Raw genomic sequence first — 40,373 nt, 5'->3', positions numbered from 1 at the left:
GGGGGGGGGTAAAATGCTGGTGGAATTTGCCCAAAATTGCCCATGAATTTTACAACTAACTTCAAATCTCTCTCTCTGGCTGGTGTTGTCTTCGCTGGCACAGTTAGCGCGATCGCTGTACTGACTGTCCTCCCCGCCAGCGCCGCTTCCTTCAACTTCTTCCAAGGTGGCTACTCCGAAGGTGCTACCATCACCGGGATGTTTACCGGCGAAGATTTAAATAATGATGGTTTTATTCACTCCTTGGATGGTGAAGTCACCGACTATATGATGTCATTCTCTGGCAACTCCCTCGTCCCCGCCTTCTCCCACGGGCTGCCTGACTTCTTCGGGTTAGTTTATGTACTGGGCAGCGATATCGGCAACGTTTTTGATTCTGACGGGATAGCTTCCAGCAATGGCACAACTTTCTACGGCGCGTCAGGTGGAACTGAGCTCTATCCCGTCAATCCCAGTCCGCAATTTCCTGGCGGCAGAGTCGGGACATTCGCCGGTGCGCTCGATACTACCACTGAATTCGTCACTGTCAACACCGTTCCTGAACCGAGTACTGTATTAGGTTTAGGATTGTTAGGCTTGGGTGCATTGGTTAAACGCCAGTTAAAGCCAAAGCAAGGCAGTGACAAAGCTTAATTAGTTCCCCAATCCGTGTCATAGAAAAGGGGTTTCTTTGAGAAGAAAACGGGTTTCTTTGAGAAACCCGTTTTCTGGAATAAGAGGCGATCGCTAGGAGTTGCTAACTCGCGCTAGACTGGATTCAAATAATTAACTTCCAATCAATTCAAAGCAAGGACAAACCCATGAAATATCGCGTCTTAATTGAGCAAGATGAAGATGGCATTTATGTGGCTGAAGTTCCCTCTCTACCCGGCTGTATTTCTCAAGGCAATACCCGGTTCGAGTTACTCGCCAACATTCAGGAAGCAATTGCTTTATATCTAGAAAGCCTAGAAGCGCACAATGAACCGATTCCACCACCAATTTCTGAGGAACTGGTAGAGGTTAAATTATGAGTGAACTCCCTCCTATCGCTGGTCGCCAAGTCGTTAAAGCACTAGGCAAGATTGGCTACGAATTAGATCGGCAGCGAGGAAGTCATATCATACTCAGACAAAAATCCTATCCCTATCGACGCATCACCATCCCTGACCATCGAGAAGTGGCTAAGGGAGCACTGAGATCTATCATTCGTCAAGCGGGATTGACAGTGGCAGAGTTTAAAACTCTCCTTTAGCTTGAGTCACCAGAGTCGAAACAACCGCTCATAAATCGCCAATTCAAAAATAGACTATTAAACAATGTAAACGCTATATGAGTCAAGCTGCTGCTGCAATCAATACTAAACTAATTGATTCCCTTGCTCAAATTATCCTTTCTTTAACTGACTTAGAAAACGGGTTTCTCAAAGAAACCCGTTTTCTGGACTGTCAATCTCTTGTCTCGATTAATTCGGGGACAAGTTCAGGAATAAAACCGGGTTCAGCTAAAGAACCAGTAACATGATGTTCAAAGACTTCTGCGGGGGGAAAAGTTTTCTTGACTTCCTGAGATTGCGGATCCGTAGAAGGTAGCCATTTAATTAGGGGTAAAGGTAGCAGAGTAGAGAGATTAGTAATCACCACCAATAACCAAAGGTTATCAAAATTAGTTTCGGTGACTCCCAACCAATGGGTTAATAAAGCGCCGATTTCTTGGGAAACTAATCCTGACATATTCCAGATAGACATTAATAAAGCGAATAGAGATGCTTCAATGCCCACGGGACAAAGACGGGCCGATAAAATTAAGACGGGTAAAAAGGCAATTTGTCCCATGACGGTGAGGATGAGACTATCCCCCAAACTAAACCAATGATCGTCAATACCGAGCGCTCGATTAGTATGGGTAACTAAGAGTAGGGTAGTCATCCCTAAAAGCGCAGAAATCACCGTACTCCAACCCAAAATTAGACGGAAGGAAATCGCTTTTAAAAACCGTTGATATACCCAGATGCCCAGGATCGAGGCTAAACTGGTGACTAGGCGCACTCGTCCTAAAAATTCCGGTTCAAATCCTAACTCGTTGGTGGTGAAGTAAAAAAAGGCAGAATCGGCGCTAGGAGTAGCCTGCCAGAGAAAAATAAAGGCAGTGGGTAATAAAATTGATTTTTGTCTAATTGCTGACCATAATTGCCCTATTTGCTCCTTGACTTTGGGCGTGGATTGTGCGTCATCATTATTCTTGACTTTTTCCTCTGTGATTAAAAACGCCATGGCTGAGGCAATCAGGGGAAAAATAGCCGTGAGAGCGAAGACAGGACGAGTACCGAGGTGTGCGAGTAACCACCCCCCCAGATAAGCCGTAATTAAGCCGCCTAGCGCCGATATTCCCCAAGTTAAGGACTGTAGAGAGCCGGATTGAGTGAAGGACTCTCTGCGGGCCCTTTCTACTACCAAAGAATCGACGATGACATCACTAATGGTGACAGAAAGGGAACCAAGCAGGATCGCCGCCGTCGCTTGCCAAGCATTTTCCACCACAGTGGCTAGGGCTAACCAAGCTAAAACCCCGAGAATTCCCGATAAAATTAGGTAAGGCCGACGACGATAGCCAAAAATAGGCAAACCATCCGAAAGAAAGCCAAAAGCTGGTTTAATCACCCAAGGAATCGCCGCCACTCCGATTAATGCCCCCATCTGGGAGGGACTCAAGGCCAAATCGTCTTTTAAAAAGAAGCTAACCGCTAATCGGGAGAGTCCGAGAATGCCCTGGACGAAATAAACCCCTAAAATGCCAATTAATTCGGGATTAGGGTCATTTCCGAACAAGATACTCTCTTTAAGGAATTTTTTCCCGCGATCGATGCCAAGGCGATTAATAAGCATGAAGTTTCATAAATATTTGTTACTGTCTCTATGATAATGATTGATCGCTCGATCGGTGCGTTAGCTGTTAGGGTTTAACTGTTGAGCTTTAGGTTTTGGCGGTTGGGTATTGGGTTTTAGGGTTTTAGTTGAATTTCCCTGCTCCGGCGCTCCCCACTTCCCTATTCCCAATCGGCATAACAGGCTCATTGTCATTTTATCGGGAAATTTTCTGGCGATCGCTCTGTTAATAGACAGAAAGATTTTTTTTTAAATGTGTATTTGGTGTGATATGCGGAAAGTTTCCGTATAATATGGTCAGGCGTGCAACTAAAAAAGGGGTTTCAAACTAACGTGGGAATATTGGAGACAGTTATAGCGGGCATTATCGTTGCAGCAATTTTGAGTATTACAAAGTTTGTCGTCAAGTCAAATGGTATTTCTCAATTGCCATCTCAAATAGTCTCTAATTCCTTATTAGTAGATAATCAAGATGAACTATATAGAAAATTAATAAAGCACAGAGAAATATTATGAGGCTGTCATTCCCATCTGGAGCCATAGTTCTCTCAAATCTCGTATAACTCCTGTAACCATCTCAAAAAATTTGCTGATTGGGGATGGGATTGATTAAGTATTTTTTGTTTTACGGCATCGTGAAGTTGTTTCCCCGGCGGATCTTGCCAAGCTAAATAGGTATGAATATTAGCCTTATCTAGATGATAATCCCTATAGGTTGCCCCTTGTTGTTTTGCCTCTATCACCTTGTTTTGTGTATATTGCCAAAGATTATTATCGGGAACTAAATAGGCTAAAAAAGTCTCTAACATCCCTCTAGATTGATTGTCAGGCATCATCCACACACCGAATTTTATACCCGATTCTAGAGTTATAATTAATCCCTCTGCTGGTAAATTTTGAGGGAAGTTAGGTATATTTGGTAAACAGGCATTATATAAACTTTTCCAACGATTATCAGGTTCTTGGTCTGCATCCATAATAATTCCTAAATGAGTTAGTCCGTTAGGAGTTTTTAGTTGTGCAGAGATGTATTTAGGTTTTAGTAAATTTTCAACACCATCACAATTTATGATATTCAGTGGCTCTTCCCCTCTATTCCAAGTAACTCCATTTGCTGCCATTAACTGGGGAATAACTCTCAATTCCTCTGCACCTTCCACTAATAACTTTTTTGTCTCTATTTTAGGCATTGTTACCGCACCTCAAGATTACTTGTAGCGGCAATAACAATTTCTTCTGGATCAAAGATTACAGATTGACTTTTTTCCTTATCTATCCTTTGAATAGTAATCTCGTTATCGGTAATTTTTTCTTCGGTAATTAATTCAGCTAAACTTTGCCAACAATCCCGGCTGTGAGTGGTGGCGAATACCTGAATATTGAGTTTTTTAGCGGTTTCCCAGACTACTTTCCACATATCAGTCATGACAGTAAAGTGCAATCCGCTATCGATTTCATCAACTAATAAAATTCCATTTTCAAGGTTAACCATCGCTAAAATTAATCCCAACATCCGCCAAAATCCATCGCCTAAACTGCCAATCGGAACTGGTTCTTCTGTTCCTTTAAGTTTAACCATAAATCCCCCACGTCCTCCCGATGTACTACTAAATACTGGAGGTTGAAATTCTTCGGTAGTCGCAATTTTTTCTATTTTAGGTTCAATGATTTTTAAAGCTTCGATAACTAGGTTATCCGTAGAGTTAAGCAGACTTTGACTGAAAAAATATCTGTTTGTATTAACTGCTATAGATTGAGGAGGAATCCAAAATAATTCTAGTTTTTTAAAATCGTGAGACGGTTTGTTATCGGTTAAATTTATCTGTAAAATTTCTTCTTCAGGTGATAAAGAATAGACTTTTTCCTGATGATTAAATTCAACTACCAAGCAAAAACTACCTAGGAATTGCAAATTATTTTTATTGACTTTAGAGAGTAATTCTTTAGATGTAGATTGAATACTTAAAATCACCTGATTGGCTGGTTTATCTGGCTCATAAATAACTATTTTTTGATTATCCTTTAGTAAGTATTTATAGAATAAATTTTTTATCTGATAAGATTGCCAGGGATTACCGGGAAAATTAGCCGCATCTATTTCTCTATGAGAATACTCGCCCCGATGATTAAGAATTTTTTGTATTTTTCCTATATCAAATTTAGAAACATAAATAAGAATCGCTTCTAAAATAGAAGTTTTACCGCTATTATTTTTACCTACTAAGAGATTAATTCGACCAAGATTGGCCATCTCAAAATTTTGAAAACCGCGAAAGCCTTCAATTTTTAGGGATTCTAACATGAGTGATTACCCCAGATTTTCCGTTATTAAATCTAGTTTATCTCAACCCCAGAAAACACCTCAATTAACGACAGAGCAGCACCATGGCGATACCGATACCTAAACTTAAACCGACCAGCACTTGAAAAGGAGTATGACCAATTAATTCCTTTAAACGTTCCTCGTTAAATTCCTTGCCCTCCTGGAACATTTCATCGATAATCTGATTGAGAATCCGGGCCTGTTTTCCTGCTGCCTGACGCACTCCAGCCGCATCATACATAACAATAACCGCAAAAAGCGCGGCGATTGCAAATTCGGGACTAGACCAACCCACCTGTAATCCTACCCCAGTAGCCAAGGCTCCCACCAGCGCCGAGTGAGCGCTAGGCATTCCTCCCGACGAGACTAAATAGCGCAGACTCACCTTACCATCGCGGATTAACTCAATCAGCGCTTTTAGTCCCTGGGCAGTGAAACAAGCTAAAAGAGAGATTAGCAGTATTTGATTGTGTAACACCTGCTGGAAGTCCTGCATCATCTCACTCGTTTAATTTAATTTTTACGATTAACAATATACTCGGCGATGGCCCTTAAAGGTTCAGCGGCCTCATCGTAGCTACTCAATTCACCGATGGCACTATCTATTAACTGTTGAGCTTGCTGGCGGGATCCTTCTATCCCCCAGAGACTAGGATAGGTGGCTTTTTGTGCCTGTAGATCCTTACCGGCGGTTTTGCCTAATTCCTCCTTTGTCGCCGTGATATCGAGAACATCATCGATAATTTGGAAAGCCAAGCCAATATTTTGAGCGTAACGGGCTAATTTAGCTATATCTTCCCCTTTTGCCCCCGCTAAAACTGCCCCCGACACCACAGAAGTCTCCAACAGGGCCCCGGTTTTCTGAGTATGGATAAAACCGAGAGTTTCCGCCGAAATATCGGGTTTTCCTTCGGATTCCAAGTCTAAAACCTGACCCCCTACCAAACCCGCTGCCCCGACCGTGCGACCTAAACGGGCAATTACATCTAAAATCTGTAGGGGAGGTACATTACGAGTCTGGGTAACCACATACTCGAAAGCGTAGGCCAGGAGACCATCCCCGGCTAAAATAGCGATATCTTCCCCAAAAACCTTATGGTTGGTTAATTTCCCGCGTCGGTAATCATCGTTATCCATGGCGGGTAAATCGTCATGAATTAATGACATAGTGTGAATCATTTCTAGGGCGCAAGCGGTGGGTAAAGCCATCTCTAGGGAACCCCCCATCAGTTCACAGGTAGCCAGACATAAAATCGGTCGCAGACGTTTGCCCCCAGCAAGGAGAGAATAGCGCATCGCCTCGTAGATTTTGGCAGGATTGCCGATAACTAAAGAGCTATCTAAAGCTGACTCGACAATCAACCGCTTTTCCTCCAGATAGGAAGCCAGAGAAAAGTTCTCGTTTTTCCTCACTTCTACTCCTCGTTCGCCCCTAGTAACCATGTCTTTTTGTCTTGAACCGACTGCTTTTAAAACTATATCAGGAAACTCCACCTCGATGGGAATTAAACTAACCGCTCCCTTACCCCTTCAGACTGCATGGCAGCGCCGCAGTTGACAGCCAGATCATTTATACTAATATTTTCTAGACGGAGAAAGGTCAATTGGCTCTCTTATTTCTTTGTGTGATCAGTTTAACTTATAGAGGAGCGCTCAATCTTTGTGTTCTTTGTGTCTTTGTGGTTCGTTCCAGTCGCTCGCCAGCAGCAATGTATCTTAGAATACATTTTACCCACCAAACCCAAAAGAGCCGTCAATTTTCTTTTCTGATGCCTATTTTCTCTTTTAACCTGAAAAAATACCTCCCTCAGCCCAGTGCAGGGATTGCGGTTGAGAAATTTCTCGATTAGTCTAGAACTAGGGTTATCCTAGGAATATATTGTATGCTGCCAGGGCAAATTTTAGGCGATCGATACCAAATTCAAAGTCAGTTAGGTAAACAAACTGGAAGACGCACGTTTCTCGCCCAAGATCTAAAAACGGGCGCTACTGTTGTTGTCAAATTATTAATCTTCAGTCCCGATTTTGAATGGACAGATTTAAAACTTTTTGAACGGGAAGCTGAAACTCTTAAACATCTAGATTGTCGCTCGATTCCCGAATATATCGACTATTTTGAAGTTCGCACCGATACCTATCAAGGTTTTGCCCTTGTTCAGAGTTATATCGAGGCGAAATCTCTCAAGGAACAGATAGAAAATGGTCGCAAATTTAGTGAAGCAGACCTGCAAGAATTAGCTAAATCTATCCTAGGTATTTTAATTTATCTCCATGGACTTAACCCGCCAATTATCCATCGAGATTTGAAACCTAGTAATATTTTACTAAAAGATCGATCGGGTCATAGTATCGGTAATGTTTATTTAATTGATTTTGGTTCTGTCCAGACTGTTGCTCAACAGGAACAGGCCACTTTAACTATTGTCGGAACCTACGGTTATATGCCACCGGAACAATTTGGTGGTCGCACCGTTGCCGCTTCTGATTTATACAGTTTAGGAGCCACTTTAATCTATCTAGCTACAGGCATTCATCCCGCCGATTTACCCCAAAAAGATGGCAAAATTCAATTAAATAATTTAGCCAATTTAAGGCCTGCTTTTGTTCATTGGTTAGGGCAGTTAATCGAACCTAGTCTCGAAAAAAGGTTTGTTTCAGCACAGGCAGCAAATCAAGCTTTAAATACTCTCCACGAAATGCAATTAACTTCCTCGAACCTTGAAAAACCCGCAGGGAGTCGGGTACAGTTGCAAAAAAATGAGGAGAAAATTAAAATATCTTTACCTCCCGAAGGTTTTACCCCTAAATTAATTTTTCTTGGAGCTTTTGCCATCGCTTGGAACGCTTTTTTATTAGTATGGACAGGAGGAGCAATTTCTATTCCTCTGTGGATGAGTTGGTTTTTTCTGCTCTTTTCTTTGCCTTTTTGGTTTGTGGGTTTAGGAATGCTTGGCGGGATTATTTATTGTCTCAAAGGGGAGGAAATTATCACTATTGATAGGCAAGAAATTGTGGCCATTCAGCGAATTTTTGGTTTGAAACTTCCGGGCAAAAAGAAAATGGCACGGGAACATATTAATAAACTGGTGAAAGCTGATAGTTATCATAGCAAAGATGGTGATGGCGATCAAGTTTATGTGCCGATGGCTTTAACTATTTGGGCGGGGACTAAAGAATATACTATTAGCAGTAAGACAAAAGAATATCTGAGTCAACCCGAAATTGAATGGTTAGCAGCGGAATTAAGCCAATGGTTAGGAATACCAATTACTAATAAGTAGCCGGTTACAATCAGCTTTTTCTCCCTTCTCCCCACTCCCCCACTGATTACTGCTTACTGATAACTGAAAAATCTCCCCACTTCCCACTTCCCACCTCCTAATTCGGCTCTCTTAGGTCTGGTGGGTAAAATGTATTCTAAGATACAGTTCTGCCAGCGAGCGACTCGAACAAACCACAAAGACACAAAAAACACAAAGATTGATCGCTCCTATATAAGTTAGACTGATCACACAAAGAATAAGACAGCCCTAATTCATAATTCATAATTCATAATTCATAATTCTTTCTCCCCCTTCTCCCCACTTCCCACTTCCCACCTCCCGATATGGACGAACTGTGTGTGATCAGTGTAAAATTTTATGAAGAGTCTGGGCTTTTTTCTCCCTTTTCCGGAGAAATGCCCCAGAGCCAGTGACTAAAATCAAAATTGTGTCATCCCATCGATAATTAAGTTTATGAGCGCCACTATTACCGTAGAAAAACGCAAATTAGAAAAACCCCCTTTAGAACTGCATTATCTCGGCGATCGAGTCCTGCGTCAACCGGCCAAGCGGATTGCTAAAGTCGATGACAGCATCCGCCAATTAGCCAGAGAAATGCTGCAAACTATGTATAGTTCCAATGGTATCGGTTTAGCGGCTCCGCAAGTGGCAGTCAATAAACAATTGATTGTCATCGATTGTGAACACGATAAACCGGAAAATCCGCCCCTAATTCTGATTAATCCCCAAATTATCGGTTATAGTCGGGAATTGTGCAAAGCGGAAGAGGGTTGTTTGAGTATTCCCGATGTGTTTTTAGATGTCATCCGTCCCCAAGCGATCGAAGTGAGTTATAAAGATGAACAGGGGAAACCGCGAAAACTGCAAGCTAACGGTTTACTAGCGCGGGTAATTCAACACGAAATGGATCATCTTAATGGTGTCATGTTCGTGGACAGAGTAGATAACGATTTGGCACTCAATGAAGAATTAAAAAAACACGGTTTTTCCGTGCAAGCGGTGAAACCGGTCGAGAAAGTGACAAAATAAAGGCATTAGTTAATTTAGGTGAGGAGTGAAGATGACCCCGAAAAGCGGCGTTTTATTGTTATTATCCTGTATTGCAGCGATCGCTGGTGTGGGTTGTGTCTTTGAAATTAGTTCGGGAGAACCGGATTTAGGCAATACCACCACTAGCTTAATTCTAGCGGCAAGTGTACCATTAACAGCCCTATTTTTTTGGGCTGCGGTTAAAGACACGAGAGCCAATTACAAATAGAATAACTTCCCCTCGGTTATGGGAAAATTGGCATAATTTTCATGAGCAGAAGAGAGAATTTACTTCTCTCTTTTGTTTGTTTTAACTACAGGACAAATTGCCAGAAAAAGTTACTTATTTTGAGTATCTTATCATCTTTTATGACAATCAATCATATCCCGACCGATGAAAACCTGATTAGGTAAAGATTTCCCCCTGTCTTCTATATCCGCAATCTAGAATGATAAAATAGGTGACGTTAAAAGCACCATTCATTAGCTATGACCACAACCTACAAAGTAGAAATTTCCCATTTAGGAACAACACAAACGATCGAAGTTAGGGAAGATCAAACTATACTACAGGCGGCCTACGATGCGGGGATTGACTTACCCAGTTCTTGCAATGCGGGCGTATGTACTACCTGCGCCGCTCAACTTTCCCAGGGTAGCGTTGAACAAGGTGAGGGCATGGGATTATCCCCCGACCTGCAAAAAGAAGGCTATGCTTTGTTATGTGTGGCCTATCCTCGCTCGGATATTAAACTGGAATCTGGCAAGGAAGAAGTAGTTTATCAACGTCAATTCGGAAAACCCTAGGCCAAACTGGGGTTAAGATGAGAAATTTTCGGGGGTTTCCCCCCAAAAAAACAGATTTTGAGCCAATAGAACCGGCAAACCCTAACTAATAAGGGAAAACTTTTGCTCTGCACTCTTGAGGGCTGCTTTCATAAAACCAGAAAAGAGAGGATGAGCTTTATTGGGACGAGAGCGAAATTCGGGGTGAAATTGGGTAGCAATAAAGAAAGGATGTTTTGGTAATTCGATAATTTCCACCAAACGACCATCGGGAGAAGTGCCACTCACCAGATAACCAGTCTCGAAAAAGAGACTACGATAGGCATTATTGAACTCGTAACGGTGACGATGGCGCTCATAGATAACCTCTTGACCGTAGAGGGAGAAAGCCAGACTATCGGGATTTAAACGGCAGGGATAGAGACCTAAGCGCATTGTTCCCCCTAAATCCACCACATCTGCCTGTTCTGGCAGTAAATTAATCACTGGATTGGGTGTATCCTCTTCAAATTCGGAACTATTGGCCCTTTCTAATCGGGCCACATTGCGACCCCATTCGATAATCGAACACTGCATCCCTAAACAGAGACCCAAGAAAGGAATATTATTGACCCTAGCATACTCGATCGCCTTAATTTTGCCATCCACACCCCTAATACCAAAACCACCGGGTACCACAATACCGTCAACACCGCTTAAATGAGCTTCGGCCGAATCGTTATCCACATCTTCGGCACTTACCCAACGCAATTCTATCTCGCTATTAAGGGCAATAGCAGCGTGTTTGAGGGCCTCCACCACCGAGAGATAAGCATCCCCCAACTGCACATACTTACCGACGATAGCTATCTCTAATTTTTGACTAGGGGATTGCATCTGTCGGATGAGATTTTCCCATTCCTCCAGATGGGGGTATCGGGGACCCAGGTTTAATAATTCTAGGGTTTGTTGCGCTAATCCCTCTTTTTCCAGATTGAGAGGAACTTCGTAGATACTGCTGGCATCCTGAGCAGTAATCACCGATTCCACCGGCACATCACAGAAAGCTGAGAGTTTTTCTTTTAACCCCGGTTGTAGGGGTAGATGACAACGACAGACTAACACATCCGGTTGAATACCGATCGATCTTAATTCCTTGACCGAGTGTTGCGTCGGTTTCGTTTTCATCTCCTTGGCGGCCGGAATCCAAGGAATTAGGGTAACGTGCATATAAACCACGTTATTTCGACCCACATCCTTCCTAAATTGCCTAATTGCTTCTAAAAAAGGCAAAGATTCTATATCTCCCACCGTACCACCAATTTCTGTGATGACAATATCGGGGTTGGTATCTTTGGCCACCCGGAGAATCCTTTCCTTGATTTCGTTGGTAATATGGGGAATTACCTGCACAGTTCCCCCCATATAAGCACCACGGCGCTCTTTATTCAATACCGCTTGATAAATCGAGCCGGTAGTCACACTATTGAGACGGGAGAGTTCCGTATCGGTAAAACGTTCGTAGTGGCCAAGGTCGAGGTCGGTTTCGGCCCCATCATCGGTGACAAATACCTCTCCGTGTTGAAAAGGACTCATCGTACCCGGATCCACGTTGATATAGGGGTCTAATTTCAGAATTGAGACGGAATAATCCCGACTTTTCAACAATCTTCCCAAACTAGCAGCGACAATTCCTTTCCCAATACTGGAGACAACTCCCCCAGTAACAAAGACAAATTTACTCATAAAATTCTTCCTGCGATCGATTATACCTAGCAAGGGGTGAGAGTTTTCGGGATGCGGCGGTGTCATTTTCCCAGATTTCATTATAACCGGATGATCTATCCCCCGATCCTTGTTTTAGCTCCCTCTCTAAAATCTATTGCACCACAGCCTTCAGTCACCTTCAACCCAATCATGTAAATTTTCCGCTACAATCGACAGTGCTAAGACTCAGGGATTTATAAACTACTATTCATGATAGATTTTAATACTCTCGCTGAATTTTCCCGCCACTATTGCGTCTCGATTTGTGCCTTTTTAGTACCCGCTAACTTAGTAACCACCCTTTTAACCGTTCTTTTTCTCTATTTTGGTCGTCCTACCCGTCAAATCTTACCCATTGCTTCCCTAGCTTTGTTGTTCGCTGTCACTATGTTTCTCCACGTCGCCACCTGGTTAATGATTGGTGTGGTTATGGCCCCCACTTTTATCCTCTTTGGACTGGGTTTAACCTGTTTTGTGATCAATCTTCAAGCCATCAGCGATCGCCAAAGCTTGGAACAGTTATTACACACTGGAGTTAGTCGTCTGGCCCGCTCTTTCAACTAAAAAAAGCACCGAGACTTCCCACCCCACCATGAAGATAACCGCCCTTATCTGGCTGAATTTTTTTCAGCCAAAGACTTGACAAACTCAAAAATTTTTGCTAACCTTGTAGTATGATGGCAATCCGTGTCCGCCTACGAACCCTCTTTTTAACTCTTTCTCAAGAATAAAAATTTTAACCCGAATTGCCGGTAGTAGCTAAACTAAGAGCAGTACCACGGGAAACGGTGATTATGGAAGTTATTTGCACGCGTCCCCACTGTCCGAGACCGCGTAATCAGTGCCTAGACCTAGACGATAGCAATCGCTTAACCTCGATCGAGCAGAAATATTGTATTACTTGCGGGATGCCATTAATTTTGGGGGGACGTTATTTACCGGAACGTCTATTGGGACAAGGAGGATTTGGGGCAGCATTTTTAGCAGTAGATCGTTATAGTCCCAAAAAAGCTAAATGTGTAATCAAACAATTTCAACCTTCCGGTAATTTAAGTCCGCAAGCTTTAGAAAAAGCGAAAAATTTATTTTTTCAAGAAGCGCAGGTTTTAGAAGATTTAGGACGAGAACATCCCCAAATCCCCGATCTCTACGCTTTTTTCCCCTTAAAAGTCAAGAATCAATTAACGGGAGAAGAAGAACAATTTTTCTATCTGGCCCAGGAATATATCGACGGTAAAAACTTAGAAGAAATTCTCCAACAGCAACAAAAACCCTTTCAAGAAAGTGAAGTTAAAAACATTCTCAAAGAATTACTTCTTATCCTCAAATTTATCCATGAAAATGGTTCCATTCACCGAGATATAAAACCATCTAACATCATGCTAGCCAAAAATGGCCGCCTCTATTTACTCGATTTTGGGGCAGTAAAACAGGCGACTAATAACCCTAGTAATACACAAGAGAAATCTACAACAATTTATTCAGCCGGATTTGCTCCTCCCGAACAACAATTAGGCAATCAGGTATCGGCATCCACAGATTTATATGCCCTAGCAGCTACCTGTGTTATCCTCTTAACTAATCGCGATCCTGATAATTTATACGATCCGCAAAAACAGGTCTGGAATTGGCAAAATTATGCCCCTAAGATCAGTGCAGATTTAGCCAGAGTATTCAATAAAATGTTACTAGCAAATCCCCGGGATAGATTTCAATCCTGTGGAGAAGTTTTAACCGCTTTAAATCCTCCTCCCCCACCTTCCCCAATTCCCCCATCTTCCCCATCTTCTCCAGTGATGAGAAAAACTTCCCGCTTTTCTCTTGGGGAAACCTTCGCTAATGCTGCCTTTACAGGATTTGAGGGGACATTATTAGTAATTGCCTTAAATAGTTTAGTCCCCTCGGTAGGAATTGTCATCGCCTTTATGATCTTAGGTGGCTTAGTTTTGGCATTATTTAAAAAAGTGATTGAAGGAAAAGATCTACCAATTATCGCAGCAATTACCCTCACCCTCCTCTTCTTTCTTTCGCGACTGCAAGGAAGCCTAAATTTTCCTGAAATTGCTATCATTGCCGTGATGGCTGCCATCGGGGCCATTGCTATTACCGCCTTTTTCCGGTTAATATATCAGATAATTTTGCGATTATTTTAAAACCCTAAAAGTTGCAAAATTATCATCACTACCGCCAGTAATCGTGCCACCGAGGTCTAAAATAGTTTGCAGATAGTCGAGGATTTCCTGAGAAATTAACTCTCCCGGCATCAAAACGGGAATACCGGGGGGATAGGGACAGATAACATCGGCACTAAGACGATCGAGGGCATTTTTCCGGGATACTATCTCTGTAGGGGCAAAAAAAGCCTTTCTAGGAGAAATAGCCGAATTTGCCGTGACTGGAGGAGGAGTGGGGGGTAAACTGGTAGAGGAAGGGGATTGAAGGCATTGAAAAGCAGTAATGAGGCGATTAATGTGTTCTTGATGGTTGCCGATGGAGATAATAAAAGTAAGTTGGCTGAAAGTCGGTAATTCTGCCGTGACAGCGTATTTTTCTCGCAAAATATCGTCTATTTCGTAACCAGTTAAGCCAAAATCTTTGACAATTACCGTTAAACGAGTGCGATCAAACCAGTGACAACCCGGGATAGAATGGGGAAAGTCTAAAACAGAGATATTAGGGATTTTATCGAGTTCTTTTCGGGCAGTAGCAGCTAAATCGAGGGTTTTGGTCAGTAAATCTAGTCCTTGCGTCGCCATTTGCTTTCTAGCACTATCAAGGGAGGCGAGAAGCAAATAACTAGGGCTAGTGGTTTGAACTAATTGTAAGGCTCGATCGACTTTTTCGGAACTAATGCGATCGCTTTTTAAGTGTAACATCGATGCTTGAGTTAAGGCCCCTAAAACCTTATGGGTGGACTGAATAGCCATATCGGCGCCGAGAGAGAGGGCAGCCGGAGGTAAATCGGGATGAAAGGCAAAATGGGACCCGTGAGCTTCATCGACGAGCAGCGGGATAGAATAATGATTGGTAATCTGGGCGATAGTTTCTAAGTCACAGCAAACCCCTTGATAGGTGGGAGAGACTACCATTACCGCTTTTGCGTCGGGATGAAGTTTCAGGGCATTTGCGAGGGATTGGGGGGTTATATTTAAATTTAGATCGATAGTGGGATTATATTCGGGATTGATAAAGATAGGTTGCGCCCCGGAGAGAATTAAGCCCGAAATTGCCGATTTATGAATATTTCTCGCCAAAATAATTTTATCTCCCTCGCCGCAAGTGGCTAAAATCGCCGCAATAATGCCACAACTGGAACCATTGACTAAAAACCAGCTTTTATCTGCCCCAAATGTCTCGGCTGCTAAAATTTGCGCTTCTTTAATCACTCCCGTCGGGGCAAACAAATTATCGAGGTCGGGTAATTCGGGTAAATCGGCTTTAAAGACGCTTTTTCCCAGTAAATTACTTAAATCTTCCCCGATTCCTTCCCCCTGCTTATGCCCTGGTGCATAAAATGGTACATCTAAACTATTGACTTTTTTTTGCAGTTGTGCTAATAAAGGAGCGGATTCTGGCGAAGGCATTTTTAGAAGGAATTATGAATTATGAATTATGAATTATGAATTATGAATTATGAATTATGAATTATGAATTATGAATTAGACCTCGACCTAATATTGTCTCAAGACCAAAAGTCTTTCTAGTCAAGGAATCTACCCTAATAAAAATTATTTTAATTGCCTCATATTTTTTCAGTGAAATTGAATTAGCAACGATAGACATACATTCCAGCCATCGAACTACTTAATTAGTATGCAGACTAAAAGCAAGCTGTGACTGGGTTATAATTTTTGGAGATGTCAATTAGACCTCGACCTAATATTGTCTCAAGACCAAAAGTCTTTCTAGTCAAGGAATCTACCCTAATAAAAATTATTTTAATTGCCTCATATTTTTTCAGTGAAATTGAATTAGCAACGATAGACATACATTCTAGCCATCGAACTACTTAATTAGTATGCAGACTAAAAGCAAGCTGTGACTGGGTTATAATTTTTGGAGATGTCTATTAGGAAGTGGGGGACGAGGAGGCCAGGAGCAGGGAGAATAAATAAAAGCTGACTCCTGACTCCCCAAAAGGAAAACTTCGTAGCTCACCATTAAGATAACTGCTCTAACATCTCTAGGGACATTTAAGGCTTTTTGGTCCCTATGTCCACAGCAACGGTCAGACTTTTAGCTTTGTTGGTTGCCATCGAAAAATTAAGCGAAAATCCCGACCATATTAAGAGGATTTCGCCGATAGCATATCTCGAAAAGAACGCCATCCTAAGTCTGATATAGCACGGGATAGCTTACGGTTTTAACCATTCCTGATGTGTTGAAATCTTCTAGAACTATCGTAGTGAAAAAGCCAATTAGGCAAGGGATTCTCCCACTTCTAAGAGGGGACAAAAGGGAAAATAGGGAGAAACCGTCCAGCGATAGAATTTTTTGCTGCTGGTGGACTGAAGATTAAAACGCAGGGAAACAAAGGGGAAAAAGGGAGATACGGAACAATTCCAACTGAAAGCCGGCTTAGAAGTGGTATTATCGCCCTGCAAAGACCAAGCAGGGTATTGAAAAACCTCCAGGACGAGGGATTTTCCTTCATCGGTAACTTGGGCGCAGCTGCGACTAATGCCCGAAACCAAACAGAGACTATTACCGACACAATTGTCATTAGAAGCCACGATCAGGAGATCTTCCCCAGTGGTGGTTAGTTCAAAAGCGATAAAATCTCCAGCTTGCCAACGACTAAGGACTTGTCCCTGGGCATTCTGGTAGATAGCGCTGCAGTTTTCGGGATCGAGAAGACGATTACTATCGGGATCTAAGTAACCGCAAACCTTGCCCATCAGAAGGGTTCCATCCTGAAACCCATACACCCAATCAAAGGTATCGATGTTAGCAGCCCTTTGATTGCTTTTGTTGACCAATAGTAATCGATCGCTGATCACGGTTAAATTCTCAATAAAACTAAGCTCCCTTTAATAACAAAGGTATCACTAAATACCAATGTCCCAAGGAAAAGATTTATTAAGTTGAACTTCTGGTCCGGCTGGGAGAGTGAACTGGTCAACTTAAATCAAGGCCAAAACCTGCTATCTTATGGGGAGACAAAAATTATCTAGATCTTGTTTTAGCGAGTGGTAGTAAGGGCATGGCGTACAAGCGGGTATTATTAAAACTGAGTGGGGAGGCCCTGATGGGCAATCTCGGCTATGGGATCGACCCGATGGTGGTTTCCGCTATCGCCCAGGAAATCTCCGAAGTGGTTGACCAAGGCATCCAATTGGCGATCGTGGTCGGTGGGGGCAATATTTTTCGCGGGGTGAAAGCCGCCTCGGCCGGGATGGATCGGGCTACGGCCGATTATATTGGTATGATAGCAACAGTCATGAACGCCATGACCTTGCAGGATGCCCTAGAACGAGCGCAAGTACCGACTAGGGTATTAACGGCGATTGCGATGCAGGAATTAGCTGAACCCTACATCCGCCGGCGGGCAATCCGTCATCTGGAAAAAGGTCGGGTGGTGGTTTTTGGTGCGGGATCGGGTAATCCTTTCTTTACCACCGATACCACGGCGGCCCTACGCGCTGCCGAAATCGATGCGGAAGTGGTGTTTAAAGCGACGAAAGTGGATGGAGTTTATGATTCCGATCCCTCTCACAATCCTAACGCGCGACGCTTTCAAAGTCTCACCTACGGTCATGTGCTGACCCATGATCTGCGGGTGATGGACGGAACTGCGATCGCTCTGTGCAAGGAAAATAATATCCCGATAGTCGTTTTCGATCTGTCGGTGACAGGTAATATTGTTCGCGCTGTCAAAGGTGAACCCGTTGGAACATTGGTAGGAGGATTCTGTGAAGTTAGCTGAAGTTCAAGACCATATGCAGAAAACCGTCGAATCAACCCAGAGAGGTTTTAATACGATTCGTACCGGCCGCGCAAATGCTTCTCTTTTAGATCGGATCATGGTGCAGTATTATGGCATGGAAACTCCCCTCAAGTCCCTGGCCACTATTAGCACTCCCGACGCAACCACGATCGCTATTCAACCCTTCGATCGTACCAGTATGGGGGCGATCGAAAAGGCGATTTCCCTTTCGGACGTGGGTTTAACCCCCAGTAATGATGGTCAGACCATTCGTTTGAATATCCCTCCCCTCACTAGCGATCGCCGCAAGGAATTGGTCAAATCGGTGGCGAAATTGGCCGAAGAGGGAAAGGTGGCGATCCGCAATATTCGTCGGGATGCGATCGATGCTATCCGTAAACAGGAGAAAAGTCACGAAATTTCTGAGGATGAATCCAGGGATTTACAGGATCAAGTGCAGAAATCCACCGATAAATTTATCGCCAAAATCGAGGATTTATTAACGACAAAAGAAAAAGATATCATGACGGTTTAAGTTTTTTTCTACTCAGGGATAGAACAGGCTTTTTGTCTGTTCTATTTAGGTTTTTATCTCTATGTAAAAGCTAGGGGGGAGTGGAAAGGTTTGGGGATGAAGTTTTTCAGTATTGCGGCATCTCAGGTTATCGAAAATTCTGGTTTAAAACCCCCTAGTTTTATGATGGGGTAGTGTGCTTTTGCTTACACTGATTTTTGATTTTTGGGAGTCATATAAGACAAGACAGTAATTCCTGGTAAAGGTCATCGAGCAAAGAATTTATAGATTAGTAAGAAAGAGTCCATTTTTCTCTAAAAATAGGAAAAACTCATCTTGCTTAAAAAAATATTCGGGAAATTATGAAAATGAAACGCTATCAACTTCTTCAAGAAAAACGAGAGAATATTATAAAAATTGCTCGAAAACATGGAGCATTTAATATTCTAATATTTGGATCAGTTGCCAGAGGAGAAGACGGTAATGACAGTGATATTGACTTTTTAGTAGAAATGGAACAAGGGCGCAACTTATTAGATAGAATTGGTTTAATTCAAGACTTAGAAGATTATTTAGGCTGTAAGGTTGATGTGGCCACTATTAACAGTTTACGAGATTGTTTTCGGGAAAGAATCATGGAAGAGGTGATTCCTTTATGAATGATGACTTAATTTATTTAGGTGATATTTTAGATAGAATTGAACGAATCGAATCTTATACACAGGAGGGAAAAGACAGATTCTATCAATCTTTATTAATTCAAGATGCTGTGATTCGCTGTTTTGAAGTCATTGGAAAAGCTGTTAAACAACTCTCTCCTGAGATTAGAAAAAAATATCCTGAAATTACTTGGCGTAAAATTGCAGGGTTTCGAGATATTTTAATCCATAGCTACACGGGAATCAATGTAGATGAAGCTTGGGGAGTTATTAAAGATAATTTACCTAAATTAAAACAACAAATTCAGCAAATTATTGCCAATGAAAATAATTAAAATCAGTTGACAACATGGAGGTAATATCTAAGCGATTAGGCATTTTTTGGGTCAAGCATCAAACCCATTCAGCCACTATCCTTAAAAAGATAGCGTGGTGAGGATGTCAAAGAATGATCAAAAATAGCAGCAGTTGCCCCCTAGTTCTATAATCAGATCACGGCTAATTTGATTGGCTATCGATCCTATTCATGTCTATCTCCCCACCCCGTTCAGGTTACACTTTACCGGTTTTTGCCTGTGCCAGTGCGATCGCATCTCTCCAGCATCTCCACGGCGAAAATGAGCTAAATTCCGTTACTTTTAATCTTTTAGAACCGCTAGAAGCCGTTACAATTGCCATCGAACAAGTTGCCCGACTCAACCCCGATGCTGCCCTAGCCATCACCCGCAGCGATCCGGGGGATAATTTAGATTTAACTAGAAATACCCCTATATGGGCGTTAGTAGAAAGAAAAACTGGTAATCAAGAGATAGAGATTCAAGGCGGCGAAGGAATCGGCCTACAGATTGATAATGGCGGAAAATCAGCTATTTATAGTTATGCCCAGCGTCTGCTGCAAGAAAACCTCAGACCCCTGTTACTGCCCCAAGAAAGCATCAAAGTGACGATTATCCTGCCAGAAGGCAAAAAACTGGCCACAAGGACTTCTAACGCCGCTTTTGGCGTGGTAGAGGGATTATCTTTGTTGGGTACCACTGGCATTTCCCAACCCCTGAGCGCTCCCGGACAGTTGGAAATCTTTCGCGAGCAATTAAAAAATTTATCCCTTCGTTTTGATCGCTTGGTGTTTTGTATCGGGGAAAATGGCTTAGATTTAGCCCCTCAAATGGGCATTAATCCTGATATTTTGGTAAAAACAGCCAATTGGATCGGGCCGATGTTATTAGAGGCACAATTACAGGGAATCTCTGAAATTCTTTTGTTTGGTTATCACGGTAAATTAATTAAACTTGCCGGGGGAATCTTTCAGACTCACCATCATCTGGCCGATGGTCGTCGGGAAATTCTCACCGCCTACGCCGCTAAAATGGGTTTAGCTACCCCCCATCTCCAGCAAATTTTTGACAGCAGCACCAGCGAAAACGGTCTGGAATATCTGCGTCAATTAGACCGGCAAACGGGCGATAATTGGGTGGAACGCATCTATGGAGAAATGGCTAATACGATTGATCGCCGTTGCCAAGAATACGTTTATAACCACAGTAACGGTCATCTTGGGGTCGGTTGTATTTTATTCGATCGCTCTCGTTCTTTGATCAGCAAAAGCGAAAATGGCCTTAAATTTTTGCAAAATCTACAAGTTACTCCCCAGTGACCGTGCTATGATCGTGGGAATATTTAGTTTTAAAAAATGAAACTAATAAAGCTAGACTATTATAGCTTATTTTCAGAACAATAGCCGATTTAGTTTACAAATCTTTAACCTTTTCCTGCCAGTTTCTTTTTTTGATCGCAGTGACAACTCAAACCCCCCTTCCTACCCCTCAAGAGACTTTGCCCTCAGAGTCCTTCACTAATAGCCTTAATCGTCAAATAATCATCATTCTTGACTTTGGCTCCCAGTATTCTGAATTAATCGCCCGCAGAATCAGGGAAACGAACGTTTACTCCGAAGTTCTCTCCTATCGTACCAGTGCCGAACAATTGGCACAAATCAACCCGAAAGGAATAATTCTTTCGGGCGGTCCCAATTCCGTCTATGATCCTGGAGCGCCCCACTGTGATCCCGAAATTTGGAATTTAGGTGTACCCATCCTCGGAGTTTGCTACGGGATGCAATTGATGGTACAGCAGTTAGGGGGCAGGGTAGAACGGGCAAAACGGGCCGAATACGGCAAAGCATCCCTATTTATCAACGATCCTACCGATTTATTAACCAATGTCGACAACGGTTCCACCGCTTGGATGAGTCACGGGGATTCCTGCGTGGAATTGCCCGCGGGTTTTGAAATTCTCGCTCATACCGATAATACCGATTGTGCAGCCATTGCCGATCACCAGAAAAAACTCTTTGGAGTGCAGTTTCACCCGGAAGTTGTCCATTCTGTGGGAGGAATCGCCTTAATTCGCAATTTCGTCTATCATATCTGCCAATGCGAACCCACTTGGACCACGGAAGCTTTTGTCGAGGAATCGATTCGAGAAATTAGGGCAAAAGTGGGCGATAAGCGAGTTTTATTGGCTTTATCCGGCGGTGTGGACTCCTCTACCTTAGCATTCCTCTTGCATCGAGCGATCGGTGATCAACTAACCTGTATGTTTATCGATCAGGGATTCATGCGTAAGGGTGAACCCGAACGATTAATGCAGATATTTAACGAGCAATTCCATATCGGAGTCCAGTATGTCAACGCTAGAGAGCGATTTTTAGCGCAAGTGGCCGGTGTCACCGATCCCGAAGAAAAGCGCCGTCGTATCGGCCATGAATTTATTCAGGTGTTTGAAGAAGAATCGAATCGTTTGGGACCCTTTGATTATCTGGCCCAAGGAACTTTATATCCCGATGTGATTGAATCGGCCGATAGTAATGTGGATCCGAAAACCGGGGAAAGAGTCGCGGTTAAAATTAAAAGTCATCATAACGTTGGTGGACTGCCGAAAAATCTCCGGTTTAAATTGGTCGAACCTCTGCGAAAATTATTTAAGGATGAGGTGAGAAAATTAGGTCGATCGATCGGTCTTCCAGAAGAAATTGTTCGTCGTCAACCTTTCCCCGGCCCCGGTTTAGCGATTCGCATTTTAGGGGAAGTCACCGCAGATAAATTAAATATTTTGCGCGATGCAGATTGGGTGGTGCGCGACGAGATTAATAAGCAGGGAATGTATCACGATTTCTGGCAAGCTTTCGCGGTTTTATTGCCTGTCCGCAGTGTGGGAGTGATGGGAGATCAACGCACCTACGCTTATCCCATTGTCCTACGTTTAGTCAGCAGCGAAGACGGAATGACTGCCGATTGGTCCCGGGTTCCCTATGATTTATTGGAGACAATTTCTAATCGCATTGTCAATGAAGTTAAGGGAGTTAACCGCGTGGTTTATGATATTACTTCTAAGCCCCCCGGAACTATAGAATGGGAGTAGTATTGAATTATTGATTTATCGTTATTCCCGTCCAAATATTGGGGCGGGATTTTTTATAAGCTATTACTATTGAACCCATATTCCGCACTTCACTTTGAAGTATAAAAAACTACAGGTCTTTTCAAAGAAAAAAATCAGAATAATCAAAAAAAATACTCAACCAATCAGATGTTGAGGAGAAATCATAAAATACCAAATATTTTTTCGGCTCAAAGAGTTAAACTAAGTCACAACAATTCGAGGAGTAGTGACTCTCCTATAAGCATATTACTCAATTGTTATCAACTTTGTTGCTTTGTTATTTAGACTAACGATGACAGATAATATTTTTGACAAGATGAAGGCAGAAAATTTAAAATAAAACGGCGTTCTTCAGTTAAATTGACAATTTGCTTGACCCCATTCACAATAAAAATATGAATGCCCTAAAAACATTGAAATATCCATCTCATTGTGGGACGACTCGTTAATTTACTGACTTGATTTTTGACTCCAGCCTTGGCTCTTTTTAAGCTATTTCTTAGTTCTCTTTGTCCGAGGTTATAGACTAACAAGCAGAAAGACATCAAGAATAACATTGTCTCGATTCTTTCCGTTTTTTTAACAAAGAAACTATCCGCAAAAAATAAAGGATCTTTCAAAAATCTAAATCCTCTTTCACAAGACTGTTGATTTTTATAAGTTGTCACCATTTCGGCTGAGTCTAATTTGTCTTCTTCATCAACTCAGTTAGTTGCTAAAATAAATCTGCCTGCTTCCTTTCTTCTTCTGACTATCTCTTCAGTTGTTTCTTGTCCTACGCCGCTAATTTTATAAATCGTTTTATGGTCTTTTGATTGACTGGCAATTAGGTCAATTTCTAGGATTTTAACGAGGTTTAGTTTTTGATTAGTTGCTCTTAATTTATATCGGGCTTGTTGGGGATTTTCAACTCTTCTTTCTGCAAGCTCTTGAGAATTCTCTCCATTTTGTCTTTTTCTTTTTTAAGGTTATTTTCTAGTTTTTTTAAGTCACTTACTTGTCTTTTTTCACTGGTTACTATTAGCCAGATTTGTTGAATTCCCCCATAAGTCACTTTTTCTTCTTTCCAGGTATATCCTTCTAAATTTAGCTCTGCCCTTTTTTCTCTTTCCTTGGCCTCTATTTCTTCCATTTCTGAATTTTGGACTAATTCTTTGGCTCTTTTTATCGTCATGGGAACTCTACTTATCCATTTTAGATGTTGAATTAGTTGAAGATTCTCTTGACTATATAAGGCACTGTCACAGACCATAATACTGTCAAATTTTATTTGTTTTTTAAATTCTACTAAGATTTTGCCAAAGACAGCTTTATCAGCTTCATTTCCATCTCCGACTCTCACAAATAATGGTACGTCTCCATCCTGGGTTGTTATTAAGTCTAAGACGCATTGTTTCAAATCTGGTCGATGGTCACGAGAATATCCTTTGGTAATAATTATTGGTCTTTCTTTGATCATCTCTTCTTCTTCTTTCTCTTTTTTTTCTTCACTTTTATATTCTCCATATAGATGAAATGATGTGGCATCTAGATGAGAATATTTTGTCTCTATTTTAAATTTTTTGATGACCGATAAGACAACTTCTATAAAGTTATCATTCAGTCCATGTTTGTATAATTCATCCATGACTCTCCCAATTTTATCATCATTGATATAATCGGTTTTTATTTCTTCTCCCAATAATTCTTCGATTCCTTTATCTTAAAAAAATTGACTAAATAAGTATAAAGGTCTTGAAACAAATCCTAATCCATTGATTAGAATAGCTTTGACCACTGTTCCTGCTGAAATTTTTTCTCGAGGGTCGATTCCTAATTTAGAGTTGATTATTTCAACTATTCCTATTTCGTCAATTAGCCCGGCTACTATTCCTAAGTGATCTAGGTTTTTAATTTTTACCTCTGACATAGGAGACAATTTTTGTACCTTTAATAGATTTTTGAGCTTTTTGATTGTCTCACTTTTTTGGGACTAATTCTCTGAGTATTTTTACTTATTTTTTCTTGAATGATTTTATGCTACTTTATACTACATTTTAAAGTGCGGAGTGTCGGATATAGGATTGAGACCTTCAAAAACCGGCTCTTCTCGACTTTGTGTGATAATTTTTGCTTATGAAATCGTGAAATGTTTACTGGGAAAGACTTTTAGGACTATTTTGTTAAATAAACTATCAGTATAGACCTCATTTTCACACAGAAACCAGAAGAGCCAAAAACCTTGCATTATCCTTTTTTTAGTACATAAGCTGGTACAAAAAAGAGGGCAACAAAGCCTGAAACGACAGGCTACTGACGACCGGCGACCGACTCCTACCCCCACGAAAAACTTTTTGCCGCAAACCCTATATATGGTTCTAAATCAGCCAGATAAACCGCCAAAATCTCCAGCCTGTGGTATATCGAGGGATTCTACTGGATAACGAGTTTGTCAGCTGCCCGCGCATTTAAATTGCTTATTGAGATGAGGCAAGAGTCAAGGGGCAAGAAGCAAAAGTAAAGGGATTAGGGGAGATTCAGCTAATCTAAGGATAGGCAGTTAAGATGCGTCTTAGCCTATACACTGAAACCTATCCAAAGACAATAATCATAGAAAAAAAACTATGGCAACAGAAACTCAGACAGGATAAGCTTTTGGAGCATTTTACCAAAAATCTTTTTAACATCTTGTTATCTCTGGCGGCTTCCTGGGCATATTGATTGTATAAAGAAGATCAGTCAGCAAAAAGTTGAGGCGTTTGTGGCTCTAGGATACTGGCAAGCGAAAATCTGGGGATTACTACACGATCCCGTCTTGAAAGCACTGCATAGCAACTCAGGACGCAGCGGTGACAGCTTTTGGAGAGATTTAGAAGTAATGAAGTTGTGGGGAAAACATAACCCCGAAGAATCGACTAAAAAAATTCTCAAACAAATCAAACTGGCCGACTATATCACCTCGGCCAGCGATCAAGCGGCGATCTCTAGTTTAAACCAATTCGTTAACTACGATCAACAAACAGGTCTAGAATTGCGTCATCTCCTCTCCGGAGAACCTTTGGCTCTCAAATTAGCTAACACAACCCATAAGAAAATCGCTTCTAACCGCACCGATTACTTAAAAAAACAGGAAAAACGACTATTTAACCAGATTCCCGCCAGACTACGCACAGGAATCTCAGAAAACGAAGCTAAAGAACTATTTTGGTGGTTATGGCGCTGTCTTCCCGAAGCGGCGACGAAATTACTCGATGACGAAAATCTGCTCCTAATGCCCGCCGAAACCAGAATACCGGACGGATCGATCTGGAGTCATGCCAGTGTAACGGCGGCCATCGCCGGGTCCCTAGCGGGATATGATCTCACCAGTGAGGATGTGGTCAATAAATGGCCGACAGGAAAACAATTATCCCACCCTTATCTCGTTAGTTTCACCTTTTCCCCTGTGCAAGAACTAATCAAAGCCAGCCGCAAAATGGGCGATTTTTGGGCAGGTTCTTGGATTCTGCACTATTTATCCGCTAAAGTCTGCTGGCAACTCGCCCAACAATACGGACCCGATAGTTTAATCTATCCCTCTCTCTACGCACAACCCTTAATCGATCGATGGTTATTAGAGAAATATCCCGATTTTAGCTCCTGGATCGACCCACCGGGGGATCAACAATTACTAACCGCTGGATTTCCCCACATTATCATCTTAGTCTTGCCCAAAGATAAAGTCGCGGCGGCCATGCAAACCGCTAAATCTAGCCTATCAAAAGAATGGAAAGAAATTAGTCAGCAAGTTTTTGAGAAACTTCAATTAAAAGAAAATAGTCGTACCTGGGACAGTTGGTTAAATGCCCAATGGCAAACCTATTATGTGGGGGTTCCCATCGGTAGAGAAGACCAACCCCTCACCAGTGGCGAAATTTACCAAGAAAACGAAAATATCGACGAAAATAAAGCCGAAGAACCAGAAAAAGCGCAAAGCTGGCGAGATAAACAAAACGAACTTTATAATCTCTACGATAAAAAAGCTCTATTTTTAGAAAAAGAGCGGGAATTTCTGCAAAAAGCCGGAGAATTAGCTCATCAGAATTGGAAAAGACCTCCTTTTAGTTCAAATGTTGGTTCTTGGTGGAGTAGCGCTGTCGAGCAAAACCTTTCTGCCCTTGCTGCCGTCAAAAATGCCCGCGATTGGCAGATTCCCACCGCTTTCGGTCCCCGTTCCACCATTTCTGGACTCGGCCCCGTCGTCCATCCCGATGGTAACAATGATTGGATAACTGAAGGTCAAACACAAAAATATTGGCAACGAAATGCGGGATTATTCGATGGTATCGAACAACTCAACGCCACCGAAACCGTTAAACGCGGATTACACCTAATCCTGCCAAAACTCTTAAAAAATAGCGACCAAGAGCGTCTAGATGCCGCTTATCCCGATTTTACCGTGGGAGTCGCCGGTTATCTCAAAACAGGCGGTGATATCGACCATTTTAATCACGCTTGTGGCACCATCTCGCGTAGGTTAAGAGAAGACGGTAAAAAGATTCCCCCGGCACTTACCCAACCCTGGGGAATCCCCTACATTGACGACCACATCCAACCGGAATATAAACGTTATCACCCTCGATTTCTTAATGCGGGATGGTTAGTAGAAGAACTGGAGATTACCGATGAAGAAATGGCTAATTATCGCCATCAATTAAGCCAATTAATTGACCAAAACTATCCCAACAATAACCCGGCTGATTGGTATGTTATCGCCGCAGGAGATGGTGACGGAATGGGGGAATGGTTAAAAGGCCAAAAAATGAAACCCTATCGAGAATATATCCCTACGTCACTTCATCAATACGCCGATCATCCCCCGACCGAAACCAATACCCTAGCAAAAGAAGTTCAAAAAGCTTTTGGTGATTTTGTCACCCTCGATAAACGCATCGGACCATCTACTCATCATGCCCTCAGTCGCGCCCTTTTAGACTTCTCTAATCAACTCGTTCCCTACCTCACCGAACAGCGTTATGCAGGACGCTTAATCTATGGTGGCGGTGATGATGTTCTCGCCTATACTAATCTCTGGGAATGGGACAAATGGTTATGGGATATCCGGCAATGTTTTAAGGGAGATGAAGACCCCCATGGGGAATTTGATAACGCCGGTGACTATTGGCAATGGAAAGGCGAAAAACCTGCCGAAAATCTCGCCAAACGTCCCCTATTTACCATGGGAAAGCAGGCGACTATCAGTTTCGGTATGGTCATCGCTCATCATTCCGTACCCCTTGCTATCGCCCTAGAAAATCTCTGGGAAGCTGAGAAAAAAGCCAAAGAACACGCCTATAAAGACTTTGAGGGCAAAAAAGTCAAAAAGGACGCTGTACAAGTGCGCGTTCTCTACGGCAACGGTAACGTCCTCGAATCTACGGCTAAGTTTGATGTTTTCCCTCTCTGGCAAAAACTTCTGGCCAGTAATTCCGATGCCAGTTTATTCGAGGCAGTGGCCGGCCTTTGGCAACAGCATCCCGCACCGATGATAGAAGCGATCAAGGTTTGGGTCAAGGCCTTCTCTAGCCGTCAGGAAAATCTAACAACAGACAACAGAGAAGATTTTCAAAAAGACCTAAGCAACTTTCTCAAGCATCTTTGGTTAACCACGGAAAATGAGGCCAACAATCTTAAGGAAGCCGTGGATAGCTGGATGAAATTAGCAGCTTTTATGACTCGAAAAAGAGAGATTAAGATCGGAGGTTCCCTTTCATGTATTGGTACACAATCACTCCCCTAGATGTCCTTCTCCTCCGCGATGCGAAACCCTTTAGCTCCAAGGAAACAGCCTGGGCGGGAAGTACATTTCCCCCCAACAGTTACACGATCGCAGGTGCTTTAAGCGCTTTACTAAATCGCTCTAAAAATAGCTATTTTAAAATCACCGGTCCATTCCTATCTTTTGCCGGAGATACTTTATATCTACCCCGTCCTTTAGGATTCGCCAATTCTGACCCATTAATTCCTATTTCTTGGAGTGATAATTTAGCAATTTCAGAAAACCATATATTTTGGGATCGATTGAAACCTGCCCCCTTAGCTAAGGCTAAACCTCGCAAAAATTGCCAAAATCGAGAAAATGAAGCGGAAGAAGAGAACGAAAGTAAATATCGTCAGTATCTACCTTTTGAAGTTATTCTCGATTATTTAAAAACAGGAGCGATCGATCCCTCTCAGTGGCTAGTAAAGCATGAAGGAGAAGATAAACCCTGGCGAGAAGAAATTCGTTCCCATAACGCCATGCAACCCGGAAGCAAACGACTAAAAGATGCCGATGGATACTTTGTGGAAAAAGCGATCCGAATGCTACCCGGTTGGAGTATAGCGATCGGAATTGATGTTAATATTCCCACTCCCACAACTTTAAGGTTAGGAGGAGAAGGACACCGAGTTATGCTGGAAAAATGCGATGATTTAGGTCAACAATGGGAACAATTAAAACAACAATCGCGGAAGAATTTTCAAGCGGACGGGAAAGCGATCGCCTATCTCGTTACCCCCGGTATTTTCGAGCGACTTCACGATAATAATCAAGCCACTTGTCGCCCTTGGCCCTGGGAATGGAAACTCGCCCATACTGTTAATAGTAATCAGAAAGCAGGACATTTAGTCAGTGTCGCAACCGATCGAGCTATCCCGATCAGTTGTCGCATTCAATCAAAAGAAAATACTAGCATTCCCGCCCCCCAAATCTTCGCCGCCCCCCCGGGTAGTCAATACTATTTAAATCAACCCGATCGCTTATTTCAAGATCAGCCCGATAGTCCCGAATATCACCAACGCTGGCGCAAATTAGGCTACTCAGAATTACTTTGGATCAACTATAAGGAGAATAGTTAACCTACAGGATCGAGATAGAAGTGCTGAAAATTGCGGTAATGATTTTGATGACAAGCAATCAAAATGGTCATTATCTTACTTAAACAGAGACTTTTTGCCCTTACTCGTTTGATTACTCCATGATGCCATAACTTCTGCGGCCAATGCCCTTGAAACTGGTGACAGAAATCATCTACAGGATCAAATAAAGCCTTTAAACTAAATATAGGACAGGTTAAGCTGTTCGTAATTTAAATTGCTTGTTGAGATCAGGCGGTCGACAGGGGGCGGTCGGCGGTCGTAAAAATCGAATATGCAATTTATAGCGGTGTGCAGTCGTATGAGGTACAGTATCACGAGCTATAAACCATGCTAGGCAAAGCTTGGTCTGTATCTCACTCAAGCGCTTACCGCTATAGATTCAAAACAGCTTATCGGAATTTTAGGTTACTTTCAGCTTACTACCCGTCCTTTTCCTTATGCTGAACTCAGGTTAATTAATCATGAACTTAATTCACTTTTATCTACTTTCTCCCCTACACACCGGAGGCATGACTCAAGAAGGGAATCTAGTCGGTATTGCTCGTGAATCCCATACCACTTTACCCTATGTTCCCTCCAGTACGATTCGCGGGAAAATCCGTTCTTTAGCTACCGAAGAAACCCTAAAATTTAAGTTATTCGGTAATGAAATCGATCAAGATGCAGAAAACTTGGTACAGGGAGACATCTGGATAGGAGATGGCTCGATTCTCTGGTTGCCCGTCTCTTCTCTAAGTCACGGTGTCGTCTGGATTACTTCGCCTTTACTTCTCCGTCGTTGGACAAGATTAACTAATCCTCGTCTGACAATTCCCCCCGAATATAGCTGTAGTTTTACAAAGCCCAACACGAACATCTATCTCAAGGATGCCATTCTCAAGGATAATGATCTAAAAGACTGGTCAACTTGGACAAGTTTTATTCCCAAAAACTCTGTCAGCAGTAGCATTAATAAAGTCTTAGTATTACCCGATCAGCATTGCACGACTCTCATTCAAATGAGTTTATGGCGACAAGTTAAAATTAAATTAGATGAGCATAAATCCGTCGATGGTGGATTTCGTTATGAAGAAGCTATTCCCCCCGATACCTTAATGTATTTTCCTTGGGGTATTACCTCTCAAGCTAATGGAACTGGACAACAATCACAAGCTGATTTTAAACGGTTATTAGCAGATAATGAAATTATTCAAATAGGTGGACAGGAAAGTTTAGGACGCGGTTTTGTTCAACAATTGTAGAGGTAATTTATGACCGATAATCTCACCATCGCTCAATAGTCAGTGGTCGATTATCACCGCATGATTGCCAGGGTAATTTTAATCGATCGGCGTGTATAATTACCGAAGGTTAATATTCTCGAAATGAGTCCATAATTCCCTTTACACAGAGATAGTGGCAAGGGGTTGTCCAACTTTATCCGTCAGCGTTTCGAGGGGAAAGCACAGATAAGAGAAGCTGTCTAATTACCCTATAAAACTCGGAACCTGAACCCGACATTTACCGATATTGCCATCTCTCTTGATGCCCTTTGGTCAGGGAATATTTTTTAACGTTTGGAGCCAAAATAACCATGACATTCGACCCCAGAACGATTAGCAAGCCCGTGTTCAATGCCTTACAAGAATTGTACTTAAATACTGGTGATGATAGTCGCCGCAGAGAACAAAAAAAACAAGCTATTGAACTTTATACCTATCTTTCTACTTGGGGAATGATGCGCCTAAAAGCCGAGGAAACTGCCCTAAATCAAGAAGGAAAAAAAGAGGTAGTTGCCAAGTATTTTCAATGCCTAGAAGAGTTATCTCAAAAAAATCATCTTTCTAATTTTCAAGGATTAACTACTCTCAAAGATTTATCTACCGATGATTATCTGGGTCTAACGGGTTTAGGCTTGGAAATCGCCCAAGAATTTAGCTTCTGGGCTAACGCCATCTATTCCGATGTGGAAAGTGGCGACTAGCTCAGATAAATTATCACCACAGTTTTGATCATTCATTCAACCAGAAAGGAAATTATAATTATTATGTCCCATAGCCCCTTACCACCCCCTAATCGCCCCCAAAAACCCATCCTAAAAAATCCGGCTATACAGCAGCAAAATAACCACCAACCCCCCAAAAAGACTCCCAGTGGTGGCGGCGGCAATAATAATCCTCCTCAACCCTCACCCTGGTTAAACGCCGAAAAGGAACCTCAACCTGACCAATCAGCCAGTTTTGTCGAATATCTCCGTTGGATGCGTGCTGCTGACCATGATTACAAAGACGCTACCAAAGTGCAAATTCTGCAAAAAGCCCAAGAAAATGCTAACTACACCCAGCGTCTTGACCAACTCAATCGGCGTACCCAACTGTTAGCGAAAGACGGAATCACTTTTCAAGTCAAATCCACTTGGCGTATTCGTGTCGGTGGTCATCGCGGACCAGAAAGTATTCTTTTACCTGCTTTTGATGCCCTTGGAATGCCCTATATTCCATCTAGTACCTTGCGCGGTGTTGCCAGAAACCAAGCCATCCGAGAAATCATGGCGGAAAATAATCTGGAATGGAAAGAAGCTGTAGAAAAAACTGCTCCCTATTTTGGTGATATAAACGCCAAAGAGAAAAAAAATAAAACGGGTAAAGTTATCTTTTTTGATGCCTATCCTTTACCGACTAAAAATGGTGGATTAGAAATGGACATGGCTAATAATATTTGGTCATGGAAAGATGACTCTACGCAATATTCTCCTAACCCTAATCCTTTTTTATCTCTCAAAGAACCAACTTTTTTAATTGGTTTACGTTTAGCTAGTAACTGTGGGGATGAAAAGATACTGGAACAGGTAAAACAATGGCTTAAAAAAGGTTTACAGCTTGGTATAGGTTCACAGGTAAATAGTGGTTACGGTGAATTAAAGCCAATTGATGATAATATTCATCCTGATAATAATAAAAATAGCCACGATTCGGGGTTTTATCGCTTGGATTTCGAGCTAGAAGGTCAATTAATTCATGGTTATCAACGATTCACCCAATGGCAATGGAATCACCGACGCAATGAATGGCAAATGCGGAGCGCACCCGTCGCAGAAGTTCGTCCGACAGCCTTTAAATCGATGCTGCGATACTGGTTTCGTGTTTTGGCATCTGGAGTTTTACCTATTAACGAAGTTCAAAACATTGAAGCTGAATTATTTGGCGGTATTAATCCTAAAAAATACGGTTATCTACAAGTGAATATTCTTGATGGTAAAGTTACCCAAAAAGAACCTCGAACCAATGCTCAGGGTAAAAATGATCCTTGTGGTGAACAACAGGGAACTTTAGTCTTATCTTTATCTTCTGAAACCCCAAAAGATAAAGAAGAAGCTGTCAAAAAATTAGCTAAACATTTGACTTGGTTTTTAGCTGATATGGGTGGTATTGGTCAAGGTGCAAGACGACCTAGTTATTCTCGCAAAAGTCGTGAACACGCCCCCTGGTTTCGTGGTTCGACATTGTATATTGACAGTGAAGAAGTTTTTTGGGCAATTCCCAATGATCTGCAGGGGTTTAAACAACAATTTCAGCAAAGATTGCGAGATTTTTATTGTATTTTGGATAACATTAGTGAAACCAATATCAATACTAATAATCTCAGAACAGTAGATCAAGTTTCACAAAATCAATGGATTGATGCGGCCGATAGTAACTGTCAAATTTTTGTCTGTGCAGGAAATGAACAAAGAGGTAAACCCCATGCTTTAGCGATTCTTCACAGTGATACTTTGAAAATTACCAGTAAAAATGGTCAAAGAGAATATGATGGTAATCTCTGTGGTAAAGTCAGTGGTGGAGCTAAACCTTCTCCTGTGTGGATTGCTGATTTAGGAGATTACCAAATAGTTACTGTATTCGGAGCGACGGCAGCTCCTCGTAAAAATTTCGTCAGTGAATTGAAAGCTAAAACTATTTCTGAAAATTTCGCTCAAATCTTCCCTTTATAACCCTAGGCTGTGGGAAGTGGGAAGTGGGTTTTTAAAGTTCGCTTGGGAGTTAACCAGACTATTAAAAACGGATTTGCTATTATTCAGACAGTCCTATTTAAAAATCAAACTCGTCTAACCCCGATTCTGGGGGAGAAAAGCGACTGCGAGGAGATTTTTTCGACTTTCGCAAAAAAGCGGGAATAACTGCGGCGATAAAAAATCCCATTGCCAAAGAAAAAGCCAATAAAATGCCGATGGGTAGTTTAATTGACTCAAATTGTAGAAACTTTAAAGAAACTGGTTGGATATTTTGGATGGCAAAAACTGCCATAGTCATAATCCAACCACCGACAATAGCACTAGCTAAAAAATTAGTGATTGTATTCATGCTTGTCCTCGCCAGGTTTGTAGGAGATTTTTTAATCTTTTGTAGGCTAATTTGGGAGTTAGACCCCTATTAACTTAACCTCCGTGGGGCGGAAATTACCGTTAATTGACTAAAAAGTTACAATTGTCGATCAATCTCAAATAAATCTCGATCGCGATAATATAATTGTGGTCTGATCGCCCTAAGCTGGAGCTAGTAAATATAAATAGCACCCTGTTGATTGATGTTAAAGGTGGTATAACCGGGGGCACTCCCCGGAACTTTGGTGACAGTAATCGTGACTAAATTATCCTGATTGACTTCTACGGCATAGATTAAACTAGAAGAATAGCGATCCGCGGCGGCATTAGCTCGATTAATCAGAATATATGCTGGAATTACCAAACCTCTTAGGGTTGTCTCCGTACCAGGAGATAATAATTGGGGAGAGGAATCAATATTGGCCGATAGGTCATAATTGAGGTCAATATCGGTTTGATTGATAATTTTGATCTCCACGGGACGACTCATATTCACCCTAGCAACAGGTTGCCAAGGACCCGGGTGAAAGGTGGTAGCGGGGGGGGTTTGAGCGGGTAAAGAAGGGGGAAAAACTAATCCCAGACTTAACACGAGGGAAAGAGTCAAAAAGCGATCGCATTTCATAGATGAATCCTGGTCTAGGGTTTTTATCCTATTTTAGAGAGGTATCTCCAGTGTTTTATACTTTAAGTAGAAGCTTTTGAAATTGTCTATAGCGGTTAGTCATCAGCTATAGGGGGAATATCCTAAGCTTCCCTGATTCTGCTCTATAAACAAGGCTAAATACAGTTATTTTTCCCTAGAAGTTTTCCTAGTAACCCCTATCAACGGTTTAATTTAGGTTGAGATTGATTATATGCCTACCATCGACATATCGGGAGTATCCCACAGTTACGAGTTATTTTCGCCCCGAGCGGATAAACCGGTTTTAGTCTTTATACACGGTTGGCTGCTGAGTCGTCACTACTGGCAGCCTTTGGTAGATATTCTCTCCCCAGATTATCCCTGTCTAGTTTACGATCTCCGGGGCTTTGGCGACTCCCAAAAAATCACCTCTAACAGTCCTCCTAGCAGTTATAATCTTGAATCCTACTCCCAAGACGTTATCACCCTTCTTAACCGCTTAAACCTCGATGCTGCTTGGTTAGTCGGTCATTCCCTCGGTGGCAGTGTGGCTTTGTGGGCCGCGGATATCTGTCCTGAACGCATTAAAGGGGTAATCTGTATGAATGCCGGCGGCGGCATCTATCTAAAGGAGGAATTTGAGCGATTTCGGGAAGCCGGAAGACAGATTTTACAGAGAAGACCGCCTTGGTTGCCCCGTGTTCCCTTGATTGATGTTTTATTCTCGCGGATGATGGTCAAGCAAACCCTAAGTAAAAAATGGGGCAAACAGCGAGTGATTGATTTTGTCCGGGCCGATTACCAAGCAGCCCTAGGATCACTTTTGGAAACCACCACTATCAGCGAAGTTCATCTTTTACCCCAGATTGTCTCCCGTCTCCCGCAACCGGTCTATTTTCTGGCGGGGAAAGAGGATACGATTATGGAAGTTAAGTACGTTAACCATCTGGCCAGTTTTCATCCCTTGTTTGAAACTGGCGGCAACGTGATTGAGTTATCCGGTTGTGGTCATTTTGCCATGCTCGAACAAACAGCAGCGGTGGCCGAAAAGATGATGGCTATTTTAAGTAGGTAGGCGTTAAAAGTTGTCAGATCCCCCCGCCTATCGGCACCCCCCTGATCAAGGGGGGCAGGGGGGATTAAAGGCAAAATCCATTTTTAATTTAATTATAACCAGCTACTTAAATCAGCATCGGGGTTAGGTGTTGGGTTTTAGGGTTTTAGGGTTTTGGGTGAAATTCCCCCATCACCCCATTCCATCCACAGATACTGTTAGGAAGTGAAAATTTATGTAACAATGACTCTATAAGGGCGATTTTTTAGTGATCGCCGAGGCCGTCTATTAATCGAATCGATGTCTTTAAAGAACGTAGCCCCAAACCGGAAACCTGACTTTTCTTACCCATTCTTGCCACTACTAGCGGAATTTTTATCCCTTTTGTGTTATCCACGGGAATTTTTGAGCTATTGCTAAGATTGGCATTTTGTCACTTCCCGTTAATTGAATTCAACAAAAGAAGCTGTTTAGGAGCAATTTATGTTACACCGCAAGATTTATCAATTTATGGATGGTCAGGAAGTCTGCATTTTCTTGCGCGATCAGCAAAGATGGATTGATAATGCTCGTATTGTCGATCTAGAAAGCGATCTCGTCACCATTCGCTACCAAACAGAAGAAGAAGACGAAATTAGTTCTTGGGAAGAAATGGTGCGTTTAGAAAGTATCGGTGCGGTGAGCAGAAAACTGGCATCGGTGTCGCGGACGAATCCTGATATTAATGTCTCGGAAGATTGTCCGGAAGCAGAACAACTTTATCCCCATTCTCCCGATAGCTTAGATTAATTTTGTCGATTTAACTGACAGTGGCTAGAAGTCCCGAGGTTTGAACAGTGGCCAAGGGACTTTTAGGGAATGGAAGGGAAGACAGCCAGTAAGAATCACCACTTGTTCTAAAATTATCGTCAAAGCCGCCGGATTTTCTCTATTATAAGCTGGAGGAGCAAAATGAATTCTAGTCCCTACTTCGCTGGCCAGGATATCTATCAAAAATTTGTGGCAGTAGTAATAGTTTTAATTAGTTGTTGGTTAGTAACTTTTCCGGCCTTTGCCGGGGCTGCCCCTCTAGAAGTTAAAATTAGTCTAGGCTCCCGGCAAGGAGAATTAAAATTCTTTCCTAGTCAATTAGACTTTATTGCCGGACAAAAATACAAATTAATCCTCGATAATCCCAGTCCCACTAAACATTATTTTACCGCTAAAGACTTCGCTGATGCTAGTTGGACTCAGAAAGTTGAAGCGGGAAAAGTGGAGATTAAAGGGGCGATTCACGAACTAGAATTAAAACCTAATGCACAGGCAGAATGGGTCATAGTTCCTCTCAAAACTGGTAAGTATAAATTAATCTGTACTATTCCGGGTCATGCCGAAGCGGGAATGGTGGGAGAAATCGCCATTAATAACCCATGAATTTAAGAAAAATTGTCTCCTTTGCTTTCCTATTATTTATTCCCCTATCGGTGGTCGCTAGTCGTCTTAATTGGGGAGATCAAGCTATTTTTATCACTGCCGCTTTATCGATCATTCCCCTGTCAATTTGGTTAAGTACGGCTGTGGAAAGGGTTGCCGTAGTCACCGGGCCAACTTTGGGAGGATTAGTTAATGCTATCTTCGGTAATACTACCACTTTAGTTATTGCCTTAATTGCCTTAAAAAAAGGCTTGGTGGATATCGTACAAGCCAGTATTACCGGTAGTATTCTCAGCGATTTATTATTATTTATGGGCATGGGAATGCTCACGGGAGGAATTCGCTACAAAGAGCAAGAATTTAAACCGATTTTAGCGCGGGTAAATGGTTCTTCCATGACTTTAGCAGTAATAGCGATCGCTTTACCAACTTTGGTAATATATACTTCTAACGTGGTGGAAGTTGCCGATATTCTCAGTCTTTCCCTAGTCACCGCTACGGTTTTATTAATAGTTTACGGGTTAACTTTATTATTTTCCCTCAAAACCCATAGCTATCTCTACGAAGTGGGATTAAGTAACGAAAATACCCCCGACAATCAGGTTAGTGAGGAAGAAAAAGCTCAAGTCTGGATTTGGTTACTTGTGCTGCTTACTTCCACCGTAGCTGTAGCCTATGAGTCAGATTTATTTGTTAATGTAGTGGAATCGGTTATGGAAGGATTTAATCTCACTCCTCTCTTTATCGGGGTGATTTTTATTCCTTTAATTAGCGATGTTTCTGGAATAGTTACCGTCACTCAATTAGCCCTAAAAAATCAGATGGATTTAACGGTTTCCGTGGCTATGGGGGATAGTTTATTGGTGGCTTTATTCGTGGCACCTTTATTAGTTTTTATCGGTCAATTTTGGCAGCAACCGATGGATTTAAATTTTAATCCCTTTAACGTGGTGGCTTTAATTGTAGCGGTGGTTGTCACTAATTTAATCAGCTTTACTGGTCGTTCCAATTGGTTAGATGGAACCCTATTACTAGCCACCTATTTAATTTTGTCCGTGGCTTTTTATTACCATCCCACCTAGCAAAAAAAAGAGATTTCGGTATTTTCTGAGATTGGGTGCATCTCATTTTTGTAAATCTACTAAGTTGGGATTTTTAACGGGAAACTCTCTGCTAAAGTCGGGCATTACTTTCGATTTTATCACTCAATCCAAGCTTTTGGGGGGTTCTACCCCCCAAACCCCCCGTTGGGGGCGTGGCGCGGTCACTGAGCGTGTCGAAGTGCCGCCCCCAAACCCCGGAGCGCATTAGCTTTTCGGTGGGATGCTTACAGCCAGCTGCTGATATATCTGTAATAATTTAAGAGTTACTAATAATTGCTGATTGTCGGTATTTCTGCAAATGTGAGATTCACTCCTGAGATTTCTGTCTTAAAATGGATTGGTGTCACCTTACCGCCGCAGGATTGCTGATGATGAAAAGAGGGTTTTGGTTTGTCGTCGGGTTAGTAGTAACGATAATTCTGCTTCCTTCCCTAGTTCTTTCTAATTCCATCGGTGAACAGGGAATTTATGCCGATCGCCTGCGGGGGGAACCCTATAATTTATTAGGGCGAAAAATTGCCATCGGTCAAGTGGAAATCGGCCGACCGGCTCAGTTCGGTTATGATAAAGTGGCAGCTTGGCAGCCTCCCTATAAATTAGCTGGTGTTTTTTTTCGCGATCAAATTGCCAAACCCAACACCTATCTCGATAATCACGCCGCTATGGTGGCAACGGTGATGGTAAGTGATGATAAAAAAATCCCCGGAGTGGCCCCAAAAGCGAGATTATATTCGGGGGCGGTGGGTTCTTTGCGACGCGGCGGACAACCGGAAGAATGTCTTACCAGTCAAAATATTGCCCGACAAAATAGCGGTGATGTGCGAGCAATTAACTTTAGTTTTGGGGAATCTTTGCAAAGAGATCAACGACAGGAACCAAAATTAGATGGTCAAGCTTTATTAACTCAATGTGTTGATTGGTCATCGCGAGTTGATGATGTTCTTTATGTAATTGCCGGTAATCAAGGTAAGGGAGGAATTCCCATTCCCACCGATCATTTTAACGGCATTACTACCGCTTATACAGCCAAAAGAGAAGGAAAATTTACTAAAGTTGATTTTGCTAATATTAGTGCTTTGCCGGTGGGTATTGGCCGCAGTTTAATTAAACGGGAAATTAATGATGGTTCGCGACGGTCAATTAATTTAGTTGCCCCCGGCAATAAAATAGAGCTTTATGACCTCAAAGGTAAATTAAATACCGTTAGTGGCACCAGTTTCGCCGCACCTCATATTACGGCATCCGTGGCACTTTTACAAGAATACGGCGATCAACAAATTAATCAAAAAAATCCCCATTGGAGTCTCGATTCTCGTCATCATCAAGTGATGAAGGCAGTAATGCTTAATGCTGCCGATAAAATTAAAGATACGGGGGATGGGTTACGGTTAGGTATGAGACGGACAGTCTTAACTAAGGACCAAAAAACTTGGTTAGAGTCCGATGCTTATAAAGACCCGAAAATTCCTTTAGATATGCAGATGGGTACGGGACATCTTAACACTTTTCGCGCCTACCAACAGTTTAGTAATGGTCAATGGTCTGCCGCAGAATCTATTCCTGCCATTGGTTGGGATTACGGTACAGTTACCGCTAATAGTTATCAAGATTATGCCCTAGAGAAGCCCTTAAAAGCTAATAGTTTTGTTTCGATAACTTTAGCTTGGGATCGTTTGGTAGAACTAATCGATACTAATGGCAATAATCTCTATGATCTCGATGAAAGTTTCCAGGATCTCGGACTGAATAATTTAGATGTTTATCTTTTACCTGTCCAAGAGGATAATAATGTTAAATACACCTGTGCTTCCCTGAGTGATAGTGATAGTTTAGAGCATATTTTTTGTCCTGTACCCATCTCTGGAAAGTATAAAATTCGGGTTCAATATCGTCAACAAGTTAACGATATTGAACAAGCTTTTGCTCTCGCTTGGTGGACGGTTCCTGAATAATAAAAATGATAGTAAATCCTGTTTAAAAAGTATAGGGGAGTGGGGATATGGGAGCGAGTTTTTAAAGTTCGATAGGAAGTTATAGTCATTTCAGATAAGTCTGATACAGTCTAGACCGACAAAACCCTTATGAACTCTGGGATTGATATTCTCAATCTTAATTAAAATGACTATAATTGTACTATCAGTGCGAAACGTTTAGGCATGAAATAGGGCTGAAATGCCTGAAATAACCGCCTAGTAAGGTCTTCAGTCCCCCGACTGAATCTAAGAGGTCAACCCAGACCAACCTTATAACTGTTTATATGTCCCGACGTTTAGTATCACCCGATACCAAACTAGGCAAGGGGACTCAAGGTCAATACACTTTGTAACAATTATTTACAATTGATACAAAGGTGAGAGTAACGGCGAT

The 40,373-nt window shown here is 42.0% G+C and carries 35 protein-coding genes and 2 pseudogenes; 25 read left to right on the top strand and 12 right to left on the bottom strand.

Annotation, left to right across the window (positions count from 1 at the left end; all coding sequences use genetic code 11):
* Positions 1 to 198 precede the first annotated feature (198 nt).
* The 3 genes from N0824_RS21420 (at position 199) to N0824_RS15610 (ending at position 1,234) form a co-directional block, all read left to right on the top strand.
* Positions 199 to 633, top strand: a complete 435-nt coding sequence (locus tag N0824_RS21420; protein WP_233256458.1) for a PEP-CTERM sorting domain-containing protein — start codon at positions 199 to 201, stop codon at positions 631 to 633.
* Between the two features lie 167 nt (positions 634 to 800).
* The gene (locus tag N0824_RS15615) at positions 801 to 1,013 is read left to right on the top strand and encodes a type II toxin-antitoxin system HicB family antitoxin (protein ID WP_008199545.1); all 213 of its coding nucleotides are present in this window, start codon (positions 801 to 803) and stop codon (positions 1,011 to 1,013) included.
* A complete protein-coding gene (locus N0824_RS15610; protein WP_108937414.1) occupies positions 1,010 to 1,234 on the top strand; it encodes a type II toxin-antitoxin system HicA family toxin in 225 nt (74 codons plus the stop codon). The genes N0824_RS15615 and N0824_RS15610 overlap by 4 nt, the downstream gene beginning before the upstream one ends.
* Before the next feature lie 193 nt (positions 1,235 to 1,427).
* Here N0824_RS15610 and N0824_RS15600 read toward each other — a convergent pair whose 3' ends face one another.
* The 5 genes from N0824_RS15600 to crtE all read right to left on the bottom strand — a co-directional run bounded on the left by N0824_RS15600 (position 1,428) and on the right by crtE (position 6,630).
* Entirely contained in the window at positions 1,428 to 2,864 is a 1,437-nt protein-coding gene (locus tag N0824_RS15600) for a folate/biopterin family MFS transporter (protein ID WP_108937412.1), read from the bottom strand.
* 548 nt (positions 2,865 to 3,412) lie between these two features.
* Positions 3,413 to 4,054: a DUF3226 domain-containing protein gene (locus N0824_RS15590; RefSeq protein ID WP_108937411.1), complete on the bottom strand. Its 642-nt coding sequence runs from the start codon at positions 4,052 to 4,054 to the stop codon at positions 3,413 to 3,415.
* Positions 4,055 to 4,056: 2 nt separating this feature from the next.
* Positions 4,057 to 5,166 (bottom strand): ATP/GTP-binding protein, encoded by a 1,110-nt coding sequence (locus tag N0824_RS15585; RefSeq protein ID WP_108937410.1) that lies wholly within the window; start codon positions 5,164 to 5,166, stop codon positions 4,057 to 4,059.
* A 64-nt stretch (positions 5,167 to 5,230) separates the two neighbouring features.
* The gene (locus tag N0824_RS15580; RefSeq protein ID WP_108937409.1) at positions 5,231 to 5,683 is read right to left on the bottom strand and encodes a divergent PAP2 family protein; all 453 of its coding nucleotides are present in this window, start codon (positions 5,681 to 5,683) and stop codon (positions 5,231 to 5,233) included.
* Positions 5,684 to 5,700: 17 nt separating this feature from the next.
* Complete coding sequence (crtE, locus tag N0824_RS15575) at positions 5,701 to 6,630, bottom strand: geranylgeranyl diphosphate synthase CrtE (RefSeq protein ID WP_108937408.1); 930 nt, start codon at positions 6,628 to 6,630, stop codon at positions 5,701 to 5,703.
* A gap of 440 nt (positions 6,631 to 7,070) precedes the next feature.
* On the opposite strand from crtE, the gene N0824_RS15570 reads away from it, so the two are divergent.
* The 4 genes from N0824_RS15570 to N0824_RS15555 all read left to right on the top strand — a co-directional run bounded on the left by N0824_RS15570 (position 7,071) and on the right by N0824_RS15555 (position 10,307).
* Positions 7,071 to 8,468, top strand: a complete 1,398-nt coding sequence (locus N0824_RS15570; protein ID WP_108937407.1) for a serine/threonine-protein kinase — start codon at positions 7,071 to 7,073, stop codon at positions 8,466 to 8,468.
* A 456-nt stretch (positions 8,469 to 8,924) separates the two neighbouring features.
* Positions 8,925 to 9,500, top strand: a complete 576-nt coding sequence (gene def / locus N0824_RS15565; protein ID WP_002748816.1) for a peptide deformylase — start codon at positions 8,925 to 8,927, stop codon at positions 9,498 to 9,500.
* A 31-nt stretch (positions 9,501 to 9,531) separates the two neighbouring features.
* Positions 9,532 to 9,729 (top strand): hypothetical protein, encoded by a 198-nt coding sequence (locus N0824_RS15560; RefSeq protein WP_061431284.1) that lies wholly within the window; start codon positions 9,532 to 9,534, stop codon positions 9,727 to 9,729.
* A 260-nt stretch (positions 9,730 to 9,989) separates the two neighbouring features.
* Positions 9,990 to 10,307 carry a 2Fe-2S iron-sulfur cluster-binding protein gene (locus tag N0824_RS15555; protein WP_002768334.1) on the top strand — a complete coding sequence of 106 codons (318 nt, stop codon included), beginning with the start codon at positions 9,990 to 9,992 and terminating at the stop codon, positions 10,305 to 10,307.
* A gap of 81 nt (positions 10,308 to 10,388) precedes the next feature.
* On the opposite strand, the gene N0824_RS15550 is transcribed toward N0824_RS15555, so the two are convergent.
* Positions 10,389 to 12,011 (bottom strand): CTP synthase, encoded by a 1,623-nt coding sequence (locus N0824_RS15550; RefSeq protein ID WP_108937406.1) that lies wholly within the window; start codon positions 12,009 to 12,011, stop codon positions 10,389 to 10,391.
* 231 nt (positions 12,012 to 12,242) lie between these two features.
* On the opposite strand from N0824_RS15550, the gene N0824_RS15545 reads away from it, so the two are divergent.
* Together N0824_RS15545 and N0824_RS15540 are read left to right on the top strand one after the other, a co-directional pair.
* Complete coding sequence (locus N0824_RS15545; protein ID WP_108937405.1) at positions 12,243 to 12,596, top strand: hypothetical protein; 354 nt, start codon at positions 12,243 to 12,245, stop codon at positions 12,594 to 12,596.
* A gap of 230 nt (positions 12,597 to 12,826) precedes the next feature.
* On the top strand, positions 12,827 to 14,185 hold the full coding sequence (locus N0824_RS15540) for a serine/threonine-protein kinase (protein ID WP_108937404.1): 1,359 nt from the start codon (positions 12,827 to 12,829) through the stop codon (positions 14,183 to 14,185).
* Here the strand turns inward: N0824_RS15540 and N0824_RS15535 are convergent.
* The 3 genes and pseudogenes from N0824_RS15535 to N0824_RS15525 form a co-directional block, all read right to left on the bottom strand.
* A complete protein-coding gene (locus tag N0824_RS15535; RefSeq protein WP_108937403.1) occupies positions 14,177 to 15,616 on the bottom strand; it encodes an aminotransferase class I/II-fold pyridoxal phosphate-dependent enzyme in 1,440 nt (479 codons plus the stop codon). The genes N0824_RS15540 and N0824_RS15535 overlap by 9 nt on opposite strands.
* A gap of 704 nt (positions 15,617 to 16,320) precedes the next feature.
* Positions 16,321 to 16,436: pseudogene (locus N0824_RS21415) on the bottom strand (RNA-guided endonuclease TnpB family protein); the annotation flags it as partial.
* A gap of 14 nt (positions 16,437 to 16,450) precedes the next feature.
* Positions 16,451 to 17,032: a hypothetical protein gene (locus N0824_RS15525; RefSeq protein ID WP_108937402.1), complete on the bottom strand. Its 582-nt coding sequence runs from the start codon at positions 17,030 to 17,032 to the stop codon at positions 16,451 to 16,453.
* A 203-nt stretch (positions 17,033 to 17,235) separates the two neighbouring features.
* Here N0824_RS15525 and pyrH point away from each other — a divergent pair, with 203 nt between their 5' ends.
* The 6 genes from pyrH (at position 17,236) to guaA (ending at position 22,551) form a co-directional block, all read left to right on the top strand.
* Entirely contained in the window at positions 17,236 to 17,958 is a 723-nt protein-coding gene (gene pyrH / locus N0824_RS15520; protein ID WP_002762234.1) for a UMP kinase, read from the top strand.
* Between the two features lie 13 nt (positions 17,959 to 17,971).
* Entirely contained in the window at positions 17,972 to 18,493 is a 522-nt protein-coding gene (gene frr / locus N0824_RS15515) for a ribosome recycling factor (protein ID WP_373456623.1), read from the top strand.
* A gap of 347 nt (positions 18,494 to 18,840) precedes the next feature.
* Positions 18,841 to 19,131, top strand: coding sequence for a nucleotidyltransferase family protein (locus N0824_RS15510; RefSeq protein WP_108937455.1), 291 nt, complete (start codon positions 18,841 to 18,843; stop codon positions 19,129 to 19,131).
* Positions 19,128 to 19,466 (top strand): DUF86 domain-containing protein, encoded by a 339-nt coding sequence (locus N0824_RS15505; protein ID WP_108937400.1) that lies wholly within the window; start codon positions 19,128 to 19,130, stop codon positions 19,464 to 19,466. Before N0824_RS15510 ends, N0824_RS15505 begins: the two co-directional genes overlap by 4 nt.
* A gap of 191 nt (positions 19,467 to 19,657) precedes the next feature.
* A complete protein-coding gene (cbiD, locus tag N0824_RS15500) occupies positions 19,658 to 20,785 on the top strand; it encodes a cobalt-precorrin-5B (C(1))-methyltransferase CbiD (RefSeq protein ID WP_108937399.1) in 1,128 nt (375 codons plus the stop codon).
* Between the two features lie 140 nt (positions 20,786 to 20,925).
* Positions 20,926 to 22,551, top strand: a complete 1,626-nt coding sequence (gene guaA / locus N0824_RS15495) for a glutamine-hydrolyzing GMP synthase (RefSeq protein ID WP_108937398.1) — start codon at positions 20,926 to 20,928, stop codon at positions 22,549 to 22,551.
* A 302-nt stretch (positions 22,552 to 22,853) separates the two neighbouring features.
* Here the strand turns inward: guaA and N0824_RS15490 are convergent.
* A pseudogene (locus N0824_RS15490) lies at positions 22,854 to 24,481 on the bottom strand (IS1634 family transposase).
* Between the two features lie 831 nt (positions 24,482 to 25,312).
* Between N0824_RS15490 and cas10 the strand changes: the two are divergent.
* From cas10 to cmr6, 5 genes are all read left to right on the top strand, one after another.
* Complete coding sequence (cas10, locus tag N0824_RS15480) at positions 25,313 to 28,330, top strand: type III-B CRISPR-associated protein Cas10/Cmr2 (RefSeq protein ID WP_108937397.1); 3,018 nt, start codon at positions 25,313 to 25,315, stop codon at positions 28,328 to 28,330.
* Entirely contained in the window at positions 28,303 to 29,430 is a 1,128-nt protein-coding gene (locus tag N0824_RS15475) for a type III-B CRISPR module-associated Cmr3 family protein (protein WP_108937396.1), read from the top strand. Before cas10 ends, N0824_RS15475 begins: the two co-directional genes overlap by 28 nt.
* A gap of 482 nt (positions 29,431 to 29,912) precedes the next feature.
* On the top strand, positions 29,913 to 30,692 hold the full coding sequence (gene cmr4, locus N0824_RS15470) for a type III-B CRISPR module RAMP protein Cmr4 (RefSeq protein WP_108937395.1): 780 nt from the start codon (positions 29,913 to 29,915) through the stop codon (positions 30,690 to 30,692).
* Between the two features lie 332 nt (positions 30,693 to 31,024).
* Positions 31,025 to 31,414, top strand: a complete 390-nt coding sequence (locus N0824_RS15465) for a hypothetical protein (protein WP_108937394.1) — start codon at positions 31,025 to 31,027, stop codon at positions 31,412 to 31,414.
* 63 nt (positions 31,415 to 31,477) lie between these two features.
* The gene (cmr6, locus tag N0824_RS15460; RefSeq protein WP_108937393.1) at positions 31,478 to 33,421 is read left to right on the top strand and encodes a type III-B CRISPR module RAMP protein Cmr6; all 1,944 of its coding nucleotides are present in this window, start codon (positions 31,478 to 31,480) and stop codon (positions 33,419 to 33,421) included.
* A 97-nt stretch (positions 33,422 to 33,518) separates the two neighbouring features.
* On the opposite strand, the gene N0824_RS15455 is transcribed toward cmr6, so the two are convergent.
* Both N0824_RS15455 and N0824_RS15450 read right to left on the bottom strand, forming a co-directional pair.
* Positions 33,519 to 33,791, bottom strand: coding sequence for a lipopolysaccharide assembly protein LapA domain-containing protein (locus tag N0824_RS15455; RefSeq protein WP_046662487.1), 273 nt, complete (start codon positions 33,789 to 33,791; stop codon positions 33,519 to 33,521).
* Positions 33,792 to 33,983: 192 nt separating this feature from the next.
* Positions 33,984 to 34,436 carry a hypothetical protein gene (locus tag N0824_RS15450; RefSeq protein ID WP_108937392.1) on the bottom strand — a complete coding sequence of 151 codons (453 nt, stop codon included), beginning with the start codon at positions 34,434 to 34,436 and terminating at the stop codon, positions 33,984 to 33,986.
* 232 nt (positions 34,437 to 34,668) lie between these two features.
* Here N0824_RS15450 and N0824_RS15445 point away from each other — a divergent pair, with 232 nt between their 5' ends.
* From N0824_RS15445 to N0824_RS15415, 5 genes are all read left to right on the top strand, one after another.
* Positions 34,669 to 35,511, top strand: coding sequence for an alpha/beta fold hydrolase (locus N0824_RS15445; protein ID WP_066029908.1), 843 nt, complete (start codon positions 34,669 to 34,671; stop codon positions 35,509 to 35,511).
* A gap of 462 nt (positions 35,512 to 35,973) precedes the next feature.
* The gene (locus N0824_RS15440; protein WP_108937391.1) at positions 35,974 to 36,279 is read left to right on the top strand and encodes a DUF6679 family protein; all 306 of its coding nucleotides are present in this window, start codon (positions 35,974 to 35,976) and stop codon (positions 36,277 to 36,279) included.
* Positions 36,280 to 36,441: 162 nt separating this feature from the next.
* Positions 36,442 to 36,903, top strand: a complete 462-nt coding sequence (locus tag N0824_RS15430) for a cupredoxin domain-containing protein (RefSeq protein WP_108937389.1) — start codon at positions 36,442 to 36,444, stop codon at positions 36,901 to 36,903.
* The gene (cax, locus tag N0824_RS15425) at positions 36,900 to 37,985 is read left to right on the top strand and encodes a calcium/proton exchanger (RefSeq protein WP_046662483.1); all 1,086 of its coding nucleotides are present in this window, start codon (positions 36,900 to 36,902) and stop codon (positions 37,983 to 37,985) included. The genes N0824_RS15430 and cax overlap by 4 nt, the downstream gene beginning before the upstream one ends.
* Before the next feature lie 353 nt (positions 37,986 to 38,338).
* Positions 38,339 to 39,958 (top strand): S8 family serine peptidase, encoded by a 1,620-nt coding sequence (locus tag N0824_RS15415; RefSeq protein WP_108937387.1) that lies wholly within the window; start codon positions 38,339 to 38,341, stop codon positions 39,956 to 39,958.
* Positions 39,959 to 40,373 lie beyond the last annotated feature (415 nt).

The organism is Microcystis sp. 0824 (genome assembly GCF_003112475.1).
Taxonomy (GTDB): domain Bacteria; phylum Cyanobacteriota; class Cyanobacteriia; order Cyanobacteriales; family Microcystaceae; genus Microcystis; species Microcystis aeruginosa_C.
This window is presented reverse-complemented; position numbering and strand designations above follow the sequence as displayed.

Excerpts from the sequence above, each read along its gene's own strand:
- N0824_RS21420 (WP_233256458.1), top strand. The coding sequence starts at position 199 with ATGTTTACCGGCGAAGATTTAAATAATGATGGTTTTATTCACTCCTTG.
- N0824_RS15615 (WP_008199545.1), top strand. The coding sequence starts at position 801 with ATGAAATATCGCGTCTTAATTGAGCAAGATGAAGATGGCATTTATGTG.
- N0824_RS15610 (WP_108937414.1), top strand. The coding sequence starts at position 1,010 with ATGAGTGAACTCCCTCCTATCGCTGGTCGCCAAGTCGTTAAAGCACTA.
- N0824_RS15600 (WP_108937412.1), bottom strand. The coding sequence starts at position 2,864 with ATGCTTATTAATCGCCTTGGCATCGATCGCGGGAAAAAATTCCTTAAA.
- N0824_RS15590 (WP_108937411.1), bottom strand. The coding sequence starts at position 4,054 with ATGCCTAAAATAGAGACAAAAAAGTTATTAGTGGAAGGTGCAGAGGAA.
- N0824_RS15585 (WP_108937410.1), bottom strand. The coding sequence starts at position 5,166 with ATGTTAGAATCCCTAAAAATTGAAGGCTTTCGCGGTTTTCAAAATTTT.
- N0824_RS15580 (WP_108937409.1), bottom strand. The coding sequence starts at position 5,683 with ATGCAGGACTTCCAGCAGGTGTTACACAATCAAATACTGCTAATCTCT.
- crtE (WP_108937408.1), bottom strand. The coding sequence starts at position 6,630 with ATGGTTACTAGGGGCGAACGAGGAGTAGAAGTGAGGAAAAACGAGAAC.
- N0824_RS15570 (WP_108937407.1), top strand. The coding sequence starts at position 7,071 with ATGCTGCCAGGGCAAATTTTAGGCGATCGATACCAAATTCAAAGTCAG.
- def (WP_002748816.1), top strand. The coding sequence starts at position 8,925 with ATGAGCGCCACTATTACCGTAGAAAAACGCAAATTAGAAAAACCCCCT.
- N0824_RS15560 (WP_061431284.1), top strand. The coding sequence starts at position 9,532 with ATGACCCCGAAAAGCGGCGTTTTATTGTTATTATCCTGTATTGCAGCG.
- N0824_RS15555 (WP_002768334.1), top strand. The coding sequence starts at position 9,990 with ATGACCACAACCTACAAAGTAGAAATTTCCCATTTAGGAACAACACAA.
- N0824_RS15550 (WP_108937406.1), bottom strand. The coding sequence starts at position 12,011 with ATGAGTAAATTTGTCTTTGTTACTGGGGGAGTTGTCTCCAGTATTGGG.
- N0824_RS15545 (WP_108937405.1), top strand. The coding sequence starts at position 12,243 with ATGATAGATTTTAATACTCTCGCTGAATTTTCCCGCCACTATTGCGTC.
- N0824_RS15540 (WP_108937404.1), top strand. The coding sequence starts at position 12,827 with ATGGAAGTTATTTGCACGCGTCCCCACTGTCCGAGACCGCGTAATCAG.
- N0824_RS15535 (WP_108937403.1), bottom strand. The coding sequence starts at position 15,616 with ATGCCTTCGCCAGAATCCGCTCCTTTATTAGCACAACTGCAAAAAAAA.
- pyrH (WP_002762234.1), top strand. The coding sequence starts at position 17,236 with ATGGCGTACAAGCGGGTATTATTAAAACTGAGTGGGGAGGCCCTGATG.
- frr (WP_373456623.1), top strand. The coding sequence starts at position 17,972 with ATGCAGAAAACCGTCGAATCAACCCAGAGAGGTTTTAATACGATTCGT.
- N0824_RS15510 (WP_108937455.1), top strand. The coding sequence starts at position 18,841 with ATGAAACGCTATCAACTTCTTCAAGAAAAACGAGAGAATATTATAAAA.
- N0824_RS15505 (WP_108937400.1), top strand. The coding sequence starts at position 19,128 with ATGAATGATGACTTAATTTATTTAGGTGATATTTTAGATAGAATTGAA.
- cbiD (WP_108937399.1), top strand. The coding sequence starts at position 19,658 with ATGTCTATCTCCCCACCCCGTTCAGGTTACACTTTACCGGTTTTTGCC.
- N0824_RS15475 (WP_108937396.1), top strand. The coding sequence starts at position 28,303 with ATGTATTGGTACACAATCACTCCCCTAGATGTCCTTCTCCTCCGCGAT.
- cmr4 (WP_108937395.1), top strand. The coding sequence starts at position 29,913 with ATGAACTTAATTCACTTTTATCTACTTTCTCCCCTACACACCGGAGGC.
- N0824_RS15465 (WP_108937394.1), top strand. The coding sequence starts at position 31,025 with ATGACATTCGACCCCAGAACGATTAGCAAGCCCGTGTTCAATGCCTTA.
- cmr6 (WP_108937393.1), top strand. The coding sequence starts at position 31,478 with ATGTCCCATAGCCCCTTACCACCCCCTAATCGCCCCCAAAAACCCATC.
- N0824_RS15455 (WP_046662487.1), bottom strand. The coding sequence starts at position 33,791 with ATGAATACAATCACTAATTTTTTAGCTAGTGCTATTGTCGGTGGTTGG.
- N0824_RS15450 (WP_108937392.1), bottom strand. The coding sequence starts at position 34,436 with ATGAAATGCGATCGCTTTTTGACTCTTTCCCTCGTGTTAAGTCTGGGA.
- N0824_RS15445 (WP_066029908.1), top strand. The coding sequence starts at position 34,669 with ATGCCTACCATCGACATATCGGGAGTATCCCACAGTTACGAGTTATTT.
- N0824_RS15440 (WP_108937391.1), top strand. The coding sequence starts at position 35,974 with ATGTTACACCGCAAGATTTATCAATTTATGGATGGTCAGGAAGTCTGC.
- N0824_RS15430 (WP_108937389.1), top strand. The coding sequence starts at position 36,442 with ATGAATTCTAGTCCCTACTTCGCTGGCCAGGATATCTATCAAAAATTT.
- cax (WP_046662483.1), top strand. The coding sequence starts at position 36,900 with ATGAATTTAAGAAAAATTGTCTCCTTTGCTTTCCTATTATTTATTCCC.
- N0824_RS15415 (WP_108937387.1), top strand. The coding sequence starts at position 38,339 with ATGGATTGGTGTCACCTTACCGCCGCAGGATTGCTGATGATGAAAAGA.